We start from the raw sequence: 41,724 nt of genomic DNA, 5'->3' as shown, positions 1-41,724 counted from the left end.
ACTATTTATAAAATACCTCACATTAACCATGGTTATGCACATAATTCGGTAAACAGCAATATCTTATTTGGTGATTTGCCAATACGAAAACCCTTAATTACTATGTTGAAAACTATCAAAATTTTATCATGTAATTCTTAATGCAGTTGGGCGTCATTATGAGTAATAAGAAAACAGGAAATGAACGTGATAGACACGCCGAGGAGCTTAGTTTGAAGCATCTTCGTCCTGTATCTTTCGACAGCGACACAATATCTGACACACATACCATTTTGCACAAAGTGTCTCTAACAGACCATGAGACGAACAAGTTCGACGCGGAATGTTGCAAGAAAGTAGCCGATAAGCTGAAGCGCCTATACGAATCAAGGGGATTGATTGATGGGGATCTTACTGAGCACCACAAAGAAATGGTAAACTTTTCACCTGAAGTTGAGTTACAACGATACTTATCAAGCCAGCCCAACCAAAACCAACTGCCCAGAGAAAATGGTCATTCAGACTACCAGCATTTAGTTCAAATCCCACATTACTCACTTGAAACACCGGATGAACGCATTCTCGCGATAGTGGCCGAAGGAAAATATTTAGAAAACAAAATGAAAGAGCTTGGCGCTAAAGGTGGGGGTATCAATACCATGAAACGCTCAATCAAGTGTTTGATGCCCGACTGGGTACTGAAGCATTTTGACGTGATCACTCCTACTCATTACAAAGCGCTCCATGTCCATAATTACACGGTCAGTCGAGAGGAAGCAGAAGCTTTTTTGGAAGCCTGCTCTAAGGTGAGAATGGGGTTCTTTTGTATAGTGGAGAAACCGAGCTTTAAATAGGCAAAGGTACGAACTGCTATTTTCTATTTCTGTCACTCCGCTTTCACTGGAATGACTTCCCACCCTCTCGATTCTTAACTCTCGGGGTGGGCAGACTCACTCAGGTCATACTCAAAATTTAATGCCGATTCATGAAGGATACTGGCCGTTGTCTCTGCACGAATTTCGGCCATAAATAAAGATACTTTGTGGGCGATTTCTACTTTATTCACTGCATTAAACATCCTCGACGTTCTCTTTCGTTTGGACGACCACTTCCCATGTTCATTACATGAAAATTCGGTCCAAGATAAGTTAAAGGCATCGTAGGCTTTTCCTCTAGAATGGAGCCTAGATTCTCTTACCGACACTTGGCACCCATATTTAAGTTTCTGTACCCATTGAGGGTTCGAACGTATCAATAAAGCGCGTCTTGTACGAGAGTAATAAAGTTTCATACCTAGTATTAAAGTGTCATACTAAGGAATAAAGTATCATACTCAAGGGCAGCAAAGATCCGATCTCGCTGCCTTTAGTTTTTGGGTTATGACCTCTACAACTAGCTCATTTTTGGACAAAAACAGTTTAGAACAATCACTCCAATATTGAAGAGGGTGAATGATAAATTTGAATAGAAATTTAACCATTATGAATAGGGAGGCTTCACCTCCCCTTTAAACAGCAAACTCTAAGCACTAACAGATTGCTTGATTAGATCGTAAATCACATCATCAGCAAACTGAGTTTTAAACTCAACCTTCACTTCTTTACTGATCTGATTGAACAGTTCTTTAGCGTGCTTGATTTTACGCTCTTCCTCTTTTCTAAGCGTATCTTTTCCTTCGACATTTTTAGTTTCAATGATGAAGTTTAGGTAATCCCCTTCACTGGTCTTAACTACATAAGCAAAGTCAGGAGAGTAGCTATAGCCACCTGCTACAGGGATTTTTATTGAGTTTTTTGGGATCTTGGTAAAAACTGATACAGACTCAATTTCACCATCGGTAATGTTGAGCTTTTCCAGCTCAGAATCATAAAACACATCTTCAAAGAGGTAGCTGTCCAGTGGTGGTAAAGAATGATCCGAATGTACACCGAGATCACTTGCTGTAACATCCTTCAGAGCTTGACCTGCTTCATCAGTAAATTTAGTTGGATGTAGGCTGTTGGAAATGATGTTATACCCTAGCCCAAACTTGTTAAATGAGTTATGTAACAAGAACTTACTAAAGCCTGATTTCATCTTTCTGATGGTTTGAATGTTCAAATAATCAGTAATATCAATCGTGCCTTGCACGGCTACAAATGCTTTGTGCAGCGTTGATGGTTTGATAAATGCCGTTTGCGATAGGCGATTAACAAACTCTTTGTATGTCATAGTACAGAACTTAGTGAAGTCATCATCATCACCAAATACTGTTTTTGACATTGCCGTATCATTGCTCACATACACTTTTTCAATACGTGTTTGAACGCCAGTCTTTTTGAACTTCTCAGACTCTTCAAGCAAATAGGTAGTGAAGAGCTTTAGAAAATCATTCTCGCTGGCGATTTTATACTCTAATACTGCCTTTTGATTGATCATTTCCCAAAGTTGTTTTAGCTCATCAAACTTGCCAACTCGCATTTTGGAACGAGTTTTTCCCTCTGTGGCAACTTTGATTTTTCCGCTCTTAACACCGCTAGGAAAGGCGTTAGGATACGTCTCTTTTAACTGCGTATAAGCCGTTGCGCCGAGTAAGTTTTTACTTTTGTCGATGATCCCTTTTCCAAGTAGGTCCATCATCAAATCCAAAGCCTCAAGATCAGGGTATTTAGATAAGATTTTATCCTCAAGCTCTTGAGTCAACTTAGATGGGACAGTCTCTTTGAATGATGTCTCATTCACTTCTTGAACTAGAGATGCAACAAAATCTTTCTCAGTAAAATCTACGAAGTAGTTCAGCCTAAACTCACCGTTCACACGAGCCATATATTCATTAACTGGCAAACGTAAGCCTCGACCCACTTCTTGTAGCTTTGATGTTGTACTACCACTTGAACGTAACTTACAAAGGGTAAAGATATTTGGGTTGTCCCAGCCCTCTCTAAGCGTCCACTTCGAGAAAATGAATCGTCTAGGGTTATCTAAAGACAAAAGCAGCTCTTTATCGTGCAAAATTTCATTAATCTCTTGCTCAATTTTTTCGTCTTTATCACTGTTATCCTTCGAGAAATAACCACCGTGAACACTACTTACATCAGCAATAGTTCTTTCCAAATACCGCTTGTAGAACTCATCTGTTTCGATTTTTAGTAGTGCCTTAGCTTCAGCCAAAGCCCACTCTTCAAACTTGGTTTTCAAGCTTCCAGAGATGTTATTCCCGTCACGATAGCCCTCGATGTCATCTATGAAAAACAGAGTCAGAGGTTTGATTCGTGGGCGTTGTGTCAGCATTTCTCTCTCAACTTTGAAATGCTCTTTAATCGCCCTACGCATCATATTATCTTCTAGCGTATCTGAGTATGAGTATGGGTTGATTGATTCATTGACTTTTAGCTCAACACCATTACTCAGAACGATCATTTTTGTGTTCATAGTCTCAATGTATAGGTCGTGAATTTCAGTGTGAGCCTTGGCTAATGATTCACCTTTACCAACTTTGATAGTGCTCTTTGTACCGTTTTCATTTAACTCAAAGCTTGCCTCTTTTGTAGTCGATTTTTTGAGCGTCAAACTAGCAACATCATCACCGACCATCTCCTCAATAAAAGTATTAATGCCTTTAACGAGATCATCATTAAATGCGTCAACGGCCGTCAAACGATAAACAAGGTTTTCGTAATCCTCATTAAACGTTGCACCATAGCGAATGATGCTTTGAGCATTGAATTTTTCAATGTTATTCCACGTAGTCTTTGCTTTAGGAAACTTATGCGGTTCATCAATTATAACGAACGGCTTTACGGCACTAATTGCTTCAATCGGTGTGTTGTACCTGTTATCCAATAAACCACGGTCATATACTTCCGTCAAAGATGGAGAGTTAACCATTCCTGAGTTTATCACCATTACGTGAATGTATTTTTTGTTGTAATTATTTGCTTCTACAAAATCGTGAATCGCTTGTGGCATAAACGATTTGGTGTTTTTCTTAGACGATTTTTTACTTTCAACAACATACGTTTTAAGTTCACGCTCTGTCTCTCTAAAGTGTTCTTTAAGCGCATCACTTTTAAGAAAGTTCACCGTACCAGCTTTGATCGAAAGCGTTGGTACAATGATGATAAACTTATTGATACCAAAAGCTTTGTTCAGCTCGAACATCGTTTTGGTATAGGTGTAGGTCTTACCTGTACCCGTTTCCATCGAGACATCAATCACATTACTATTTTCGTTGTAATGCTCTTTGCTGTGCTCGATACCATTAAATTCGTGAATAGCCTTTATGTTTGAACGTTGCTGCGGCTTGGTAATAACGAGTTCTGGGTTCGCTAAGAGCCGAACACTTTGATCGTCATCGATTTGTGGCTCTGCACCGATAAACATATTAAGAACTGCGTCAACACCTGCTTTTTGGTGTGGCAGATTCTTTTCAAAAGTAAAACCTTTGCTCATTAGTTACGTACCACCACATCAATCTCGATAGATTTCTTATTTGCATAGCTCTTCAGTGCTTCGTTCAACTCCATCTGCTTAACACTGTCAAAGTTGTTTGCATAATAAACGATCTTGTTTGGATCAAAATCTTTGTCATCCGTATCATCAAGCTTGTGAAGTAAAGCTTTGAGCGCATTGCTACTAAAGTTTGGAGCAATCATATACAAACGTCTATCACACAGATGTGCTGTGTAGCCATCGAGATCAATATCGTAAATCGGAGTCGTTAACTCACTACCATCGTACAAAGCCCAAGTAGTCAGCAAGGTTTGATACTGCTCATCAGTCAAAAGAACATCATCAAACATAGTAAGGTTAGATAAGGTTAGTTCCTTGTCATCTTCTTCAATACGGAAATCTTCGACTGTTTCAAAAATTTGAAAGCCTAAGTCCATAGCATCATTAGACACTTCTTCTTTAAACATCTTAGCTGTTCTATTTAATCTCTCTTTGGTCACATCGAAAATACTCAAATACCCTGCTTTATAAGCTTCTGATTTTACTTTTGACTTTTCATCTAATTGAACAAGAACAAATTTTAAGTTCGCTGCTTCTTTTTCATTCAAATACCAAATTGAGTGAGCCGTTGTTCCTGAACCAGCAAAAAAGTCTAAAACTATATCTTCATTTGCTACCCCAAGAGCTTTCATTAATTCAGCTAAAAGCAACTCATCTTTAGGGTTTGTAAACACTTTTCCACCCATCAATTTACTCAGTCTCTTAGAAGAGGCACGGCTGTCTGTAAATCTCAAGCTAGTTAAGCTTTGGTTCTCAGTTTCTTTTAGATAAGTCTTGTTATTAGGTACTTTCGTATGATCTTCACCAAAATGGATTCTCTCTTGCTTTATGAGTTCAAGCATTTTTGATTCAGGACAGAACCAACCTCTTGATGGTTGCTTGCAAGGCTGTTGAGTAACAGGGTGGAGTACATCATATACATATTGACCATCATTGGGACCTGATATATCAGAAGCAAAATAAACTCCCCTTTTATCCATCCAATTATAATGTTTACTCGAAAATACTGGACTAGACTGTGGAAATCCTTTATACCAAGCTAACGCTTCTTTATGAATCTGACTCCAATCATCTCCATATTGTTTATAGAACTTATCAAAAGCTTTATAGATTTCATCTAAGCCACCTTTTTTCTCAGTCCAATTCCCTTCATTTCCATTTTTACTTTTTGTATATACAAGAATGTACTCGTGTTGAAATGATATATATTTTTGATCATTTTTTGATGTATTTTTCCAGACAATTTCCCCACAATAATTACTCTCGCCAAAAATTTCATTCATCACTGTTCTAAGAGTAAAAAACTCATTTTCATCTATTGATATGGCAATTACACCGTCTTCCTGAAGAAGTTCTCTAGCCACATACAGTCGAGGGTAAATAAACGTGAGCCAAGCACTATGGCTGCTAGAGCCTTGATCTGAAAAACTTAAAATACGTTCAGCTTCATCGATATCAAGACTAGCAAGATCTGCAAGCTGTTCTTTAGTAAATTTACGGTCATCATTGTAAACGAAACCATCTGATCCAGTATTGTATGGTGGGTCAATGTAGATCATCTTAACCTTCTCACTATAGGCATTAACTAAATGCTTCAGCACCTCAAGGTTATCGCCTTTGATGAGCAAGTTTTTACTGTCTTTATGTTGCTCTTGAGCGTTGTGATCTACATCTGCGTGAATCAAGGTTTTCGGTGGTAAGTTCGCCAGCAAACGAGAGTATGATTTACCTAACCAATTCAACGAGTAGCTTTCTTTTGATAACTCAATGTCATTGTCATTAACAACTTCAAGCATTCGCTCTTGAATGAAATTACCATCACGATCAAAGCAGTTTGGGAAGTGTTTCTTGAGAATCGCAAGCTGTTTGCTATTGGCTGTCTCAACGTTTGAATATACTGTCTCTTTTTTAATGTTCATCTTTGTTCCAAATTCAATGATTTGTGACTAATCGTTGTCTGATTTAGCTGTAATTTTAATAGATGCTTCTGTAAGCCCAATACGCAATAACTCAGCGATAGCACCGTCTAAACTCTTGAAGATACGAGCCTCATAAGGTTGCCTTGAACTGCTCAGTACAAGCGGCTCACCATTCCACTCCATCCCGTTAAATACGACCGTGTATGCACCTTTACAGCCCACAACTTGCGCCTGATCTAGAATGCCGCTTTTAACTCTTTCTTTCGCCATAGAGCTAAGAATGCAGTTTCCACCATTTAAACCTGAAATCATCCTGATTCACTCAATAGTTGTTTTTGTAACAATATCAAATATCGTGGCAAAACTGTAGTTTTGTGTCGGATTTCGATAAATGAGTATTTATGCAAGATAAGGAAACTTACTACTTCACTGATAAGGCTTTGGTGAAGCTAATAATGGGGCATAAATGAGGTAGGGATAGCCGTAAATCGGCTGATAGCCGTAAATCGGCTCGAATAGTATGACACTTTATTACTCAATCTAACCTAGCTTTTGGCAGTGATGATCGCTCAGTATGATACTTTATTTTTCAGAGGTGTTTTCCACCAACATAAAATCAATGAATTAGCAGAGCTTGAGTGTGAAACTTTTTTACTCGTGTACACGTCTGTCGCCGTAGATGCGAGCCAATAACGCTTTCACCTGTTGCTGTGCAGCCCTTTCAGGATTTTTATATCGGGAACTGGAAAAGTACTCTTTTAGAATTGGCTTATCAGACCAAACAGTCGGGATCTGGATATAATAAGATCCCGCCCGTTTACTACATGGAATTACATAGCTGTTCATTGATTTATAGTGTCCATCCTTGGTCAAATACCAGTCGAATCATGGTGACACGACTTTGCCAGTATTCAGTTATACAGTTTTTCAAATTGAGCCACATCGAAAAAGATACTTTGATATAACTTCCACTTTGCATCAACGCCCTCTTGCCATGGAAAGCGACCATTGGGATCGGGTAAAACCAGTTGAAACATCGGAATTTGCTTTTCATTCATACCCAGTGTGGTTTCAGCGACAGTGAACGTCCCATCGAGCATACAGTCCTGAGACACTTTAACCAACGCAACCGGCACATTGAATACCTCTTCTACATAAGTGATAGGCTCATCTAACTCAATCACACGTTCTTTGAGGTGTTTAGCAAAATGATTACCAAAGAAGTGCATTTGATCCGGACTTAAACCCGTGAGGGCGATCTCGAACTGATTATCCGTGCTGACGGATAGACCAACAGAATACACATAATCATTACCCTTTGGGCTGGCAGTCATAATGAACGTGGCCTCACCTCGATCTAACGACTTAGAAATTGAATCAACAACTTTAAAACGTTCCATAATTACCTCTCTCATTGTGTGGATGGGAGTATTATGTAAGTCCTTTTGCCCGTATCCCCCCGATGTATGAATCGTCCAAGTATTCAAAAGGGTTCATGGATTAAACGGGGGGTAACCGTAGTTGGTTCGAGGTTTAATTTCATGAAACGAAATCGGTTTGTTTTATCTTCACACTGAAAAACGGAAGTAAGGTTGGGATTACCAAAATCCGCCCTGTCTCTTTTATGAGAATGAGTCCAAATTATACCTTATTTTCTTGATGCAAGCTGTCTTGCTTGGTAAACAGATATTAATGCATATGAGTGCTATGACACAAAACACTTAAAATGGCGTTAGGAAATGGAGTACACGACTTAGATAAATTCTTGGGTGAACTATAACGGTCGCTATATTGTTACCTTTATTCAAAAATTTATACTAAGTCTTCAAATTCTTTCCGTTAATTGACATTTTGAACCAAACTCATCTGCATACTGTTTTACATGGACGGAAGTTCAATATCATTAGTAAAGCAAACGACTTTATAATGAATGCTATAATCACATAACAAAAAATAAATAAAACACTCACAACCATTCAAAACCTGAATGAAAGATGGGTAAAGCCTTTCGTAGAAGGCACTGAACAAAGAAAAAAGCTAACCACGTCAAACGTTGCAAACAAGTTGATATATCCGATTAAAAGTAAAGGGGTGTAAGTCTAAACATTTCCTAAACATTTATAGCCATACGTAAGTCTGGTTTAACAAAAAGATAAGATGACTAAGTTAATATTATGCAACTACATCATACGCACGAGCTAAACACCACATCGAATCCATTTGAAACGTTTGATGAAAATATCATTATGTTTTTGGAACATTACCAGATCCGAGACTTTAGTTTCGAATCCCTCACTGCCTTTTTAAAAGCAGAATACTGCGCAGCTAAAAAAACCGCTTCATTAAACCTCTCCTATCAGGAGTGGGCCGTGAAGAACGATGAGTATGTATCCACTGTCTCATCCTACTTCATATACAAAAACTGGTTAGTCCAATATGCACCAGAAGATTCGAGTTCAATCGTTACACTTCATTGACTGAACGCGTAAAGCCCAATCATCGATTACAATGATTGGGCTTTATATTTGTCCATCCCGCCACTCTTTCTATTCAATTGCGCCAGGTATTATCCTGTGCGATTCGGTGACTCCAAGTAAAATTGAACCTTACTTGCGTTTCTAGAAATGACATCGATCTGTTGTATGGACACGCTATCAGGAAGTGCAGGCTTACCACCAGCCTGTTCGAGATATTGCAACTTCAGAAGTAACTGAATGAAGAACGCTTTGCACAGCAACCCAGAAATATCTTCGACACAAACAGACAAGTGCGCCAATGGGCTTGGCTTATCGAGGTTATTAAAGTATTCATTCTCAATGAAAGACAAGGTGATGGCACCAGAGCCAACACAAGGCTCATAAAGGGAAATGGACTCACCATCCGTCTTCACACTACCGCGATTCAAACCGGCCATCAGTTTTGCTAACTCTATCGGCGTTGGAAAAAAGTCATTACTTTTCGCCAAGCTAGAGTACTTCGACAGCAAATCCCCTAATACATCCGTTTCTCCGCCTTCAACGGCCAATGTCGTGATCAAGTGAGTCATCAACTGACAATCTTTCTCAACATCCGGTGCTTTTAATTGCCCCATCACCATCTCGCTTGGTGGGTACATGTTCGTGTGTAAATAACACCAATGGTCAATGAACATGTCGAGAAAGGAATGCGTCCCAAATTGATATCGCATTCCTTCAATGACCTTGTGAAGTTGGTTCTTAAGTGGTGTGCTCATGCGATTCTCTCCCAATGCTTCATCGTATTGGGATCAACGCAAAGCGCCCTTTCTAGCCATTCTCCTAGCGTATCATCGCAATAGAACCGATAACTGAAAGCACAAGACTGCTGCTCTAAGTTGCCACGAATGTCAGTAAAACCTTCACTCGACACCGCCACCTTAAGATGTCGCGAGTCTTCAGAGAAAGTCAGCTGGTACTTCTGCATATACGACAACAGGGCAAACGGATCATCGAACTTACCATGTAGCGCGAAGAACCTCCCTTGAGTCTGTACCAACTGTTGAGTCATACGCTTCACACACTCAAGGTTATCGATAGGTACAACACGACCATTGTCCAACGACACATTGTGATTGATGACAAACCGAGGTGGCTTGTCATCGATGCTCATGTAAATGGCACGACTTCGATAGCTCTGTTTCGAAAATGTGGTTCGTAATACCCCATGATGCGTGCTGCTAAACAAAATAATGCTCATATGTCACCTCAGTATTAGTCGAGCTCGTATCCGTATTCGTCGAGACACAGACCACCAGCGTCATTGAGCCTCACTGAAACACCTTCAATACCCGTGTTATACACAGGGGTCGCCTCTGAACTCCCGTTCGCTATTGCCTCATCAATGAAGGCTTTAAGTTCCCCTAGCGTTAATAAGTCTTGGGTCTGTGGTTCTGTGTCGATGTCTTGCATTGGAATTGGGTCTGTCATGATCGTCACCTTAGTGGTATTTGTGAGTAGTTGGGTTGTGTGTATAGATGGAAAGAAACCATTAGGCTGTACACCAATGGTTAAGCGAATTGGCAGTTACCATTCGAATGTTTCAAACAAAGGGATTTGATTTGCGTCTCGGTCGAATTCAATTAAGCCGATTCGGTTGCCGGTTGCCCAAGCCATGATTTGATTGAAGGCGTCACTCATCCCGTCGATATTATTGAGCGTTCGAGCTTCGGTGTTCATTACGACATCGGGGTCAGCGGCTTGCAGCTTAATGAAGTAACCATACTCACGCTCTAAAACGTGTGCGTTAACGGGGCCATCTTGTTGACTCAATAAGCTCAAGCGTTCAGAGTCTTCTTGTGTGAGATGGCAGGTAGACAAAGCCAGTGATAAGTAGAGCTCCATACTGCTTGTTTCAGTGAACTTTTGAATATCGCTTTGGATAGAGTTAATCATCGTCAATCTCCAAGTTATGTTTGGTACATAAGTTATGGCCAATCATAGGGAGAACTGAATGCCACTCCCCCCGAACTGGCTGGCAGGGCAATCATGACAATGGATAGTCAATGAAACGGGGGAGAGATAATTAACGAAGTTGATTTAATGGCAATACGAATGAATGGTGGAAAGGGTGAGCTATCTGAGCTCACCCAGGTAACGTCGAGTTATTCGAAGTACCCCCAGCCGACTTCATCGAATGACCATCGAACCTCTTCACTCAATGCGTTTAATTGTTCTACATTGGTGCGACCTTGGGGATCGATTTCGTCGAGCCAACTGCGAGCATCGCCCCATTCTTTATCGTCGAGTGCTTGTGCCACGCGTCTGTCTATTTGGTTGATCGTACTTGAACTTGTCATGGTATTTCCTTGAATGTCAGAAATGAATGGTGGTGCTGGCCAACAAAAATTACCTTACCTTTTTTCTGAAATCCCGGCCTAAACCCGGTTCGATGTTTGCTTTTAAAAACGAGAGCTATGTCACACTTTAATCACAGGCGCTTTAAGTCATGTCTTGCAATGATTCGAAGGCTATTTATGATGCCAACAGTTTCCCCACATAATTTCTGCTCGGTTCATTTCTCCCCCCGTTTCCGCCTTGTGCTGATTTGCTCCCCCCAATTTGCTCGCGTAGTTTGATAGGACATCCACAAAAAAAGGGACTCATTATGGGAATCGCAATCTTTACTCGTAAGCAAGTGGAAGAACTTGTCCAATTCTGTAAGAAGCACAATAAAACCCTGTTTTTCCTTGCCAAAGATCAAGGCTTGTACATTGGTCAAACCGTTGGCAGTCAAAAAAACAATGACTTTGAGAACAACATTCAATATGCCAATGGGTGTGATCCTAAGTTGGATGATGATGAGTGGTGGGATAAATCAAGGGACATCGCAGGTGGCGACGATTTTGGCGAACACCTCCCTTTAGGCACGCTTGAGAAGACCTTAGCTGACGACTCTTGGAAAAACCTTAAAGTGAAAATCACTGAAACCGAACTGTCGTTCATCGTCGAGTAAAGAGTGGCAGTGTTGAAGTATGCAGCAATGTTTAAGTATTTTGACATACGGCGTTGTGAGCACAGCGATTGATGTATTTATAGTGGGGTCGCACTACCCACGCATGCGTTCCCACTATAAATATCGCTTTTTCACGATCGATTAGAACTCAGGGCTCCGTTCAGGATTAGCAATGTGACTCCTACCTCTTGCCTCCCGCAAAACCGCCTACGGCCATAGCCAGTTGACAGTACGGCTTTAAGAATGAGTACACCACACTTAGTAGTGCAGATACTGATCTATGACCCTCACCTCCCCCCTAAAATCGCACAAGCCATTATCCAATCCCCAGCGAACAAAGAAATGGGGGGATAGCCCACCATGGCGAGCTAAATTGTTCATTCAACTGCTGACCTTTTCTTAGTAACAGCCAAATGAACAATGTCCACTTGGAGGTGAACCATGGGAACCCTAATGAACAAAAACCAAGTAACAAAAAGTATGGGGAAAGCCTTTGGCTTATTAGCTGGCGAAGTCGCACTGGATTCTTTCGCTGGTGGCGGTGGTGCCAGTACAGGTATCGAGCAAGTTTTAGGGTGCTCTGTAGACATCGCGATCAATCATAATTTAGACGCCATCGAGATGCACAAGATGAACCACCCCAATGCACAGCATTACTGTGAGGACATTTGGGATGTGGACCCAGAAGAAGCCTTGCTTCGTAGTGGCGGAAATTCGATTGGATTAGCTTGGTGGTCACCCGACTGTACCCATTTTTCCATTGCAAAAGGAGGTACGCCCGTCAATCAAGCAATTCGTGGGTTAGCTTGGGTTGTCATCAAATGGGCGCTTCGTGTTCCAATCCGCGTTAACTTTCTTGAGAACGTTAAGGAATTCCGTACATGGGGTCCCTTATTGCAAGACGACAACGGCGACTGGCGACCAGACCCTGACCGTAAGGGAGAGACATTCGAAGATTTCATCAAAGCCCTGACTGTCGGATTATCTCCTCGTGACCCTTCATGGAGAGAGTGCGTACAGGCATGCGGGATTCAATACAACATCAAACAGAAACTTAAACTCTTCAAAGGGCTTAAGTACGACGTAGATTTCCGCGAACTCGTGGCCAGTGACTATGGCGCACCAACCATTAGAAAACGTCTGTTTATGGTCATGAGAAATGACGGACAACCGATTGAATGGCCAGAGATTACTCACGGTGATCCAGCTCTAAATAAACAATTAGTGCCGCAAAGAGTCGCTGCCGACGTCATTGATTGGACTATCCCTGTGAAATCGATATTCAATCGCAAAAAACCATTGGTAGAGAAAACCATGGCCCGTATCGCCAAGGGCTTACAAAAATTCGTCTTTGAATCTGATTCCCCCTATATCGTCGAACACAAGAACCAGCGTCCGTTCATTACCGAACACGCCAATGCAAGCAGTCAACGCAATATGCCAATCGATGAGCCATTAAGAACCATTTGCGCTCAGGTCAAAGGTGGTCATTTTGCGGTCGTTTCAGCCGATTTAGAGCAAGCTTATTCCAACGAGCAGAACAGTGACTCGCCATCGGTCAAAGACAATAAACAAGAGCTGTTAGCGTTCATGGCCAAGCACTTTACGGGCTGTGCTGGCGCGAGTATCGATGATCCTCTAGCGACCATTACAGGCGTCGACCACAACGCACTGGTCACAGCGAACGTCGAAAAATCCATCATTCCTACGTATGAAGAGTGGATTCAGTCAACGGAGAAGTGGGGAGGAACACGCGCTGAATATGATCGCCTTTTTGGTGAAGACGTGGACACAGTTACTACCAGTCACGTTATTAAGATGAGAGGCACCAACCTCGGGCATACAGTGAGTGAACCGGCTCATACAGTAAGCGCAGGTGGCAATCATTTAGGGATCGTCAACAGCTTTCTCATTAAGTATTTCGGTTCGAATTTCGGCACTGACATCAATACGCCAGTTCACACGTTAACCACCAAAGAGCGATTTGGGCTTGTTGTCGTTCAGGGCGAAGTCATGGTTAAGATGCACGGTGCTATCTATCGAGTGCTCGATATCGGCATGAGAATGCTAGAGCCTCATGAACTCTTCTTAGCTCAAGGCTTCCCAAAAAACTATCAATTTCAATTTGACCAAAATGGAAAGAAAATCAGCAAAGCCAAACAGGTTGCACGCTGTGGTAATTCTGTTTGTCCACCAGTAGCAAAAGCATTGGTTTCAGCCAACATCAAGCACATCCCGTTGAACTACGCTTTACCAATAGCCGCGTAGGAATTACGACACCAATACCCATAAACTAGCGGCCAAGAGGGTCGCTAGTACCCAAACACAAGAACGTCACATCTCCACCAATGAAACTTGAGGTTAGCATGGCAACACAACTCAAAGGCGAAATCAAAATCTCGACAAGTGCAATGTCCGTTGCAGCAGTGCCTGTTCACTACAACGGCAACAAATTTCTCGGGCTCATTGACCAAGACGGAGAAGTCATAGGCATGCTGTTCAATGACCGACCGTATAAGCCAGTCAACCCATACAGTGATTCCCATAACAAACCACGTATCGGTGAGCTCTACATCGGTTATGCCGCCAAGCAGCGTTACGATGGCTCCTACGACGTCCTATCCGAACCCAAACCTGTTTCAACATCCTGGGAGGACATCGAAGATGCACACGTTACCGAACTTCAATGCAAATAAATACCGGAATCTCTGCTGTTAATTGAAATGGTGCCGAGCCTTAATTGTTATAAGTGGATATCACCTCAATTGGAGAGAGCATAATGCTAAAGAAAATCACGTTTCTTACCCTTAAATCAACCCTCGCAGTATTGGTAACGATAGTCATCGTAGCATTCGGTCAAATAGGCCAACTCATGGCGAGTAAAAACCACCTTGAGATGTCAGTCATTGAAAATTGGGTTACCGCTCACCCAGCTGATATCGTGCTGGTGGCTGAGTATCGAGAGAATTGCTTAAATCATGGCAAACAGGTTACCAGAGAGAACCTCGAACAATCCTTAGCAGAGGCCAAACTAGAAGATGTCCTTGTCACCAAAGAGCGCTGTGCTAAATCGATGGGCCTAGAAGAGCTGCATAACAACATTGAAGTCGCCTTCCAACAAATCGAGTCGTATGCTTGGCCATTGTCATTGCTGGACGACTCACTAACAAACTAACGATAAGGAACCTGCGATGTTGCATACACAAATGAGCCCCACTACGGCACAACTAAAACGTATTATGAAAAAAGCCGAACAAGACAAGGCGTATCGATTAAAAACGGCAGCGTTTAAAGAGTGGCAGCACAAACTCCATCCAAATGATCAACTCCCCCGAGGTGCCTTCTTTAAAAACAAACGTGCGGGAAAGCCCATCATTATCATGGACGAATGTCATATGTACTTCAAAAGTCCGGCACGTCCATTCCCTCATGACCCAACAGCCGCTCTCAACTTCACAGACCAAACACAGAATGCTTTAGCCTAAGCCGCATTGGGAACACGAGTGCGAATACAATTCAGAAGATAGGAGATAGGTATGACAATTTCACATGGAGCAATGCAAGAGGCGTTGGATGCACAAGTTGAGTTCACAGCAGAAAAAACAGGTGTCAGTGCGTTTTGGATAGAGATGGGGATGGTACTAATACCATTACTGATAATGGCCTTGATTGTGATTACGACCTATTCGTTTTTATCCAAGCTGTCATCGAAAGAAGATGTGTTGTCATCGAAGGACAGTGAGGGAAGGTAATCGAACGGAAATGGCAGGTCAAAATATGCACAGTTTATGCAGTTGGATTTCTAAGGCATCGATTTGGTTAAAAAATACACGGGGGTTATACCCCCAAATCCTCTGAATGACAATCAAGCAAGTGAATATAGCTGCATAATAATTCACACTAAAAAGCCCTGACATCAACTATCAACCTAGAAAATAATGTCGATACTCCGTCGAGCGTCTGAACCACATCATCTCTACGCCAACAAAGCGATTCAGTTCACCATAAGTCTGTTTCATTTCACTAATCAAATCTGATGTTATTTCAAAGAGTTTGTAATAGATAAATTCATACTTTCGCTCGTTAAGTTTGGCCAAGACTTGATAGGTAGGGTCTACATACTCGCCATTAGCCAGTTTGAGCCAGCAGTGTTCTACCGGTAGCCAAGTGCCGCCACAATTGACCATCGCAACCCCGTAAACCACACTGTCTGCATTCAGTAAATTCAAAGCCAGAGCGCTGTTGTCATAGCAAAACTTTGGAATTGTTATTTCCTCTATGACAGCCAATTTATCATCAGGAAGGTCAGTCACCGTGACCCCCTGCATGTGCTCGGGATTAACAAAGATCATTTTCCCCATTTCGGGACTCGCTTGAATACTCATACTATGCCCACCACGGTTTTGTGCAGGCCCAAACAATGGTTGCTCCCGCTTCATATTTGCATTGCTCTGCAAAGTCATGAGCCTCTTCTGAATTGCCAAAGCTTTCATCGGTATCAATACCGAACTCATCTGCCGCATGACCGTTCAGTCTTACGCCGAAGCCTGTGAACTTATTCGCTTTATCAAGGACTTCATAAATCGTTGCTGTGTTTTCTTCTGTATTCGTTGCTGTATTGATAGACATAGTAAGAACCTGTTTTTTGTTGAGGACAGGTTTATTATGCGCAGTCCAAAATGCGTTCCCCCCAGAACCAGGTGATGGTCAATGATTTAGGGTTTCTGAGGCATTTACGGGGGGAAGTGGGGGGAAGAGCCTTGCCTGCCCATGACTGCACGCAGGGATTAGAATATGTAGTGTTCTCTCACACAGACAGTATCATTTCAGTTTCAGTCCATGACATCACAAGACGCACACATCACTGAAAGCCGTTGCAGGGCTCTTTGAACGTGGACCATAGACATCAGTGACCTTTACCTAGCAAGTCATGATCTTGTAGTGTCCCATTGTCCCTCTTAGAAATTCTTTTGATACCCTCTTAATGTGCTCGATATCTGAGTCGTTGAGTTCAGGGTAGTAGTTGACAACCAAGGCACGCACCGCCGCATCGCGACTGACATGTATACCCAAATCTCTTTCAATGACATTAACAAACTCAACGTTGCCTGAACCGCAATTACCTTGATCACGCTTCCGGCACGTCTTGAAAATAGCCCACTCTTTCTTACTCATCGTAAAGCCCTTTTATTCTGGATGCGCTCTCAATTAACGCGACGCGACCTTGACCACCAAATCAATGAATGGGGGTTAACGTCATACTGAAATCAGGTGCTACCCATTGCTTGAAGTCACCGGAATGAACAACAAGTTGTAGCTTATAGCCAGTACAATTGAGCTCTTTTTTAGCAAGCCTCACTAGAGCTAGACCTGTTTTGTCCGTTTTAAATTCAACTGTCTTTGATGTGAATGCCGAGTGCAGTTCCGCTTTAAATGTTTGCATGAAATATCTCACTCTGTTCGTTAGATATCTCCAGTATCCACCCCCTGACTTGCTTCTCCCCCCATTTGGGGTTTGGCGTTATATATGCCCTACACACATTGCTCGAAAGGGGGGAAAAATAGTGTGCAGCCATAGAATGAAAGTTCAGGTACATAAACCGTCATTCAAGAACAAGGAGCAGAACATGAGCCAAACCATTACCGTGTACTCATCGAACTACCATCATGGCAGCAAGTCTGATGGCGTATCGAGCGACGATCTGGAACCGCACATCTCCAACAATTATGCCGACGCTTTGGGTTACATATTCGATTACGTGAAACAGCGTATCATCCATTCTTGCCCAGACCTCTTTGTTGAAGAGCAGCTTGAACGTCCGTCGATGAACTGCGATGAGCTAAAAGTAGTACTCGACGAAGCGAGCCAAGATCAGCAGGAGAACTATTGTGATTGGTATTTTGAAATGGAGAATGAAAGCCTGACCACGGCTTCGTATTGCATCAAAGAGCATTCTATTACGTTGCCGTGATGCATGCTGGTGGAGGAAATAAAGTGAGCCTTGGCCAACAGAGTGAGTTTACGACTCAGAGCCTGCCATCGAATCAACGCCCGAAATCCACCCCAGGTATGAACCACCAGCCCCGAGCGTCTTCAACGACATTCAATGATTTTGTGTCATCTTGTTTGATCGGCATGAGCGTTCCCAGTCAATTAGCAGACCGTTTTCCTCTCGTTGTTTAGACTACAGCCCAAACAGTTAGGGTAAGGTTCAATTTCGATTCATCAAATTCTTGCACTGACAGGACATCAACAGTATGAACAATATTGAACAATACGAAGTAGGCTTAGTGCTTATATTACTCATCATTAGCTTCATTAGTACTTGGATGGCGGTGATAACGGATAAAGCGGGGCTGGTGGAAGTTAGCCTTGTTTCACAGGGATTTGTACTCACACAATCGTGGGATACGCTCATCAAGCAATTGTACTTGGACATACTGGCTCTGGCTCCTGAGATGGACCCATTCATGAGCGTTTTGGTGGCAGGGATACTAACGGCAATCGTTGTTCTCGTGCCTCTAGCTGCTATTTTGTTTAGCCCTTTTCCCTTCATTGATGATAACGGAAAGATCAGCTTAAAATATTTCCTATCGATATTCGCCCGCAAAAAATGAGCCTATCCATTTCGTCCTTAACAGAATTAAACTAAACCATCGTAAATGTATGAAGCATGGGTGTGTCCAACGATAAAAAAGAAGTCGATGTTCAACTCATCCCTAGCCAACATCTCCTCGGTGACAATCAGGCAAGGAACACGAGAGCCATTGCATAGGATGTGTCCTACCTCAAGTTTATCTTTTTCAGCCTTAACCGCATTAGGATATACCGTTTTGACATCAGCCTCAGCTCGCTGCTGGTCTGTTAAGTGACGTTCTACAGATGATTTTTTCATAGTAATTTCCTGATATTAAACTTCGCTAATCCAAGGTAATCGACGTGACTATCCACATCGACTGCCTTCATTCCTGCTTAAAGTGTTACAAGGAATCGTCTTGTACGACCGTTCCAATTGTCTGCTCCGTTGTCAGGTTCACCAAACGCATATCACAGACTCGCGCCACATTTTTAACCAAGCATGCCACCTCATCGTCCGGTCCAGCGTCACATCCATTTAGATTCGTTCTCAGCAACGCATGAGGCAAAATCTCAGCGAGTGGTTGTTCGAAGTCGTAGTCATAGTCGTCAGAAAACATCAATATGGTTTCCGTCAATGATTCAAAGGTGCTGTAAGTCTTTAATACCGGCTGACCTTCACTAAACTCGTTGTAGCCTTGAGTCGTGATGATATCCAATAGAAAGGGCTTCCCATTTGTCGGTACGACCTCTACTGCACCAAAATTAAGGATACCGTCGAAGTCATGACCTTTAAGGGTAATAACCAAGGCTAACTGAGCGATTAGATTTTCATTACGTTCTTGTTGGCTAGGTACTGTTGATATCGCTGCTTTATCGGTCTGATTCGTTTGAGGTGCTGCAATTACTTGTTCCATGTTCAATCCCTTGTGTTATTCACTTAGTTGCTTTGAATGAGTCTATACCTGCCGCTCTGAATGGACAAAAAAAGACGGGGGGAGGTGAATTAAAATGGGGGGAGTCCAATGACATATGCCTGTGCTTTCGATGCGACTGCCTAAGTCCTTGAATGTAAGCCACCAGCAAACATCAGGTAGTTACTGAATGGCTAACACATAGTTTGGCAAACAGTTAACACGTAGAGCACGATAGATCGGCGTGTTGTTTTCAGATGAGCTGAATTTCGCCGTTTCAATGCAATAAAAGTGTGGAGCTTGTGATTGATAGGGACAATAGCCTACATATGACGCAGCGTTTGTTTCAAAAGGCTCAAAATCAATTAGCGTACCTCGGATGACGGCATGCACCAATTTTGATTGCTCTCGTTTAACCCTTACTTGCCCCTTCTCGCTTACGACAAACTCACAGTCAATCAATGACACTGAGGAAGAGTAGCCAATCACCTTTCCATAAGACTCTTTCTCTCGTGACCTAATAGAATACACACGCGTCGTATCGGTGGAGCGATGTAAGTTCAGATACACATCAACTTTCATGTCATGATCTCCAAGGTCTTAAGAGAAAGAATCGAACAAGGTATCAATTAGCAATAACGAGCTTCATGAGCAGCTTTGAGTTTTTCCATCAATGACGACAAAACAGCGGCTTCCGTTTCAGGCAGGGAATCACGAGCGAATGCTTCTAAGAACTCTAAATCCAGCGCTTCATACGTAGCATCGAACTGACATACCTCATTCGGAGCTTCAACTGCTGTTCTGTGCATGTCATCCAATAGTTTGCAATGGTCGAGGTATTGCTCGGTCGTTCCATCAAGCAACTGGTTGGTTTCAAGCCAATGAAGGAGCCTATTCCATGCCATGTCTTCGTCCGTGGCATAAACAAGGTATGATTCTGGTTCGAAACCTTCTGCGTGAGTAACGACTAAGTACGGTTGTTTCATGTCTATCTCCAATTTAAAACGTTAGGGACTGGGTGCTGCCCACGCCCCGTTCCAGTTAGGTTATGCCAGTTCGTGAGCGTGCTTTGTCGCGATGTCCACAATTTCGCTTTCGAGGAATTCCTTGATTTTACTTTTACGAATTTGCTTCAAGTTCTTGGCTTTAAGTTGAAAGTCTTCAATGGTTTCCTTGCTGGTGGCAATTTTCGATTTCCAATACTGAACATGGTCAGGGTCAGATTTCAGCTGAACCTTAAACTCATCAAGATCACATTGAGTGTCATTGACCACCCATAGGTGAGCAAGCAGATCCGATCTGGATTTATCTAAGATATGACTTTTGTAGGCCAGCATCGCTGATCGTTGGTCTTTATGCTCAATGAAGGAAAAGCCTGAATTTTCAGGTAACGAAGGCATGAGCACTTCTACAATCTCGTTGCCTTGACTGTCGTAGCCACCATGAGCACTTGGGTACTTCGATAGCATAAGAATGCCGCAATATGCGAGCTCATCATGAATGACTTGATACCAGACGTTGCCCCAAAACATTGCCATGTGATTTCTCCATTCGTTTGTGTGTAATGACAACCAAAGCATAGGTTCAACCTCTCTCTCTTCCCCCCACTCACTCTGGCAAGTCAAACGATATCGACTCTGAACTCCAATATGGGGGGAACCCGTCCATTCATCGAATAAAGTATCCCTAACGCCAATCACGGAGATGCAGCATGAACAACCTGACTTTTGAACAATGGGTGGAATCCTTTAAACCAATCATCAATGAGAATGGGGGTAGCGCCATCTTCCTTGATGACAAATGCATCTCATTCGAAACCTATGGCAACGACCTAGAAACCATCAAAACAACCGACGCCAGTCGAGTCTGGACGATCATCGAGATTGATATCGACGAAGAAGAAGATGAGCTGGGTGAGCCTGTCGACAGTAAGTGGGTAATTGTGAATGGTTGCCATTGGGTTAACCGAGTCGGTTACATCATTACTGAAACGAAATGGCAAGAGGGCAATGAATACGAAATTACTTACGACTGATACTAATCAGACCGACTCCTGAAGAGGCAAAGAGAGGCAAATATGGACATTAATAATCAAAAAATCGTCGCTAACGATCTACTCAAGGCAAGAAGTACTGCTGATCCATCAATCGTATTGGAATGTGCTGATGGCAAAGTTCGCATTTATTCGTTTCCAATCTCAGACCAAGACAGCAAAGAAAAGATGACCATGGCGCTGCGCGTACTGATGGGTAAACTCAACGTGCTCAAATACACGTTCGTTCTAGAAGCTTGGATGAGTACCAACCCCGACATCCGACCTTTGATGTCGCCTACACGACAAGAATATATGGTGTTTTTGGTCAATGACCGTGTAGACGAAACATGCACATTCTGGCCAATTCAACGCAATGAAGATGGCTCTGGTTTTGTCACCGAAACACACGATGTAAACCAAAACGGACAATCCGGTTTAATGTGCAATTTGTTTGACACTGTGCCGTATGAAAAACTCAGTTTTACGAAAAAAAGAGCGGTCGACAAATTGGTTCTCCGATTACTGAACATGCGTGCAGAAGCAACGCCCACCATGCATTAGTTTGATTATTCCCATGTAAATAAAAGAGCACTTAATGGTGCTCTTTTTCAGTTAGGCGACTTGTGGGTACTTCCTTTCCGGTTCAATATCTCTCACCAATTCATAAAGCATAGGTTCATAATGGTTTGTGGCCATTAGTATGAGATAGACGGGAACACCTTGGTCATACAGTGATTTTTGAAACACTTTGACTTCTTTCACTGTCATTGAAGATGTGCGTTCCCTCATCATTCGCGCTTCGCTGATCATGCTCTCCGAATAAAATTGACCAGCCTTGGAGTTGACCTTCAGGTATGGTTGAATGCGCTTCCCCAGTCGGTCTAACAAGAATTGATCACTAAAACCCGACTGCTTCAATCTCAGAACCTTGTCCTTCAGTTGTTTCCTTCGGTCAGAGACGTAGCGCTTTTGTTCATTGACCAATTGAGCGGCCTTATTCGTGAGTCCCTTTTTGTTTTTGAAAATACCATGCCTTGCGAGTCCCAATAACTCATGTTCATTCACTGTCGTTGATGATGGCGATCCATCGAGGTTATACCGGGTATAGCAAGCTTGATAGCAATTGATCAGCGCCAACTTGTACTCTCTGCCGGTAAAAAAACGGTCCAGAAAAAAAGAAACATCTGCCTGACTGAACGATTGACACAACGTTTGGTGCAAAGCGGCACCAGTTCCGATAGCAAGAGGTTTGAGAGGCTTTCTTGACAAAATGGGAAAGCGTTTGAATGCATATTGTTGGATTTGCTCTTGAATAACACGATCCATGTTTACCCTCGTCGGTTGTTCCATACCCTCATCATTGTATCTAACTGAGTTTACAGATTGACAAATAGCGAGAGCAAAAGCCGAAATTAACCAACTCAACAAAATGGACTTGTAAATTGCTAAACTGTCATGGTTTTCGTCGTATAACAAAGTTAGTGCATAACTAGCGAGATATAGTATGACGCCTGAATTTGAAGCAAAACTCGACCGCTTGAATAAACTTCGAAAAAACGCAATGAAAAGCAATGCGTTCTCGGATGCTGCCAAAGAACACGAAAAAGCCATCCAACAAACCGACAGCCACTCCCCTGCCACCACCAAAAAGACCAAAAAGAAAGGTCCCAAATCATTAGCGGAAATTTACAAACCGCATACACATGAAGAAACCCATTAGATAATGGAATCTAAGAATGGGCGCTGCTGGTGGTATTAGCGGATACCCAATCTTTGATATACGCCGAAAATGCACTCTGGTCAGAGATATGCCCCGAGCAAGCCGGTTGACCCGTAAACTCCGCTTTTCGTTTAGCAATAAAAGCCATGAATTCCCAATTGGTGCCAGTTGGACACCATTGTTTGAAAGCCAAATATCGTTCATTCATGATTTTTCTCCTCGGCAGAAACGCTCTCTATTGATAGTAACGTCCCCTCGTCAGAGTACCTAGAAACCTCCCCCCGTTTGGTATCGCTGGTGGTTGAAATCATCGCCATCGAAGCCCTTTCTATTCTGGCTGCAGCTCTGTACTCAGAACCCGTCATCCGCCTGAAATATGAAAGTCACAGTTGGTCGATGCATGGAACTCAATAAAGCATATTGATTGTCAACAATGAAATTTTGGATAAATCAAGATTTTGCCACATAAAAATAAGCATAAATAACAGGCGCTTATGTAAAAAAACAAATAAACCTAAAAAAACGGCTCACTATTTGGAATTCAAAATTAGGTTACCTGCAATGATTCAAGGGCCTACTTAAAAGGTATTTACCGGAATTATTGGAGATATTTCTATGCAAAACACAATCAACGTCAATGATGTACAAAAAGTAGATTCAAAGACGACATACCTCGGCTTAATTACATTCGCGCTTATGTTTTTTACCGTCTCGGCCATTGCCGGTTCAGGTGGTGATGCGTTCCAAGGCTTATTTGATGAACTAGTGAGCTTTGCTGAAGGTGTTCCTGGACAAATTATCGCGTTCTGTTCTTTCGCAGGGATCATCATCTTCTCAATGGTTCGACCAAACCTTATCGGTCTTGGTGTTTCTGTCATCATCATGCTGGTGCTGGCGCAACTTCAAACCATTATCACTACCATGCTAACTGCCGGTCTTCCGGTATAAAGCAACAGATGTCTCTGGGCCTTATAGAAGAGGCCCAGAAGTACATAAGGGGGTCATATGAGTAAGTTAGACATCAATAATGATGCTCGTCCTCAACTACCGAACAATCAAACCTATGTGCCACTTCGAGTAAACGACAAACAATCGGTGATCGGAATGGAGTCGGATACAGCGGGGATTTTGCTTGTCGGTATCGCTATCGGACACATCAGCAAGAACCTGTTACTTATCGGTGGAATCGCCATTCTTCTCGCTCTCGCCTATTCATGGGTCAAAGATAACTATCCCAAAGGTCGGCTCAAACACATGTTGTGGTGGGCTGGAATCATTAACTTTAAATCCCGTAAATCGTTTCCAGAAGCATTTAACCGTACTTATTTTCGCTAACTCTTTGTAGCGATCCGTTTTTAAATTCTATGTGTTGTTTTAGCAAAAGTTTGAGGTTTGCTATGAATATATTTAACCGCAAAAAAAAGGGGCAGGATGAGTCTGAACTGGAGCATGATTCAGATTCGAATGTCCAACGTTCTTGGCAAGCAGCCATCGACCACAGTAACAAAATGACAAAGATGATGGGGCTGTCCATCATTATCTGCGCGTTTCTAGCGTTTAAGGTAATGACAGCGAAACCCGTCACCGTTGTTACCCCGCCTAATTTCTCTGAAGAAATTGTCATGATAGGCAACAAAGCCAACTCAGGTTACAAGAAGCAATGGGGCATATTCATTGCCAGCATGCTTGGTAACGTGAATGTCCGTAATGTGGATATTGTCTTAGATACGCTCAAACCAATGCTCTCCATTCGAGATTACGAAGAATTGAATGAGCAAGTGATCAGTCATGTGAAAGCTTTAGACATCAGGGACCAAGTGCAAGAGTTCAACGTATTAGATGTGTTCTACGACAACAAATACGACAAAGTGATTGTTTACGGCGAGCGTAAGCTTACCGAGCGAAAGAAACGCGGCAATAAAAGCGATGAACGCCGTGCAGTACGCTGGACATACGAACTCAAGATTGCCAATGCACACGGTAGTCCAAAGATGCAGTCCATTGACCAATACGAAGGCGCTCCGCAGATAGAACGCAATCGTATCGAACGCAAGCAAGACAAGTAGGTCCCGTTATGAAAAATTCACATCAACTCGCTAGATATACGACCTTGCTTTGTGCCACGTTATCATTCGGTGCAATGGCAAACCAAAACGTCATCCCTATTGAACCTGTTGGCTCTAAAGTGGAGCGACAAACAACGCAACCAGAAAATAAAGCGGCTGTTGCGGCAATGGTTGACCAAGTAGTCAAATCTTTACCGACCGATAAGCAAGAGTCATTAAGTCAATTCACTCCAGTCAATGACCCAGCTGCGAAGCAGCCTATTGTCAGCACAAATTCCGTCGATGAATTTGGAAGAGTCACCCAATCAGACAAGAACGTGATTGTCGCAACACCACCAGCGGCCCAACAACCGAAACCTTCTCTGACTGCATTCGAACGTATGCAGCGACAAATGGCGAAAAAGTTTAAGCCGGTTCAGAAGTACAAACTACGCCCTTCAGACAATATTACGTTGCCTGCAGCAAAGTACATTCTCAACAGTATTCGCACCTCTTTCAAAGAAATTAACATTCGCAGTTCAGATCCCAATGTCGTCATGAAAGTAGATGGTAGTTTTATCTATTTCACATCTAACAACGACGCCCCTTTTAATATCATTATGTTCGAAAAAGGGGTGCCTGAAACCCAAGTTAACTTAACGATTTGGCCACTTGATGTCATGCCTGCAATGGTACAAGTCGATGTCCGATACAACAAAGCATTACAAGCAAAAGTGAACCGCGTATTGGCGTCCAAAAAACAGGATAAAATTGAGCAAGAAAAGCGCATTCAAGATATGGAATCTGAATTGGCCATTGCCAGTGATCCTGAAGTTAAGTCATCTGCATACGTCGAGGGCATCAACAAACTGTTTGCGCAAACGGCAGGAAAAGCAACACCTACCGGTTTTGACTTGCAGACCAACATTCCGCGAGACGCGTTACGTCCTTGCCGATTTGGAACATATGCAGAGACGAAACAACGTTTAATATCGTCTCGACGAATCGTGGACATTGTATTGGTTAAAAACGTTACGAATCGAAATGTGGTTTTGCGAGAGCAGGATTGCTGGGTAGATGATGACGTGATCGCAACGGGTATCTTAAACAAAGCGACCTTAAAGCCATCAGAAAAAACCGAAGTATACGTATTGCGCGACCGACTGTACTACCAACGTATGCATTCTCGCAATGAACGTCCATCACTTCTGGATTAATCGAGGTGAACCATGAAGATTAACTTTAAAGAACTTTGGGAAACCAACAAAAATTTCCGATATGGGGTGATTGGCGTCTGTATTGTTCCTGCCGCCTATGTAGCGATGCAATTTATTCATCCGGGCAAAATTCAACGACCGAACGCAGACGCGAATAAAATCGAAAAAGTGTTCATGCCTTCGAGCACACGTACCCAACTAGAGAGGGAAGACGTTGACGGAGTTCGTGACGCCTTAGTTGAAATTTCGGCTATCGATAAAAAGTCGTCGGCACGCAATGACAATTACCAGTACGACCAGTTAAAACAAGAGGTCGATGGTCTTCGTCAAAAAATGGCAGATCAAGATGCTGAGATCGCCGAATGGAAGTCAGGCAAACGCCAATTGGAAAGAACCAACTATGATCCGAACCAAATCCGACAAGGCCGCCAAGTCGTTGTAGATCGACACGGGAACGCAACGGAAATCACTGTCGACGCTAATGGCGTGCCGAACCAACAAGTGAGCCAGTTGCGCAGTTCCCCTCCCCCAGCGCTTGCAGGCATTCGAAGCGTCGATGAAGGGAATGATGCGATTTTGTTGCAAGACGGGCGTGTAAAAACCTTAGTAGAAGCGAACCAACTGGTCGATGAAGATGAAATGTCAGAGGCGCAAAAACGTGAGGCATTGAATCAGAAAGAAATGGAGTTGGCTGCTGCCTTGAAGAACTATCAGCAAAAACCTGAGCAAAAAGGGTATTCAATTTCATTGCCAACCACCAGCCTTGTAACCGGCACTTTGCTATCAGGCATGCAAGCTCCAACCAGTATTGGTTCAGCGAGAGAGCCCCTTCCGGCGGTCATGCGAATCAAGACAGATGCACTATTGCCAAATGGTTATCGTGCTGACCTAAGAGACTGTCAGGCACTATTATCCGGCATTGGTCAATTGTCAGACCGCAGAGCCTACATGAGACTAGAAAAAGTGGTCTGCATCGATGAGGACGGACTCACTGCAGAAGCAGCGGCGCAAGGCTTTGCTACTGGCTCTGACGGTCAGGCAGGGATTCCAGGCACGTTAGTTGCTCGAAATGGTGAAGTATTGAAAGGGTCCATGTGGGCGGGTTTCTTTTCTGGACTGGCACAAGGTATTGCCCCATCAAGGGTGCCGGGTGTCGACATCAACTCTGACGGAACAGGCTTTCAAACACCCGATCTAGGCACACTAGGCACCTCGGCAGTACTCCAAGGTGGCGCCTCATCTTTGGACCGCATTTCGGAATACTACGTAAAAATGTTGGAAGAAATCTGGCCAACCGTTGACGTACCAGCAATGCAAGAAGTGACCTTCCTACTTCAAGCCCCTTTAAAACTGACGTTTAAGGAGATCTAATATGGCCACTGGTGATAATGAAAAGAAAAATGACCAACCAACTGAGGCGTCGAATTCCAGTCAGGAGCTTGAACAACTCATTGAGAAGGCATCAAAACCTACAATGCCCGACGAACCTAAAGGCGACGAAGAACCGACCGTGATTGAAGCAACGCCAACGCAAACGCAAACGGAAACGGAAAGTAAGACGTCAAATCTATTCCCGAAGATCATCGTAGTGTGGTTAATGGTCCTATCAGGGGTAATGGCTTATGCCATGATGGTGATCGACAAACAAAGTGAAACGTCATTGAGCCAACACCCCATTGTGTTTTACCCGTTTGGTAAAGCGTTTTCGGCTCTTAAATCTCAGGGTTATGATTTTGCTGCTATAGAAAAATATAACAACAACATGATCCAGATATTGAACTCTGAAGGGAAAGTGGTGCTACCTGCAGCTAGTGTGCATGGTCAGTTACCAGATTCTCTTGTTGTTAAGCTAATGTCCGTCGATGAAATGAACAGGCTGGCTTCGCAACAATCGGAGTAACAAAACCAATAAAACTAGCAAACAACACAGCTTGGCCACTTTAACAGTGGCCTTTTTTAATGCACTCCACTCGCGGCATCCATCGCACTCAAACAGATCGTGTCATACTTCGTCTTCATCACATTGACTTTGGTTTCTGCTCGAACCGCTCTGTTGTATGAGGCCAACACCTCTTCGCTAGAGTCTTTCACCAACGCCAAGATCGCTTTTTTCTGAGTCTCTGTTAAGTCGGTGGCCAGCAACGCGTCGATGCTTTCATCTATACGATCAAAATACTGAGCTAACATACTTCCCTCCTAATTAATTTCATTTTGAATATTCAATAGCAAGTGACGACAAGCATTGTCTCTAAAGCGAACGTAGTCCACGGGAGAACCAATACCATGTCTAAGCGCATCTAATGTTTCCCGAAGGACGACGACTGGCATGTCAGGGTTTCGGCACTGTAGTCCATAAAAGTCGAACTCAAAAACCGTCATGTTTGCTTCGTCGATCTGATAGCGCCTTGAGATATCTTCAATACGTGTAAATAGGCCATAGGCATCGATATAGATCGTTTGCCCTTCAATATCGAAAGCATTGAGGTAATGAAGGTCAACGCCATACTCAGACAGAATCACACCTCGAATCGGGAACCGGCTACGTTCTCCAGCCACAATCAAACCCTCGCACAAGACATAACATTTTGAATGAGCGAACTCGTCAATAAATTCAGTGGTGACTGGGCTTGGCTGCTCACACAGATATTGGATGTCACTGAGAGACAATGAACGCATCACATCAATCAGCTCACGACATCCATGGCTATGCCACTTTACCCGCTTTACCTCATTCTCCATTGTTGCTCCCCGGCTATTCGTTGAATTCAATATACGACGTTTCCCATACCTGGCCTAGCAATCTCCCCCCACTTAGTACGTAACCCACTGAACGAGTGCTCGAAACATGTATTTTGGATTCGTTAATTGCCATTTATTTCAGCCCCATACGCTAGATTGATACGGTTCAACCCGAAAACATCATCACTAGTATTAGTGATCGTTTTCTCCAAGCTGGAGAGCTTCCAATTCTCCCATGCTATGCATGTCCCTTACTGTCAATGCACTTTGACACCAACAAGAGTTACCCACTCGCATTACTACCCGTAATTAACCCCAATCAACGGTTCAACACACACACCCTTGGGTGTTTTTTGTGTACCTGCGATATCACCTACCCGTGAGGAACTATCCATGAAATTAAGCACTTTGTTCACCATATTATTTGGTTTAGCGACGGTTTATTTCTGTATTCACCCTGTTCTTGTTGTTCGTGGCACAGAGTTCCCTTCTGCATTCCATGATGTGGTCGAATTCTGTAAAACATGGCGTCATGTTTTGTTGATCACCCTACTCTCTTGGGCTTCAGCAGGCATTACCCTTTGGCTAACGTTTACTATTCACAAACACAGAGTCTAACCCCCTGTTAGCACCTGGTACTTCCACCAGCAACTAACCAACCTCATTGTCCAACAATGACAACGAACCTCATCCACCGGATGAACCTTCCCGGTCAAATGCTCCTTCAGACATTGATGTCTCGTTGAACGCACTTGTAACCGGCTCGTAACCCCTTGTGTTGTGCTCACCAGTACTTCGCAGATTCATTACCTACCCTATATCGAGGATAAGACTATGACTAACTCAAACAAATCAGTTCAAATCAAAATTAACGAATCCAATTTTCTCGCGAACCTTGGTGCCATTTTTTCCAACACCGGAAAAGTGATCAATGAATTGATTCAGAACGCCTCTCGCGCCAACGCCACAACCATTACCTTCACGACTTCAGTAGAAAATGGCCGTGCGAACTTAACGGTACTGGACGATGGTTCAGGTATCACTGACATGCAAAAGCTTCTGTCGGTTGCAGAATCAGGTTGGTCAAGCGATGTGGCTAAATGCAACCCATATGGTATGGGCTTTTTAAGCACTTTGTTTGCGTGCGAACACATCACAATTCAAAGTCAGCATCAAAGGCTCTCAGCAAGTACTGAAGACATCGTTTCAGGTCAATCTATCGAAATCGAAGATAGCCTACGCGGTAAAGGTACATTGATTCAAATGGAAGGCATTTCCGACGCTTTATTTGGCTATTTAACTTCTAGCAAATATGACCGTGAGGTTGATCGAATTGGTGAAGGCTATGAAATTGACGTCGTTCTAAATGGAGTTCTGATGTTTAAACATCACTCAAGAATGACTTTAGAAAGTTCGACCCAATACATCGAGCACAAATTCGAATACGGGAGTATCTATTTTGACACTAAACACAACGGTTTATCTTGGCTGGCATACCTGCAAGGCGCACTGATTTCTAGCACCAATGCGGTCACCAGTTCAAACCAGTTAAACCCTCATCATATCGTTCACTTGAACGACGATGTAAAAGCAAGAATGCCTGATCGAGCTGAATTGTTAGATGCAGAAACTGTCAAGCAATCAATTCTAACGAGTGTTCAAACCCTGATGATGCAGTTCCTCCAAAAAGAACTGAAACGTCTTGGCCAGTCGTTTGCGTTCGACCGTTTACTATGGAGAAAAGCCGTTAACTATGCCCCTCAAGTTCTCAACACCGTTGACTATTTAACGAAGCGAGAGATTGGGGAAAGCAAAAGTTACGAGCTCGGACTCGCTGGATATGATGGCGTAGAACATAGCCAACTTAAACAGCCGATGTCTCGCGCTGAAGTGGAATCATCTTTACTCTTTGCGCTCCCGGAGCATGATAGTGAAGGCGAAACCATCAACATCAACTACCTGATGTATTTAGAAAATGTGTTGTTTGTCGACGTGAGGGGCTTGCATGCAGACCATTGGATCCACCAGTGTGAAATCCGTGAAGTGAGTGAACTCGATGTCAGTATCGAATTGGTTAACCCTACTTCGGTGGCCACACTCAATGGCAAGTATTCAATACCTATCGTTCTGTGCGACCAATACACTCTGAAAGGTGAATATGGACAGGTAGTAATAGAAACGGATGCCGTAGTTGTGTCAGGTGATGAATTTGATTATGGAACGTTGATTATTCCAGAAAAAGAAGATTTATCGACCGCACTAGGGATCTATGCCGATTACGATGATGAATGGGGATGTTTTTGTGAAAGTGACAAAGACCACGACAATTATCTGCTTGAGAAGTTGTACAGCAACCTCAGAGCGTCAAGCCCTGAAGTGTTGATTGAAAAAGTGCTTGATGAAGCGTTCAGGGACTCTGGCATGAAGCAAAACCTCAACAATCTGAAGTTCACTGTTTCGTTTTCAGGAACTGACATTATTGTTTCAGAAAACAAATGATCGCACTAAACCCTCTACTCAAGCTTACTGCCAGTAGAACAACTCACTATGGAGTCATAAATGGACACAGTAAATGACACATTCACCGACTACATCATCGACCACTCTTTTGAAATCGGTCGAGGATACGGTCCTGACTGTCAAGTTGAGATGCTGCATCAGATATTGCATACACTTGGACCTGCTTTAGATACACACAAGCTGGTGAAAATTCTAGAAGGTAATAAGTTCATGAGCTACTTACGTTCAGAGGATGAAGAACAAAGACAGTTCATTCTCGGGCAACTGAAAGAGACGCTTACGAAATAATCACCTCACACTAACGACAAAGCTCCCATATGGGAGCTTTTTTTTTGGTTCGACAATAGACCGCAGGGAAAGTCAGTATCGTGTTATAGCAAGGGCTTTTATTACATGGCTGCTTGACCACCAGCATCAAAAGATAATTATGACACTGAGTTTATAGTAGGACGCGTCCTACTACCCAAAAACCGCCCTAACCAAACAAAGTTTTGCTGAACTCTTCTAATTGAGCAATCTGCTCAGGCGTTGCATTGTTCAGTTCAATTTTCGACTTTGTTTTACTCACGACTTGGAATGATACCGATACCTTCCCATTCTTTGCCCACGATTGAGGTTCCTTATTAATGCCTCCCGATTTAGGAGAAACAGGACTCCAGTCTTTCAACCGTGCAATGAGCTCTTTGTTCACTTCCTCTGCATTCATGGCTTCGAATTCTGAGCGGTTTTCGTCAATCCATCTCGTGAAGGCACTTTGCGTCACTTCACTCTCTGAAATTGTACCGACCAGCTTACGAATGAACTTCGCATCGCGGCTACTAAAGGCATAATTGGAAAACAAGCTCTTAAGATTGTCCGGCATCGAGTAGATAGCGAGGGAGAGTGAGATGTCTGATTTTTCGTATAGACGTTCTTTCTCTAATTTGTACGCCGACCAATCATTCACTTCCATCAAACGAGAATAGAGCTTACCCTTTTCGTAGTAATTGAAAGACGTTTTGATGTCAGACGACGCCACCAGCCAGGTAATGGTTTCAGGTGTTGGGATTTGATCTAATATTTCAAAGTCCAGCCCCACTTTTTTATCCATGGCAATATCAGTACGACATGAGCCATCCACGACATAGATCAGGCCATCTTCACCTTGGTATGCAAGGACAGGTGAAATTTGCATACCGAACTCGATTTCATCACTCATCTTGTTGAGTTGAATCGTATTGCGGCTCGACTGTTCACGAACGTTGTCCACGTCAATTCTAACCAAAGTCATAATCTCATCGTATGACAAGGTACGTTGGATAGCACGGTAGCTTGTACCATCAATGGACTTAATCTCACGACCTGTTTGCGTAAAGTCCAGCTTCTTAGTCTCAGTTAAAAACTCTTGAAGACTAATGCCGCCCTCCTTTAGCGAAGCTTCAATGGAAGCCAACTTCCCCTGTGCTAAGGTCATAGTGGTTTCGCGCTCATTACCACCCATGAAGGCTTGGGGCTTGCGTTGTGAACTCGACACACTCTCCACTTCAGGTTCAGTGATTGAAGGTGATTCTTGTGCGGCCTTAGCAGCGTTAGCTGCAGCGATTTTCTTTAGACGGTTATTGGCCATGATTATTGCTCCTCACCTTTGTCCTGTTGTTTCCAAACGTCCGTTATCAGCTTATGAATGTCGGCCACGACTTCTTTACAGTTCGCCTGTGCCGCTTCTAACGCTTTGCCTTTCTTACTGTCCATTGACCTAGAGAATTCGAAAACACTGCTATGCTCAGACGCACAACGTTTTACAGCTTCACTGTGTTTCATTTTGGTCGACAACACTGCATCACCAAACTGACTGACTAGAGCATTGAAAATGTCCAGTTCCGAGTCACTGCCCTTCCAATTGGAAATGACAATCTTCGCAAAATCGTAGCCTTGATGACCTTTAGCAATGAAGTTACCAATGATGCTATCCAGATATTGAAAGTAGGCGCAGGTCGCATCGGTATCATTATGTTCAGCCTTACACGGAATCAACACGCTAGTCGCAGCGAAGTAGCTGTTCAACGTAGCAAAGCCCAATGAAGGCGGCGTATCAATTAGGATAATGTCAAACTCACCGTCGAGAGCATCTAAGATGTTTTTCAAACGGGTTGTAGGGTCAACGTTCTGTCCCGCTAATTGGTTACTGGCACTCAAAGATTCCGAGTCTCTATCGGACTGAGACGCAGGGATGATTTTCAGATTGGGGATGAGCGTATCTGAAACGGCGTTACGTACCTCTTCCTGAAACGTGTCTGTATTTGGATCAAGTGCCATCAAGTCGCCAATGCTGGTGCGAGCGTCTGAAATATACTTAGCACCATTTCGCTCAATGTGTTTGGTTTCGTGTTTATGAACTGGAGGGTAGAAACTCGTCAGGGTTGACTGACCATCCATATCAATAAGACAGATCTTGTAACCAACATGATAGTTAATCGACAAACCTGTCGCTATTGCATTGGCCAGTGACGTTTTAGATACCCCGCCCTTTTGGTTTTGAACGGCAATGATCTGCGTCTTTTGTTTCGCTGTTCTTTGGAATGGTTTGTGTCTTTTCTTAAGAACGGTGGTATTCGGCATGTTATCGCGGATCAAGTACAGCTCTTCAAGAGTCAGGTAGTACTGAATACCAACCTCAGCATAGCGTTTAGGATCGATACCTAACGCTTTCGTTAAATCGGTCAATACCTTTTGAGAACATTCGAGGTACTTCAATGCCTCAGCTTGTGTGAATGAACGAGGTTGCTTTTCATTTGTTTCGCGGCGCAATTCCAAGAATTTAGCACCTCCGTCCCCAAGTTCGTCAACTAATTCAAGCGTCTTGAGCTGTTTCTCTGTCATTGTTCCCATAGCAATATCCACCAGTGGCCTGTTTGAAAGCTAGTATGAACCAATATTAAAGGTAAGAAAAGATATAATAAGTCAATTTTGGATAAATTCATTAAAATTCGACTTACGATACAGTTTTAAACTAATGATGTACTTTTCTGCAAAAGATAGGGGAACGATAGAGAAAAAAATAAACACAACAAAAACAACAACTTAAAATAGTAGGACGCGTCCTACTATTGTATTTATCGGCCATATTGTGCAATTCATAAACGGGCGTGAGTGAGAAGTAATGGGTTTGAAGCCACCACTAACATCCAAAAAGTCAGCTCTGCGATACATAAACGCGGGAACTGACTGAATGTTAGGCTTCAATGTATGAGAAAGAAATTTTGTTGTAGTAGTGACCAAACAGGTGTGTTGAGAATGTGGAAATGCCAACAAGATGAAAGCAAACCAGAATGAAGCTAGTCACACCAAACAATCAAAATCTCTTACTATTCTGTCATGATGACAGATTAGAACACGGGTGAAATGCCGGAGATATACTCTACGACACTTGCTCCATTAGGTATTCAAAAGCGGTTTCTACCTGTGCTTCTGTCATCGAATCAAATTCAAAGCGTTCGATCGATTCAATTAACTGACTGGGTACAGGTTGTGTGTCGTGATCAGAGTGAGTGCTCGGCACTTTAGTTGTATTCATGTATCTATCACCTTCTTGTCTTTGATGAGTAGATACTAAATCAACAAAACACCCCCTCCCCCCATATTGGCGTTAGGTAGGCATAAACAGGAGCCGAGAATAGAAAACGGGGGGAGATTGGCTTTGAGGTGCAGCACCGAATCTTAAATTGTCGCCTCTAGCTGGCTTGAGGAGGACTCTTCATCGAGACAACTAGAGTGGAATTGATAGCTAAAGACTTTCACTAATTCTTGCTCACGAAAACTCGCCACAACAGCAATTTGGTAACCCATCGTAAAGAAGTCGTCATAAGAATAAGGGATCTGTGTTAATCGCTCACCGGTATCAGTAAAGCCAAGTACCCATGTATTGGTGCTTGAATCGAAATCAATGATGGTCAGTAGAATTGAGCGTCTTGCATCGAATCGATACACAGAATTGGTGGCCATGGAAAAGGCAAACCCAAATTCATCGTCCATAGTAGGTTCAACGGGGACACGAGCATCAGCAAACACCTTACAGGCAGACAGCTGACTAAGGAGAGCTTCAGAACTGCCTTCTACTTTATTGAAGAAACCAGATATCGCTCCGAGGCAAGTATACCCGCGTTTATTCGCCATCTTTGCAAGACCAGGTAAATCAGATTGAGCTTCACTGTCAATCAGAATCGCAATTTCTGTCTTCACCACCGTTTTTCGCCATATCGGTACTAACGACATCCAATGGCTCATAGGAAGACCGGTATACCCTTGTTCAGTTTTCAACGTTGCAAAATATCCAGAATCCACAGGGTAAATGGTCAGAACAGCTAGGGTAAAATTACTTGTGCCAGAGGTAGGAAAAAAACTGCAATCTGAATTGAAACATGTCGTGGAGTCAACAGAGAGGATGTCGTTATCTATCCAAGACATTGACGCCTCGGGAACTCGAAAACGGACCAGTACATCTCTTTCACGCACTGCCTTATATTCCTTGGGAAGACCTAACATAGACATATGTGGCAAGTTAATGTCATCAGGATGTGTTTGCAAACTCTTCACGACTTGCTGGTGGATATACACATCGGCCTGCTCTTGAGTACACTCAACTTCTTTGACAGAGCCGGTATCGCTGCGCTTAGTTTTGTAGATCAGTTTTTTGGAGCGACCACTCACTACAGAATGAGTGAGGAACACATTCTTCTTCCCTTGCGTGATGATATTCGCAGTAGGCAGTCGCTCAGGTTCGTTGTAAGTTTCAGTGTTCGTCATTAGTGCCCCCACCCGCCCATAAAGCCATCAGAACCAAGAGTGGTTGGCGATGGGTTATCAGTTGACGGTTGTTCCGTTGCATCTTGAACCGGAGGAATAAATTCCATTTTTGGTCCATCAGTGGAACCTGCACGCTTAATAAAATCAGCAGCAGACTCACCTGTGTGTGAAACTACCTTCGAAGTACACACAGTATTGGTGTTCTTGATTGGCTGTCCAAAGGTGTTAACAGGAACGTTGTTTTGGTTTGAACTTAATAATTGCTTCTCTTTCTTTCCACGAGCGATCTCGTGGTCCATGGTGGATTTCATGTTCGTCCACATATTATCTTCTACGCTCATTAGCGTTTTAATACGACTGCGGTAATGAGGCTTATCGAAACCGAGTTGATTGAACAACAAGCGCATCATTCTACGAATTGCAGATTTCTTACGCATCTGACCAACAAATGCAGTATTCCAAACCGACTGGTTAGAACTGAAACTCATAGCCGCCATAAGCTCTATCTCATCCAACTCTTCACGGGATAGTGCTTCACAATAAACATGCCCTCCCAGTGTCTCCCCAACAGCATAAGCACATAGTAAGTCCCCACTTGCATAGGCACCTTGAGAAGTATGCTGAGGCAGTGAACGAGAGCCATGATAGACAAATTGGTCATTGCTAAAAACTTGATCCGCTGTAACTTGCGCCATTTCACCTGACTCGAACGCTAAGTGAATCAGTCCGTGGTATGTCGGCATGAATTCCAACACGAAGAAATTCGATACATAATCGTGACGATACAAAAAGGTGCCGTGATTCAAGCCTTCCTCAACAGACAAACCAATGGTCGCTTGGTTCAGTATGCTCCAATACACTGAGTTCGCATCCATATTAGAGGTAATCGACTCACCAAAGCTTTCCAGAATGTATGCGACATATTCCAGCTCTAAGTCTGTATCAAGACCCGATTGGTTCTCAGCAACGATAGTCGAAAATTGAGGACGTGCAGCCTCGACTGCTTGTAATACTAGTGATTGATTAGTCATGATAGCGCCCTCCAATTAACGGCAGTACTTCGGAATAGTGATAGAAGTGATTCCTGATAGATTCACGCGTTTTGTCCATACGCCTGTAGAAAGGCAAGTCGCCAATGTATGTAGCCCATCTTTGAACTTAATCATCGATTCTTCCTTTCTTTGTAAGTCATAGACTTCACATAAATCAGCATCGACATACTCAATGCATGCAAACAAGAAGGCACCCAAGTTCACCTCAAGCAAGCTTGCTACGTAGGTATAGAACGCTTCTTGAATGTGATATCCCAAGTTACCCGCTTGCTTGGCAAACGCATCAGGGTCCGTACTCGCAGTTGTTTTTACATCAACGGCAATACAGTCGAAGCGTAGCCAGTCAAAGCGACACTTAAGCCACAGACCAGTTTCTGGGCAGCGAGCGATAAAGGAGATCTCTGGTAACCCGTCTTGAATCAATGCATCTGCATCAACATTATCTCGACATGTTTCGTGTACGCGGTGTGCATCGTCCCAGACAATGGCATCAATCGCTTTTTTACCTTTATGGATAGTCTTATTGTTGTGCTCTTCTAAAACCGTATCCCAAAATTGCAGGGTCGGTTCTACTGCCAATAACTCTTTCATCAAACGCTCTTTATTAGCGCTTTTTGGCACATTAGGGATGTTAAGCTTCTCAACAAGCGCTTGCATTTCTGCGACCGTTCTAAGGGCATTTGGGTAATCAGCTGGCACAATATCGCGGTAATACCGGTCATAGAACCCATGAGGCTCTAGGACCAACTCATGACCATAGGTGCCTGCATCAAAGGTGCGTTGCAGCGACTTCGACACGGTTCTACCACGGTCAATATCGCTTATGTATTTTCTGTAAAAGTGGGCAGGGGATTTCTTTACAAGCAGCTTCAACTGAGATGAAGAATACGCGGGTAGGGCATGGTAAACCTCGTTCTCCATACCAATGTAAATCCCCTCGATGAGCTCATCTTTTTCGTCGAGCCAGCTCGGGGACCCATCTTTGTTGTATGCCTTAAGCACATCACAAGTACTACCATCAAATTTGAATGGAGTAACCGAATCTCTTAGCGAGCTAATCATTTCAGTAATCATAATATGCCTTATTAAACTTGTTTGTGATGTTATGAATATACATCACGAAATCCGTTTTTTAGTAGTAATCTCCCCCCACTTTGAAAATTAGCGATTTCACCTTGAGCCCTTATATATCAATGTCTTTGAAAGAAATCCTAACTGTCTAAACCAGTCCAAAATCGGTGTATAACCAATGATGACAGAATCAAAAATGGACAACGAAAATGCTAGGTATGAACTATGTAATTCCATACGCCAAACACAGAACAAATACTGGCAGTGGCGCAGGTGTTCCGTTGATATTGAAATCGAAAGGGCTCGCAAATGGTGAAGGACTTTATGGTGATTGCTTTAACTTGCCGATACAGCAAGGCGGGGTGTGGTTGAAAGAAGCCGAAATGGAATCAATGCTCACGAGCACGCTGGTGGAGCTCGGTAAGATACCGAAGAAATTTATAATCACCCGGTTGAACTTAGGACCAAAGGCTGTTCCTGATGAGTTGTTTCTCAATATCTTTGCGAGACATTCTCTGCCCTCAAATGTGAAGCTCAATGGTGTTTGGGCAAGAACGCTTATCCCCGAGTCGCCGTTTGTACTTTCTGTTATCGACCTGCGTGGCCAGAAGTGTGAATTATCCGTGACGGAAAAAGTCAGCCTGCTGCTGGGCAATGTATCCGGAGAAGTCGCGATACTGTCAGACTCCCCTTATACGACCTTTCCAAAGTGCCAATATCAAGCCAAGATGCTGAAAGCGGATTATGACAATGATGGCCGTGTAGCTGGGCGGCTATTGAATTTTGAACAGCTACAGCTTTCTAATGCGGCTGCGCTTTTGATCGATGAATCTACGAAACCAGAAAGACTTCAACAAGTGCTCCATTGGTGTGAGTTGTATCAAATAAAGGTCCGAAAGATAGACGCACGGCACGGTCAACAATAAATATTGTCAATTAACGCCCGAAAATTGGCTCTTTAATTGAAAACATCGTTTGAGGGAAACGTTACCTTATTACCGTCTTTACGTTTATTGGTAACTCTATGATCCACTTCCTAACTATTGCTGCCGCCATTTGGGTACTTAAGTATCTGATGGAGCGCTTCCAAAAGAGCAGAGTACTCGTGTTTATCACGGGAATAGTTGGTGTACCTTTACATGAACTCGGACATTACCTGATGTGCAAATTGGTTGGGTTTAAGGTAACCGAAGTGAAACTGTTTCAAATGCCGACTCAAGATAATCCCGTGCTCGGCTACGTAAATTACGAATACCCAATGACCATCTCCGGTTCAATTCGAAAAGTAATAGTCAGTATTGGCCCAATTTTCACAGGCATCGTCGCACTGTATTTCCTCTCACCACAAGTGACACCGTATCTTTTTAATAACAACACAATTGACCTAACGTTGTTCATGAATAAAGCAGGGTGGCAACAGTGGTTTCTCATCTGGGTTTTATCTTCAGTAACACTGCACATGCTTCCATCTCTCACTGACATCAAAATCGCAATGGCTGGCTCACTGTGGATTGGGGTGTTTACTTATGTCGGCTTAATCTACGCAGCTTCACACACAACAACCGTTCTAAGCAGCGTCAATATCTATCTGGAAGAAATGGCAGGTTTGATGAGTGTTGGGGCAATCATCGCAACAGTCCCAGTCGCTATAACGCTACTTCAATTTATTTTCTCAACTATGAGTTCGCGTATGTATAACAAAAGCGTTAATTCATTAAAAAGAGACTAGACCAATGAAAATGACTCAAAAGAAAACATTAGCTGCGTTCATGATTTCAATCATGGCAGTCGGTTGTGCATCTAACGACATGACCAAATTGGAAGTAGAAAAGGCGAAGCATGACGCAACGGTTGACCGTGTGGATGAGACGCTGAGTAACATTCCTTCTTGGTACATGAAACCACCGAAGTCTAACGGTGAAGGCTTTTTTGCAGCCGGAACAGGAATGAGTTCTGACTTAGACATGGCGGTAACTAAAGCGAAGATTAACGCTGAGTTTGAATTGGCCAAGAAATATCGCCAAATCGTATCGGGCAGTGAACGTGCGTACACATCAGAAACAACCAATTCAGCGACCACGGAAAGCAAAGTCGTATCGTTGACCGAAAAGACAATCGATAAGCTGGTGGCGAACGCACAGCTCTCTGACTATGACGTAACGGATACAGAAATTATCCGTGAAGGTACTCAGTACCGCGTCTACTTATTGTCATTCATGCCATACGATTCGAACAATGATGGCAATGATGACTTATTCCGTGACGTTCAAGCAGCAAGCGACATTGCTTTTAAAGACTTAGAGCGTCGTGTAGATAAGGCTACAAACGGCAACGCTGTTGAGTAGGGTGGTGCCGTGTGAAGGCTATCAATCATCAAATAACAACAGCAAGCGCCTATTACATCTGCATGAATACCATGCAAGACACATTCTATTGGATGTCATTTGCAGGTATGGGTTTCGCGATGTTAGGAGCATTACTGCCTGACATTGACACCAGACATAGCAGGGTAGGGCGCATTGTTCCGTTTTTGAGTATACCGATTGAAGGCATTCTCGGGCATCGAGGAGCGCTACATAGTTTACTTGCCGCGTTCGGGCTTTGGTTCTTATGTGCGACGTATGAGTTTCCTTGGGCATACTCGCTGACATTTGGCTATATAGGTCACCTGGTGGGAGATGCTTGTACCAAATCAGGCGTCAATTTCTTTTGGCCGATCACTACTCGGTATCGAGTGCCGCTGACGCCAGCAAGTAACGGCTTCTTTGAGGCGGTAACGACTGTTAGTTTTTTTTGTATAGCGATGTACATCGGAGTACAAAATTAAAGTGGTGAAGATTCGATCAATTTCAATTTGTTTGACCTAATAGTCAAGGCAAACAGTCATATCAATTTCAATTTGGTTGACCTAATAGTCAAGGCGAACAGTCATATCAATTTCATTTTGGTTGACCTAATAGTCAAGGCGAACAGTCATATCAATTTCATTTTGGTTGACCTTGCAGTCAGGGAGAACAGTCATAGATGGTTGAACCACAAAAGAACAACTGGTAAACACAAAACTGTTGAACACATGTTTCTATCTAACTGAAAAGAAATGGGGGAGACGCTTATATCGGTATGGATATCAGATTTAAGTTGAGTACGATTCATATCTGTATCAACTGAAGACTTCGTATAGTCACGCTGTACAG

At 43.1% G+C, this 41,724-nt stretch carries 53 protein-coding genes; 25 read left to right on the top strand and 28 right to left on the bottom strand.

Features of this window, described 5'->3' with window-relative positions:
- Positions 1-158 precede the first annotated feature (158 nt).
- Positions 159-833, top strand: a complete 675-nt coding sequence (locus tag BCT81_RS04770; RefSeq protein WP_133152548.1) for a hypothetical protein — start codon at positions 159-161, stop codon at positions 831-833.
- 667 nt (positions 834-1,500) lie between these two features.
- Here the strand turns inward: BCT81_RS04770 and BCT81_RS04765 are convergent.
- The 9 genes from BCT81_RS04765 to BCT81_RS04720 form a co-directional block, all read right to left on the bottom strand.
- Positions 1,501-4,410 (bottom strand): type III restriction-modification system endonuclease, encoded by a 2,910-nt coding sequence (locus BCT81_RS04765; RefSeq protein WP_102423394.1) that lies wholly within the window; start codon positions 4,408-4,410, stop codon positions 1,501-1,503.
- Positions 4,410-6,389: a site-specific DNA-methyltransferase gene (locus BCT81_RS04760; protein ID WP_102423393.1), complete on the bottom strand. Its 1,980-nt coding sequence runs from the start codon at positions 6,387-6,389 to the stop codon at positions 4,410-4,412. Before BCT81_RS04760 ends, BCT81_RS04765 begins: the two co-directional genes overlap by 1 nt.
- Positions 6,390-6,416: 27 nt before the next feature.
- A complete protein-coding gene (locus BCT81_RS04755; RefSeq protein ID WP_241908159.1) occupies positions 6,417-6,701 on the bottom strand; it encodes a hypothetical protein in 285 nt (94 codons plus the stop codon).
- A 599-nt stretch (positions 6,702-7,300) separates the two neighbouring features.
- Positions 7,301-7,789, bottom strand: a complete 489-nt coding sequence (locus BCT81_RS04750; protein WP_157938846.1) for a DUF4262 domain-containing protein — start codon at positions 7,787-7,789, stop codon at positions 7,301-7,303.
- Positions 7,790-8,955: 1,166 nt separating this feature from the next.
- Complete coding sequence (locus BCT81_RS04740; RefSeq protein ID WP_102423391.1) at positions 8,956-9,621, bottom strand: hypothetical protein; 666 nt, start codon at positions 9,619-9,621, stop codon at positions 8,956-8,958.
- Positions 9,618-10,103, bottom strand: a complete 486-nt coding sequence (locus tag BCT81_RS04735; RefSeq protein WP_102423390.1) for a hypothetical protein — start codon at positions 10,101-10,103, stop codon at positions 9,618-9,620. Before BCT81_RS04735 ends, BCT81_RS04740 begins: the two co-directional genes overlap by 4 nt.
- A 14-nt stretch (positions 10,104-10,117) precedes the next feature.
- The gene (locus tag BCT81_RS04730; RefSeq protein ID WP_102423389.1) at positions 10,118-10,333 is read right to left on the bottom strand and encodes a hypothetical protein; all 216 of its coding nucleotides are present in this window, start codon (positions 10,331-10,333) and stop codon (positions 10,118-10,120) included.
- A gap of 96 nt (positions 10,334-10,429) precedes the next feature.
- On the bottom strand, positions 10,430-10,798 hold the full coding sequence (locus BCT81_RS04725; protein ID WP_086715010.1) for a hypothetical protein: 369 nt from the start codon (positions 10,796-10,798) through the stop codon (positions 10,430-10,432).
- A gap of 209 nt (positions 10,799-11,007) precedes the next feature.
- Positions 11,008-11,202 (bottom strand): hypothetical protein, encoded by a 195-nt coding sequence (locus BCT81_RS04720; protein WP_102423388.1) that lies wholly within the window; start codon positions 11,200-11,202, stop codon positions 11,008-11,010.
- A gap of 308 nt (positions 11,203-11,510) precedes the next feature.
- Here BCT81_RS04720 and BCT81_RS04715 point away from each other — a divergent pair, with 308 nt between their 5' ends.
- The 6 genes from BCT81_RS04715 (at position 11,511) to BCT81_RS04690 (ending at position 15,610) form a co-directional block, all read left to right on the top strand.
- Entirely contained in the window at positions 11,511-11,858 is a 348-nt protein-coding gene (locus BCT81_RS04715) for a DUF3085 domain-containing protein (RefSeq protein WP_102423387.1), read from the top strand.
- 453 nt (positions 11,859-12,311) lie between these two features.
- A complete protein-coding gene (locus BCT81_RS04710) occupies positions 12,312-14,126 on the top strand; it encodes a DNA cytosine methyltransferase (protein ID WP_198596842.1) in 1,815 nt (604 codons plus the stop codon).
- Positions 14,127-14,224: 98 nt separating this feature from the next.
- Complete coding sequence (locus tag BCT81_RS04705) at positions 14,225-14,554, top strand: hypothetical protein (RefSeq protein WP_133152546.1); 330 nt, start codon at positions 14,225-14,227, stop codon at positions 14,552-14,554.
- Between the two features lie 83 nt (positions 14,555-14,637).
- Positions 14,638-15,033, top strand: coding sequence for a hypothetical protein (locus BCT81_RS04700; protein ID WP_102423385.1), 396 nt, complete (start codon positions 14,638-14,640; stop codon positions 15,031-15,033).
- A gap of 16 nt (positions 15,034-15,049) precedes the next feature.
- Positions 15,050-15,343 (top strand): hypothetical protein, encoded by a 294-nt coding sequence (locus BCT81_RS04695; RefSeq protein WP_102423384.1) that lies wholly within the window; start codon positions 15,050-15,052, stop codon positions 15,341-15,343.
- A 51-nt stretch (positions 15,344-15,394) separates the two neighbouring features.
- Positions 15,395-15,610, top strand: a complete 216-nt coding sequence (locus BCT81_RS04690; protein ID WP_102423383.1) for a hypothetical protein — start codon at positions 15,395-15,397, stop codon at positions 15,608-15,610.
- Between the two features lie 171 nt (positions 15,611-15,781).
- Here BCT81_RS04690 and BCT81_RS04685 read toward each other — a convergent pair whose 3' ends face one another.
- The 4 genes from BCT81_RS04685 to BCT81_RS04670 form a co-directional block, all read right to left on the bottom strand.
- Complete coding sequence (locus BCT81_RS04685; RefSeq protein WP_102423382.1) at positions 15,782-16,243, bottom strand: hypothetical protein; 462 nt, start codon at positions 16,241-16,243, stop codon at positions 15,782-15,784.
- Position 16,244: 1 nt separating this feature from the next.
- A complete protein-coding gene (locus BCT81_RS04680; RefSeq protein WP_102423381.1) occupies positions 16,245-16,487 on the bottom strand; it encodes a hypothetical protein in 243 nt (80 codons plus the stop codon).
- A 291-nt stretch (positions 16,488-16,778) separates the two neighbouring features.
- Positions 16,779-17,033: a hypothetical protein gene (locus BCT81_RS04675; RefSeq protein ID WP_081230225.1), complete on the bottom strand. Its 255-nt coding sequence runs from the start codon at positions 17,031-17,033 to the stop codon at positions 16,779-16,781.
- A 61-nt stretch (positions 17,034-17,094) separates the two neighbouring features.
- A complete protein-coding gene (locus BCT81_RS04670; protein WP_081230226.1) occupies positions 17,095-17,301 on the bottom strand; it encodes a hypothetical protein in 207 nt (68 codons plus the stop codon).
- A gap of 184 nt (positions 17,302-17,485) precedes the next feature.
- Here BCT81_RS04670 and BCT81_RS04665 point away from each other — a divergent pair, with 184 nt between their 5' ends.
- Both BCT81_RS04665 and BCT81_RS04655 read left to right on the top strand, forming a co-directional pair.
- Complete coding sequence (locus BCT81_RS04665; RefSeq protein WP_102423380.1) at positions 17,486-17,830, top strand: hypothetical protein; 345 nt, start codon at positions 17,486-17,488, stop codon at positions 17,828-17,830.
- Between the two features lie 286 nt (positions 17,831-18,116).
- Complete coding sequence (locus tag BCT81_RS04655; protein WP_102423378.1) at positions 18,117-18,476, top strand: hypothetical protein; 360 nt, start codon at positions 18,117-18,119, stop codon at positions 18,474-18,476.
- Between the two features lie 26 nt (positions 18,477-18,502).
- On the opposite strand, the gene BCT81_RS04650 is transcribed toward BCT81_RS04655, so the two are convergent.
- The 5 genes from BCT81_RS04650 to BCT81_RS04630 form a co-directional block, all read right to left on the bottom strand.
- Entirely contained in the window at positions 18,503-18,754 is a 252-nt protein-coding gene (locus BCT81_RS04650) for a hypothetical protein (RefSeq protein ID WP_102423377.1), read from the bottom strand.
- Positions 18,755-18,839: 85 nt separating this feature from the next.
- The gene (locus BCT81_RS04645) at positions 18,840-19,352 is read right to left on the bottom strand and encodes a hypothetical protein (protein ID WP_102423376.1); all 513 of its coding nucleotides are present in this window, start codon (positions 19,350-19,352) and stop codon (positions 18,840-18,842) included.
- A 180-nt stretch (positions 19,353-19,532) separates the two neighbouring features.
- Positions 19,533-19,931 (bottom strand): hypothetical protein, encoded by a 399-nt coding sequence (locus BCT81_RS04640; RefSeq protein ID WP_102423375.1) that lies wholly within the window; start codon positions 19,929-19,931, stop codon positions 19,533-19,535.
- Between the two features lie 47 nt (positions 19,932-19,978).
- Positions 19,979-20,335 (bottom strand): hypothetical protein, encoded by a 357-nt coding sequence (locus BCT81_RS04635; protein WP_102423374.1) that lies wholly within the window; start codon positions 20,333-20,335, stop codon positions 19,979-19,981.
- Positions 20,336-20,395: 60 nt separating this feature from the next.
- On the bottom strand, positions 20,396-20,887 hold the full coding sequence (locus BCT81_RS04630) for a hypothetical protein (RefSeq protein ID WP_102423373.1): 492 nt from the start codon (positions 20,885-20,887) through the stop codon (positions 20,396-20,398).
- Between the two features lie 173 nt (positions 20,888-21,060).
- On the opposite strand from BCT81_RS04630, the gene BCT81_RS04625 reads away from it, so the two are divergent.
- On the top strand, positions 21,061-21,384 hold the full coding sequence (locus tag BCT81_RS04625) for a hypothetical protein (protein ID WP_102423372.1): 324 nt from the start codon (positions 21,061-21,063) through the stop codon (positions 21,382-21,384).
- A gap of 42 nt (positions 21,385-21,426) precedes the next feature.
- Positions 21,427-21,945 (top strand): hypothetical protein, encoded by a 519-nt coding sequence (locus BCT81_RS04620; protein WP_102423371.1) that lies wholly within the window; start codon positions 21,427-21,429, stop codon positions 21,943-21,945.
- 51 nt (positions 21,946-21,996) lie between these two features.
- Here BCT81_RS04620 and BCT81_RS04615 read toward each other — a convergent pair whose 3' ends face one another.
- The gene (locus tag BCT81_RS04615; RefSeq protein WP_102423370.1) at positions 21,997-22,734 is read right to left on the bottom strand and encodes a hypothetical protein; all 738 of its coding nucleotides are present in this window, start codon (positions 22,732-22,734) and stop codon (positions 21,997-21,999) included.
- 154 nt (positions 22,735-22,888) lie between these two features.
- Here BCT81_RS04615 and BCT81_RS04610 point away from each other — a divergent pair, with 154 nt between their 5' ends.
- The gene (locus BCT81_RS04610; RefSeq protein WP_081230236.1) at positions 22,889-23,104 is read left to right on the top strand and encodes a hypothetical protein; all 216 of its coding nucleotides are present in this window, start codon (positions 22,889-22,891) and stop codon (positions 23,102-23,104) included.
- 10 nt (positions 23,105-23,114) lie between these two features.
- On the opposite strand, the gene BCT81_RS04605 is transcribed toward BCT81_RS04610, so the two are convergent.
- Entirely contained in the window at positions 23,115-23,312 is a 198-nt protein-coding gene (locus BCT81_RS04605) for a hypothetical protein (protein ID WP_081230237.1), read from the bottom strand.
- A gap of 407 nt (positions 23,313-23,719) precedes the next feature.
- Here BCT81_RS04605 and BCT81_RS04600 point away from each other — a divergent pair, with 407 nt between their 5' ends.
- The 6 genes from BCT81_RS04600 to BCT81_RS04575 all read left to right on the top strand — a co-directional run bounded on the left by BCT81_RS04600 (position 23,720) and on the right by BCT81_RS04575 (position 28,266).
- Positions 23,720-24,052, top strand: coding sequence for a hypothetical protein (locus BCT81_RS04600; protein WP_081230238.1), 333 nt, complete (start codon positions 23,720-23,722; stop codon positions 24,050-24,052).
- 57 nt (positions 24,053-24,109) lie between these two features.
- Positions 24,110-24,439, top strand: coding sequence for a type IV conjugative transfer system protein TraL (locus tag BCT81_RS04595; RefSeq protein ID WP_081230239.1), 330 nt, complete (start codon positions 24,110-24,112; stop codon positions 24,437-24,439).
- 62 nt (positions 24,440-24,501) lie between these two features.
- The gene (locus BCT81_RS04590; RefSeq protein WP_157938845.1) at positions 24,502-25,170 is read left to right on the top strand and encodes a TraE/TraK family type IV conjugative transfer system protein; all 669 of its coding nucleotides are present in this window, start codon (positions 24,502-24,504) and stop codon (positions 25,168-25,170) included.
- Positions 25,171-25,178: 8 nt separating this feature from the next.
- Positions 25,179-26,366 (top strand): hypothetical protein, encoded by a 1,188-nt coding sequence (locus tag BCT81_RS04585; protein ID WP_102423368.1) that lies wholly within the window; start codon positions 25,179-25,181, stop codon positions 26,364-26,366.
- A gap of 12 nt (positions 26,367-26,378) precedes the next feature.
- Positions 26,379-27,737: a TraB/VirB10 family protein gene (locus tag BCT81_RS04580; RefSeq protein WP_086715001.1), complete on the top strand. Its 1,359-nt coding sequence runs from the start codon at positions 26,379-26,381 to the stop codon at positions 27,735-27,737.
- Position 27,738: 1 nt separating this feature from the next.
- Complete coding sequence (locus tag BCT81_RS04575; RefSeq protein ID WP_102423367.1) at positions 27,739-28,266, top strand: hypothetical protein; 528 nt, start codon at positions 27,739-27,741, stop codon at positions 28,264-28,266.
- A gap of 56 nt (positions 28,267-28,322) precedes the next feature.
- Here the strand turns inward: BCT81_RS04575 and BCT81_RS04570 are convergent, their stop codons facing one another.
- Both BCT81_RS04570 and BCT81_RS04565 read right to left on the bottom strand, forming a co-directional pair.
- Complete coding sequence (locus tag BCT81_RS04570) at positions 28,323-28,553, bottom strand: hypothetical protein (protein ID WP_086714999.1); 231 nt, start codon at positions 28,551-28,553, stop codon at positions 28,323-28,325.
- 9 nt (positions 28,554-28,562) lie between these two features.
- Complete coding sequence (locus BCT81_RS04565; protein ID WP_102423366.1) at positions 28,563-29,105, bottom strand: hypothetical protein; 543 nt, start codon at positions 29,103-29,105, stop codon at positions 28,563-28,565.
- A 393-nt stretch (positions 29,106-29,498) separates the two neighbouring features.
- On the opposite strand from BCT81_RS04565, the gene BCT81_RS04560 reads away from it, so the two are divergent.
- The 3 genes from BCT81_RS04560 (at position 29,499) to BCT81_RS04550 (ending at position 31,913) form a co-directional block, all read left to right on the top strand.
- Positions 29,499-29,723, top strand: a complete 225-nt coding sequence (locus BCT81_RS04560) for a hypothetical protein (protein WP_081230246.1) — start codon at positions 29,499-29,501, stop codon at positions 29,721-29,723.
- Positions 29,724-29,939: 216 nt separating this feature from the next.
- A complete protein-coding gene (locus BCT81_RS04555; protein ID WP_102423365.1) occupies positions 29,940-31,604 on the top strand; it encodes an ATP-binding protein in 1,665 nt (554 codons plus the stop codon).
- A 60-nt stretch (positions 31,605-31,664) separates the two neighbouring features.
- Positions 31,665-31,913 (top strand): hypothetical protein, encoded by a 249-nt coding sequence (locus BCT81_RS04550; protein ID WP_102423364.1) that lies wholly within the window; start codon positions 31,665-31,667, stop codon positions 31,911-31,913.
- A 187-nt stretch (positions 31,914-32,100) separates the two neighbouring features.
- Here the strand turns inward: BCT81_RS04550 and BCT81_RS04545 are convergent, their stop codons facing one another.
- From BCT81_RS04545 to BCT81_RS04525, 6 genes are all read right to left on the bottom strand, one after another.
- Positions 32,101-33,231 carry a hypothetical protein gene (locus tag BCT81_RS04545; protein WP_102423363.1) on the bottom strand — a complete coding sequence of 377 codons (1,131 nt, stop codon included), beginning with the start codon at positions 33,229-33,231 and terminating at the stop codon, positions 32,101-32,103.
- Positions 33,232-33,233: 2 nt separating this feature from the next.
- Positions 33,234-34,493 carry a ParA family protein gene (locus BCT81_RS04540; protein WP_102423362.1) on the bottom strand — a complete coding sequence of 420 codons (1,260 nt, stop codon included), beginning with the start codon at positions 34,491-34,493 and terminating at the stop codon, positions 33,234-33,236.
- 529 nt (positions 34,494-35,022) lie between these two features.
- Positions 35,023-35,178 carry a hypothetical protein gene (locus tag BCT81_RS29115; RefSeq protein ID WP_157938844.1) on the bottom strand — a complete coding sequence of 52 codons (156 nt, stop codon included), beginning with the start codon at positions 35,176-35,178 and terminating at the stop codon, positions 35,023-35,025.
- Between the two features lie 143 nt (positions 35,179-35,321).
- The gene (locus tag BCT81_RS04535; protein ID WP_102423361.1) at positions 35,322-36,407 is read right to left on the bottom strand and encodes a hypothetical protein; all 1,086 of its coding nucleotides are present in this window, start codon (positions 36,405-36,407) and stop codon (positions 35,322-35,324) included.
- Positions 36,407-37,438, bottom strand: a complete 1,032-nt coding sequence (locus tag BCT81_RS04530; protein WP_102423360.1) for a recombinase RecT — start codon at positions 37,436-37,438, stop codon at positions 36,407-36,409. Before BCT81_RS04530 ends, BCT81_RS04535 begins: the two co-directional genes overlap by 1 nt.
- A 15-nt stretch (positions 37,439-37,453) precedes the next feature.
- Positions 37,454-38,533 (bottom strand): PD-(D/E)XK nuclease-like domain-containing protein, encoded by a 1,080-nt coding sequence (locus BCT81_RS04525; RefSeq protein ID WP_102423359.1) that lies wholly within the window; start codon positions 38,531-38,533, stop codon positions 37,454-37,456.
- Between the two features lie 206 nt (positions 38,534-38,739).
- On the opposite strand from BCT81_RS04525, the gene BCT81_RS04520 reads away from it, so the two are divergent.
- From BCT81_RS04520 to BCT81_RS04505, 4 genes are all read left to right on the top strand, one after another.
- A complete protein-coding gene (locus BCT81_RS04520; RefSeq protein WP_102423358.1) occupies positions 38,740-39,456 on the top strand; it encodes a hypothetical protein in 717 nt (238 codons plus the stop codon).
- Positions 39,457-39,554: 98 nt separating this feature from the next.
- Positions 39,555-40,259 carry a hypothetical protein gene (locus tag BCT81_RS04515; RefSeq protein WP_102423357.1) on the top strand — a complete coding sequence of 235 codons (705 nt, stop codon included), beginning with the start codon at positions 39,555-39,557 and terminating at the stop codon, positions 40,257-40,259.
- 4 nt (positions 40,260-40,263) lie between these two features.
- Complete coding sequence (locus BCT81_RS04510) at positions 40,264-40,875, top strand: LPP20 family lipoprotein (protein ID WP_102423356.1); 612 nt, start codon at positions 40,264-40,266, stop codon at positions 40,873-40,875.
- 11 nt (positions 40,876-40,886) lie between these two features.
- Positions 40,887-41,357 carry a metal-dependent hydrolase gene (locus BCT81_RS04505; RefSeq protein ID WP_102423355.1) on the top strand — a complete coding sequence of 157 codons (471 nt, stop codon included), beginning with the start codon at positions 40,887-40,889 and terminating at the stop codon, positions 41,355-41,357.
- Positions 41,358-41,724 lie beyond the last annotated feature (367 nt).

The organism is Vibrio sp. 10N.261.52.A1 (genome assembly GCF_002876325.1).
Classification (GTDB): domain Bacteria; phylum Pseudomonadota; class Gammaproteobacteria; order Enterobacterales; family Vibrionaceae; genus Vibrio; species Vibrio chagasii.
The sequence above is the reverse complement of the archived record's forward strand: the minus strand, read 5'-3'. Positions and strand labels throughout refer to the sequence as shown.

Bases quoted from the DNA above. Each gene is read 5' to 3' on its own strand.
- BCT81_RS04770 (WP_133152548.1), top strand. From the start codon at position 159: ATGAGTAATAAGAAAACAGGAAATGAACGTGATAGACACGCCGAGGAG.
- BCT81_RS04765 (WP_102423394.1), bottom strand. From the start codon at position 4,410: ATGAGCAAAGGTTTTACTTTTGAAAAGAATCTGCCACACCAAAAAGCA.
- BCT81_RS04760 (WP_102423393.1), bottom strand. From the start codon at position 6,389: ATGAACATTAAAAAAGAGACAGTATATTCAAACGTTGAGACAGCCAAT.
- BCT81_RS04755 (WP_241908159.1), bottom strand. From the start codon at position 6,701: ATGATTTCAGGTTTAAATGGTGGAAACTGCATTCTTAGCTCTATGGCG.
- BCT81_RS04750 (WP_157938846.1), bottom strand. From the start codon at position 7,789: ATGGAACGTTTTAAAGTTGTTGATTCAATTTCTAAGTCGTTAGATCGA.
- BCT81_RS04740 (WP_102423391.1), bottom strand. From the start codon at position 9,621: ATGAGCACACCACTTAAGAACCAACTTCACAAGGTCATTGAAGGAATG.
- BCT81_RS04735 (WP_102423390.1), bottom strand. From the start codon at position 10,103: ATGAGCATTATTTTGTTTAGCAGCACGCATCATGGGGTATTACGAACC.
- BCT81_RS04730 (WP_102423389.1), bottom strand. From the start codon at position 10,333: ATGACAGACCCAATTCCAATGCAAGACATCGACACAGAACCACAGACC.
- BCT81_RS04725 (WP_086715010.1), bottom strand. From the start codon at position 10,798: ATGATTAACTCTATCCAAAGCGATATTCAAAAGTTCACTGAAACAAGC.
- BCT81_RS04720 (WP_102423388.1), bottom strand. From the start codon at position 11,202: ATGACAAGTTCAAGTACGATCAACCAAATAGACAGACGCGTGGCACAA.
- BCT81_RS04715 (WP_102423387.1), top strand. From the start codon at position 11,511: ATGGGAATCGCAATCTTTACTCGTAAGCAAGTGGAAGAACTTGTCCAA.
- BCT81_RS04710 (WP_198596842.1), top strand. From the start codon at position 12,312: ATGAACAAAAACCAAGTAACAAAAAGTATGGGGAAAGCCTTTGGCTTA.
- BCT81_RS04705 (WP_133152546.1), top strand. From the start codon at position 14,225: ATGGCAACACAACTCAAAGGCGAAATCAAAATCTCGACAAGTGCAATG.
- BCT81_RS04700 (WP_102423385.1), top strand. From the start codon at position 14,638: ATGCTAAAGAAAATCACGTTTCTTACCCTTAAATCAACCCTCGCAGTA.
- BCT81_RS04695 (WP_102423384.1), top strand. From the start codon at position 15,050: ATGTTGCATACACAAATGAGCCCCACTACGGCACAACTAAAACGTATT.
- BCT81_RS04690 (WP_102423383.1), top strand. From the start codon at position 15,395: ATGACAATTTCACATGGAGCAATGCAAGAGGCGTTGGATGCACAAGTT.
- BCT81_RS04685 (WP_102423382.1), bottom strand. From the start codon at position 16,243: ATGAGTATTCAAGCGAGTCCCGAAATGGGGAAAATGATCTTTGTTAAT.
- BCT81_RS04680 (WP_102423381.1), bottom strand. From the start codon at position 16,487: ATGTCTATCAATACAGCAACGAATACAGAAGAAAACACAGCAACGATT.
- BCT81_RS04675 (WP_081230225.1), bottom strand. From the start codon at position 17,033: ATGAGTAAGAAAGAGTGGGCTATTTTCAAGACGTGCCGGAAGCGTGAT.
- BCT81_RS04670 (WP_081230226.1), bottom strand. From the start codon at position 17,301: ATGCAAACATTTAAAGCGGAACTGCACTCGGCATTCACATCAAAGACA.
- BCT81_RS04665 (WP_102423380.1), top strand. From the start codon at position 17,486: ATGAGCCAAACCATTACCGTGTACTCATCGAACTACCATCATGGCAGC.
- BCT81_RS04655 (WP_102423378.1), top strand. From the start codon at position 18,117: ATGAACAATATTGAACAATACGAAGTAGGCTTAGTGCTTATATTACTC.
- BCT81_RS04650 (WP_102423377.1), bottom strand. From the start codon at position 18,754: ATGAAAAAATCATCTGTAGAACGTCACTTAACAGACCAGCAGCGAGCT.
- BCT81_RS04645 (WP_102423376.1), bottom strand. From the start codon at position 19,352: ATGGAACAAGTAATTGCAGCACCTCAAACGAATCAGACCGATAAAGCA.
- BCT81_RS04640 (WP_102423375.1), bottom strand. From the start codon at position 19,931: ATGAAAGTTGATGTGTATCTGAACTTACATCGCTCCACCGATACGACG.
- BCT81_RS04635 (WP_102423374.1), bottom strand. From the start codon at position 20,335: ATGAAACAACCGTACTTAGTCGTTACTCACGCAGAAGGTTTCGAACCA.
- BCT81_RS04630 (WP_102423373.1), bottom strand. From the start codon at position 20,887: ATGGCAATGTTTTGGGGCAACGTCTGGTATCAAGTCATTCATGATGAG.
- BCT81_RS04625 (WP_102423372.1), top strand. From the start codon at position 21,061: ATGAACAACCTGACTTTTGAACAATGGGTGGAATCCTTTAAACCAATC.
- BCT81_RS04620 (WP_102423371.1), top strand. From the start codon at position 21,427: ATGGACATTAATAATCAAAAAATCGTCGCTAACGATCTACTCAAGGCA.
- BCT81_RS04615 (WP_102423370.1), bottom strand. From the start codon at position 22,734: ATGGAACAACCGACGAGGGTAAACATGGATCGTGTTATTCAAGAGCAA.
- BCT81_RS04610 (WP_081230236.1), top strand. From the start codon at position 22,889: ATGACGCCTGAATTTGAAGCAAAACTCGACCGCTTGAATAAACTTCGA.
- BCT81_RS04605 (WP_081230237.1), bottom strand. From the start codon at position 23,312: ATGAATGAACGATATTTGGCTTTCAAACAATGGTGTCCAACTGGCACC.
- BCT81_RS04600 (WP_081230238.1), top strand. From the start codon at position 23,720: ATGCAAAACACAATCAACGTCAATGATGTACAAAAAGTAGATTCAAAG.
- BCT81_RS04595 (WP_081230239.1), top strand. From the start codon at position 24,110: ATGAGTAAGTTAGACATCAATAATGATGCTCGTCCTCAACTACCGAAC.
- BCT81_RS04590 (WP_157938845.1), top strand. From the start codon at position 24,502: ATGAATATATTTAACCGCAAAAAAAAGGGGCAGGATGAGTCTGAACTG.
- BCT81_RS04585 (WP_102423368.1), top strand. From the start codon at position 25,179: ATGAAAAATTCACATCAACTCGCTAGATATACGACCTTGCTTTGTGCC.
- BCT81_RS04580 (WP_086715001.1), top strand. From the start codon at position 26,379: ATGAAGATTAACTTTAAAGAACTTTGGGAAACCAACAAAAATTTCCGA.
- BCT81_RS04575 (WP_102423367.1), top strand. From the start codon at position 27,739: ATGGCCACTGGTGATAATGAAAAGAAAAATGACCAACCAACTGAGGCG.
- BCT81_RS04570 (WP_086714999.1), bottom strand. From the start codon at position 28,553: ATGTTAGCTCAGTATTTTGATCGTATAGATGAAAGCATCGACGCGTTG.
- BCT81_RS04565 (WP_102423366.1), bottom strand. From the start codon at position 29,105: ATGGAGAATGAGGTAAAGCGGGTAAAGTGGCATAGCCATGGATGTCGT.
- BCT81_RS04560 (WP_081230246.1), top strand. From the start codon at position 29,499: ATGAAATTAAGCACTTTGTTCACCATATTATTTGGTTTAGCGACGGTT.
- BCT81_RS04555 (WP_102423365.1), top strand. From the start codon at position 29,940: ATGACTAACTCAAACAAATCAGTTCAAATCAAAATTAACGAATCCAAT.
- BCT81_RS04550 (WP_102423364.1), top strand. From the start codon at position 31,665: ATGGACACAGTAAATGACACATTCACCGACTACATCATCGACCACTCT.
- BCT81_RS04545 (WP_102423363.1), bottom strand. From the start codon at position 33,231: ATGGCCAATAACCGTCTAAAGAAAATCGCTGCAGCTAACGCTGCTAAG.
- BCT81_RS04540 (WP_102423362.1), bottom strand. From the start codon at position 34,493: ATGGGAACAATGACAGAGAAACAGCTCAAGACGCTTGAATTAGTTGAC.
- BCT81_RS29115 (WP_157938844.1), bottom strand. From the start codon at position 35,178: ATGAATACAACTAAAGTGCCGAGCACTCACTCTGATCACGACACACAA.
- BCT81_RS04535 (WP_102423361.1), bottom strand. From the start codon at position 36,407: ATGACGAACACTGAAACTTACAACGAACCTGAGCGACTGCCTACTGCG.
- BCT81_RS04530 (WP_102423360.1), bottom strand. From the start codon at position 37,438: ATGACTAATCAATCACTAGTATTACAAGCAGTCGAGGCTGCACGTCCT.
- BCT81_RS04525 (WP_102423359.1), bottom strand. From the start codon at position 38,533: ATGATTACTGAAATGATTAGCTCGCTAAGAGATTCGGTTACTCCATTC.
- BCT81_RS04520 (WP_102423358.1), top strand. From the start codon at position 38,740: ATGCTAGGTATGAACTATGTAATTCCATACGCCAAACACAGAACAAAT.
- BCT81_RS04515 (WP_102423357.1), top strand. From the start codon at position 39,555: ATGATCCACTTCCTAACTATTGCTGCCGCCATTTGGGTACTTAAGTAT.
- BCT81_RS04510 (WP_102423356.1), top strand. From the start codon at position 40,264: ATGAAAATGACTCAAAAGAAAACATTAGCTGCGTTCATGATTTCAATC.